The 53,367-nt window shown below is 35.6% G+C and carries 41 protein-coding genes, 15 pseudogenes and 2 other annotated features (1 of these 58 cut by a window edge); of the genes and pseudogenes, 6 read left to right on the top strand and 50 right to left on the bottom strand.

The window, feature by feature from the left end:
* Positions 1–51: 51 nt before the first annotated feature.
* The 22 genes and pseudogenes from rplT to JCM21714_RS07480 form a co-directional block, all read right to left on the bottom strand.
* Positions 52–408: a 50S ribosomal protein L20 gene (gene rplT, locus JCM21714_RS07580; RefSeq protein ID WP_035723049.1), complete on the bottom strand. Its 357-nt coding sequence runs from the start codon at positions 406–408 to the stop codon at positions 52–54.
* A gap of 121 nt (positions 409–529) precedes the next feature.
* On the bottom strand, positions 530–724 hold the full coding sequence (gene rpmI / locus JCM21714_RS07575; protein ID WP_035723046.1) for a 50S ribosomal protein L35: 195 nt from the start codon (positions 722–724) through the stop codon (positions 530–532).
* A gap of 54 nt (positions 725–778) precedes the next feature.
* Complete coding sequence (gene infC / locus JCM21714_RS07570; RefSeq protein ID WP_035723043.1) at positions 779–1,285, bottom strand: translation initiation factor IF-3; 507 nt, start codon at positions 1,283–1,285, stop codon at positions 779–781.
* 84 nt (positions 1,286–1,369) lie between these two features.
* Positions 1,370–1,501: a sequence feature (ribosomal protein L20 leader region), on the bottom strand.
* Between the two features lie 140 nt (positions 1,502–1,641).
* Complete coding sequence (locus tag JCM21714_RS07565) at positions 1,642–2,253, bottom strand: spore coat protein (RefSeq protein WP_035723062.1); 612 nt, start codon at positions 2,251–2,253, stop codon at positions 1,642–1,644.
* A 245-nt stretch (positions 2,254–2,498) separates the two neighbouring features.
* A pseudogene (gene thrS, locus JCM21714_RS07560) lies at positions 2,499–4,450 on the bottom strand (threonine--tRNA ligase).
* A gap of 81 nt (positions 4,451–4,531) precedes the next feature.
* Positions 4,532–4,760: a binding site (T-box leader), on the bottom strand.
* A 41-nt stretch (positions 4,761–4,801) separates the two neighbouring features.
* Positions 4,802–5,656: a sporulation protein YtxC gene (gene ytxC, locus JCM21714_RS07555; RefSeq protein WP_035723041.1), complete on the bottom strand. Its 855-nt coding sequence runs from the start codon at positions 5,654–5,656 to the stop codon at positions 4,802–4,804.
* A gap of 93 nt (positions 5,657–5,749) precedes the next feature.
* Positions 5,750–6,691 (bottom strand): primosomal protein DnaI, encoded by a 942-nt coding sequence (gene dnaI, locus JCM21714_RS07550; RefSeq protein ID WP_035723038.1) that lies wholly within the window; start codon positions 6,689–6,691, stop codon positions 5,750–5,752.
* 11 nt (positions 6,692–6,702) lie between these two features.
* On the bottom strand, positions 6,703–8,073 hold the full coding sequence (locus JCM21714_RS07545) for a replication initiation and membrane attachment family protein (RefSeq protein ID WP_035723037.1): 1,371 nt from the start codon (positions 8,071–8,073) through the stop codon (positions 6,703–6,705).
* Between the two features lie 30 nt (positions 8,074–8,103).
* Entirely contained in the window at positions 8,104–8,565 is a 462-nt protein-coding gene (nrdR, locus tag JCM21714_RS07540) for a transcriptional regulator NrdR (RefSeq protein WP_035723034.1), read from the bottom strand.
* 21 nt (positions 8,566–8,586) lie between these two features.
* Complete coding sequence (locus JCM21714_RS07535) at positions 8,587–8,976, bottom strand: hypothetical protein (protein WP_035723032.1); 390 nt, start codon at positions 8,974–8,976, stop codon at positions 8,587–8,589.
* Positions 8,977–9,419: 443 nt separating this feature from the next.
* Positions 9,420–9,798: pseudogene (speD, locus tag JCM21714_RS07530) on the bottom strand (adenosylmethionine decarboxylase).
* A 250-nt stretch (positions 9,799–10,048) separates the two neighbouring features.
* Positions 10,049–10,689, bottom strand: a pseudogene (coaE, locus tag JCM21714_RS07525) (dephospho-CoA kinase).
* A 110-nt stretch (positions 10,690–10,799) separates the two neighbouring features.
* Positions 10,800–11,633: a DNA-formamidopyrimidine glycosylase gene (gene mutM, locus JCM21714_RS07520; RefSeq protein ID WP_035723030.1), complete on the bottom strand. Its 834-nt coding sequence runs from the start codon at positions 11,631–11,633 to the stop codon at positions 10,800–10,802.
* Positions 11,634–11,651: 18 nt separating this feature from the next.
* Positions 11,652–14,291: pseudogene (gene polA / locus JCM21714_RS07515) on the bottom strand (DNA polymerase I).
* Positions 14,292–14,391: 100 nt separating this feature from the next.
* Positions 14,392–15,330, bottom strand: a pseudogene (gene hflC, locus JCM21714_RS07510) (protease modulator HflC).
* Positions 15,327–16,318, bottom strand: a pseudogene (gene hflK, locus JCM21714_RS07505) (FtsH protease activity modulator HflK). Before hflK ends, hflC begins: the two co-directional pseudogenes overlap by 4 nt.
* 155 nt (positions 16,319–16,473) lie before the next feature.
* Positions 16,474–16,563 carry a hypothetical protein gene (locus JCM21714_RS22900; protein ID WP_268748312.1) on the bottom strand — a complete coding sequence of 30 codons (90 nt, stop codon included), beginning with the start codon at positions 16,561–16,563 and terminating at the stop codon, positions 16,474–16,476.
* The gene (gene pnpS / locus JCM21714_RS07500; protein WP_268748311.1) at positions 16,541–17,854 is read right to left on the bottom strand and encodes a two-component system histidine kinase PnpS; all 1,314 of its coding nucleotides are present in this window, start codon (positions 17,852–17,854) and stop codon (positions 16,541–16,543) included. Before pnpS ends, JCM21714_RS22900 begins: the two co-directional genes overlap by 23 nt.
* A complete protein-coding gene (locus JCM21714_RS07495) occupies positions 17,854–18,552 on the bottom strand; it encodes a response regulator transcription factor (RefSeq protein ID WP_035723028.1) in 699 nt (232 codons plus the stop codon). Before JCM21714_RS07495 ends, pnpS begins: the two co-directional genes overlap by 1 nt.
* A 324-nt stretch (positions 18,553–18,876) precedes the next feature.
* Complete coding sequence (gene icd, locus JCM21714_RS07490) at positions 18,877–20,151, bottom strand: NADP-dependent isocitrate dehydrogenase (protein ID WP_035723025.1); 1,275 nt, start codon at positions 20,149–20,151, stop codon at positions 18,877–18,879.
* A 57-nt stretch (positions 20,152–20,208) separates the two neighbouring features.
* Positions 20,209–21,328: pseudogene (gene citZ, locus JCM21714_RS07485) on the bottom strand (citrate synthase).
* A 178-nt stretch (positions 21,329–21,506) separates the two neighbouring features.
* Positions 21,507–21,976, bottom strand: a pseudogene (locus JCM21714_RS07480) (DUF441 domain-containing protein).
* 91 nt (positions 21,977–22,067) lie between these two features.
* Between JCM21714_RS07480 and ytvI the strand changes: the two are divergent.
* The gene (gene ytvI, locus JCM21714_RS07475) at positions 22,068–23,195 is read left to right on the top strand and encodes a sporulation integral membrane protein YtvI (RefSeq protein WP_035723024.1); all 1,128 of its coding nucleotides are present in this window, start codon (positions 22,068–22,070) and stop codon (positions 23,193–23,195) included.
* Here ytvI and JCM21714_RS07470 read toward each other — a convergent pair.
* The 7 genes and pseudogenes from JCM21714_RS07470 to dnaE (JCM21714_RS22890) all read right to left on the bottom strand — a co-directional run bounded on the left by JCM21714_RS07470 (position 23,176) and on the right by dnaE (JCM21714_RS22890) (position 32,600).
* A complete protein-coding gene (locus tag JCM21714_RS07470; protein WP_035723023.1) occupies positions 23,176–23,568 on the bottom strand; it encodes an FxsA family protein in 393 nt (130 codons plus the stop codon). The genes ytvI and JCM21714_RS07470 overlap by 20 nt on opposite strands.
* Before the next feature lie 470 nt (positions 23,569–24,038).
* A pseudogene (pyk, locus tag JCM21714_RS07465) lies at positions 24,039–25,812 on the bottom strand (pyruvate kinase).
* Positions 25,813–25,878: 66 nt separating this feature from the next.
* Positions 25,879–26,838, bottom strand: a complete 960-nt coding sequence (pfkA, locus tag JCM21714_RS07460; protein WP_035723022.1) for a 6-phosphofructokinase — start codon at positions 26,836–26,838, stop codon at positions 25,879–25,881.
* A 354-nt stretch (positions 26,839–27,192) separates the two neighbouring features.
* Positions 27,193–28,158 carry an acetyl-CoA carboxylase carboxyl transferase subunit alpha gene (gene accA, locus JCM21714_RS07455; protein WP_035723021.1) on the bottom strand — a complete coding sequence of 322 codons (966 nt, stop codon included), beginning with the start codon at positions 28,156–28,158 and terminating at the stop codon, positions 27,193–27,195.
* A complete protein-coding gene (gene accD / locus JCM21714_RS07450) occupies positions 28,136–29,020 on the bottom strand; it encodes an acetyl-CoA carboxylase, carboxyltransferase subunit beta (protein WP_235182678.1) in 885 nt (294 codons plus the stop codon). Before accD ends, accA begins: the two co-directional genes overlap by 23 nt.
* A 287-nt stretch (positions 29,021–29,307) precedes the next feature.
* Complete coding sequence (gene dnaE / locus JCM21714_RS22895) at positions 29,308–30,882, bottom strand: DNA polymerase III subunit alpha (RefSeq protein WP_268748310.1); 1,575 nt, start codon at positions 30,880–30,882, stop codon at positions 29,308–29,310.
* Positions 30,883–30,893: 11 nt separating this feature from the next.
* Positions 30,894–32,600: a DNA polymerase III subunit alpha gene (dnaE, locus tag JCM21714_RS22890; RefSeq protein ID WP_268748309.1), complete on the bottom strand. Its 1,707-nt coding sequence runs from the start codon at positions 32,598–32,600 to the stop codon at positions 30,894–30,896.
* A gap of 145 nt (positions 32,601–32,745) precedes the next feature.
* Between dnaE (JCM21714_RS22890) and ytrH the strand changes: the two genes are divergently transcribed.
* Together ytrH and ytrI are read left to right on the top strand one after the other, a co-directional pair.
* Positions 32,746–33,078, top strand: a complete 333-nt coding sequence (gene ytrH, locus JCM21714_RS07440; RefSeq protein ID WP_035723019.1) for a sporulation membrane protein YtrH — start codon at positions 32,746–32,748, stop codon at positions 33,076–33,078.
* Entirely contained in the window at positions 33,078–33,587 is a 510-nt protein-coding gene (gene ytrI / locus JCM21714_RS07435) for a sporulation membrane protein YtrI (protein WP_035723018.1), read from the top strand. Before ytrH ends, ytrI begins: the two co-directional genes overlap by 1 nt.
* A 50-nt stretch (positions 33,588–33,637) precedes the next feature.
* Here ytrI and JCM21714_RS07430 read toward each other — a convergent pair.
* Positions 33,638–34,578: pseudogene (locus tag JCM21714_RS07430) on the bottom strand (DHH family phosphoesterase).
* Positions 34,579–34,703: 125 nt separating this feature from the next.
* Between JCM21714_RS07430 and JCM21714_RS07425 the strand changes: the two are divergent.
* On the top strand, positions 34,704–35,006 hold the full coding sequence (locus JCM21714_RS07425) for a YtpI family protein (RefSeq protein ID WP_035723016.1): 303 nt from the start codon (positions 34,704–34,706) through the stop codon (positions 35,004–35,006).
* A gap of 271 nt (positions 35,007–35,277) precedes the next feature.
* Here JCM21714_RS07425 and JCM21714_RS07420 read toward each other — a convergent pair.
* From JCM21714_RS07420 to JCM21714_RS07385, 8 genes and pseudogenes are all read right to left on the bottom strand, one after another.
* Positions 35,278–36,593: pseudogene (locus JCM21714_RS07420) on the bottom strand (DRTGG domain-containing protein).
* Positions 36,594–36,803: 210 nt separating this feature from the next.
* The gene (locus tag JCM21714_RS07415; protein ID WP_035723014.1) at positions 36,804–37,484 is read right to left on the bottom strand and encodes a metal-dependent hydrolase; all 681 of its coding nucleotides are present in this window, start codon (positions 37,482–37,484) and stop codon (positions 36,804–36,806) included.
* 73 nt (positions 37,485–37,557) lie between these two features.
* Positions 37,558–39,115: pseudogene (locus JCM21714_RS07410) on the bottom strand (polyamine aminopropyltransferase).
* A 74-nt stretch (positions 39,116–39,189) separates the two neighbouring features.
* Complete coding sequence (locus JCM21714_RS07405; protein WP_035723012.1) at positions 39,190–39,588, bottom strand: DUF350 domain-containing protein; 399 nt, start codon at positions 39,586–39,588, stop codon at positions 39,190–39,192.
* An 18-nt stretch (positions 39,589–39,606) separates the two neighbouring features.
* Positions 39,607–40,263 carry a DUF4247 domain-containing protein gene (locus JCM21714_RS07400; protein WP_035723060.1) on the bottom strand — a complete coding sequence of 219 codons (657 nt, stop codon included), beginning with the start codon at positions 40,261–40,263 and terminating at the stop codon, positions 39,607–39,609.
* A 102-nt stretch (positions 40,264–40,365) separates the two neighbouring features.
* A pseudogene (locus JCM21714_RS07395) lies at positions 40,366–41,031 on the bottom strand (PspA/IM30 family protein); the annotation flags it as partial.
* A gap of 26 nt (positions 41,032–41,057) precedes the next feature.
* The gene (locus JCM21714_RS07390) at positions 41,058–41,567 is read right to left on the bottom strand and encodes a DUF4178 domain-containing protein (protein ID WP_035723010.1); all 510 of its coding nucleotides are present in this window, start codon (positions 41,565–41,567) and stop codon (positions 41,058–41,060) included.
* 86 nt (positions 41,568–41,653) lie between these two features.
* Positions 41,654–42,441: pseudogene (locus JCM21714_RS07385) on the bottom strand (SDR family oxidoreductase).
* A gap of 168 nt (positions 42,442–42,609) precedes the next feature.
* Between JCM21714_RS07385 and JCM21714_RS07380 the strand changes: the two are divergent.
* Positions 42,610–43,054: pseudogene (locus JCM21714_RS07380) on the top strand (universal stress protein).
* Positions 43,055–43,117: 63 nt separating this feature from the next.
* On the opposite strand, the gene JCM21714_RS07375 reads toward JCM21714_RS07380, so the two are convergent.
* The 4 genes from JCM21714_RS07375 to JCM21714_RS07360 form a co-directional block, all read right to left on the bottom strand.
* Positions 43,118–44,311 (bottom strand): acetate kinase, encoded by a 1,194-nt coding sequence (locus tag JCM21714_RS07375; RefSeq protein WP_035723008.1) that lies wholly within the window; start codon positions 44,309–44,311, stop codon positions 43,118–43,120.
* Positions 44,312–44,478: 167 nt separating this feature from the next.
* Positions 44,479–45,459 carry a class I SAM-dependent methyltransferase gene (locus JCM21714_RS07370; protein ID WP_035723006.1) on the bottom strand — a complete coding sequence of 327 codons (981 nt, stop codon included), beginning with the start codon at positions 45,457–45,459 and terminating at the stop codon, positions 44,479–44,481.
* Between the two features lie 143 nt (positions 45,460–45,602).
* Positions 45,603–46,028 (bottom strand): GerW family sporulation protein, encoded by a 426-nt coding sequence (ytfJ, locus tag JCM21714_RS07365; RefSeq protein WP_035723004.1) that lies wholly within the window; start codon positions 46,026–46,028, stop codon positions 45,603–45,605.
* Positions 46,029–46,055: 27 nt separating this feature from the next.
* Positions 46,056–46,574 carry a hypothetical protein gene (locus JCM21714_RS07360; protein WP_035723002.1) on the bottom strand — a complete coding sequence of 173 codons (519 nt, stop codon included), beginning with the start codon at positions 46,572–46,574 and terminating at the stop codon, positions 46,056–46,058.
* Between the two features lie 153 nt (positions 46,575–46,727).
* Between JCM21714_RS07360 and JCM21714_RS07355 the strand changes: the two genes are divergently transcribed.
* Positions 46,728–47,531, top strand: coding sequence for an NAD kinase (locus JCM21714_RS07355; protein WP_035723000.1), 804 nt, complete (start codon positions 46,728–46,730; stop codon positions 47,529–47,531).
* Between the two features lie 258 nt (positions 47,532–47,789).
* Here JCM21714_RS07355 and JCM21714_RS23900 read toward each other — a convergent pair whose 3' ends face one another.
* From JCM21714_RS23900 to JCM21714_RS07325, 8 genes are all read right to left on the bottom strand, one after another.
* On the bottom strand, positions 47,790–48,719 hold the full coding sequence (locus JCM21714_RS23900; protein ID WP_369403501.1) for an amidohydrolase: 930 nt from the start codon (positions 48,717–48,719) through the stop codon (positions 47,790–47,792).
* Complete coding sequence (locus JCM21714_RS23895) at positions 48,703–49,014, bottom strand: amidohydrolase family protein (RefSeq protein ID WP_369403503.1); 312 nt, start codon at positions 49,012–49,014, stop codon at positions 48,703–48,705. The genes JCM21714_RS23900 and JCM21714_RS23895 overlap by 17 nt, the downstream gene beginning before the upstream one ends.
* Before the next feature lie 44 nt (positions 49,015–49,058).
* On the bottom strand, positions 49,059–49,382 hold the full coding sequence (locus JCM21714_RS23890) for an amidohydrolase family protein (RefSeq protein ID WP_369403500.1): 324 nt from the start codon (positions 49,380–49,382) through the stop codon (positions 49,059–49,061).
* Positions 49,383–49,526: 144 nt separating this feature from the next.
* Positions 49,527–49,733, bottom strand: coding sequence for an alpha/beta-type small acid-soluble spore protein (locus JCM21714_RS07345; RefSeq protein WP_035722998.1), 207 nt, complete (start codon positions 49,731–49,733; stop codon positions 49,527–49,529).
* 98 nt (positions 49,734–49,831) lie between these two features.
* Positions 49,832–51,034 carry a tRNA uracil 4-sulfurtransferase ThiI gene (gene thiI / locus JCM21714_RS07340; protein WP_035722996.1) on the bottom strand — a complete coding sequence of 401 codons (1,203 nt, stop codon included), beginning with the start codon at positions 51,032–51,034 and terminating at the stop codon, positions 49,832–49,834.
* Positions 51,035–51,039: 5 nt separating this feature from the next.
* Positions 51,040–52,182 carry a cysteine desulfurase family protein gene (locus JCM21714_RS07335; RefSeq protein WP_035722994.1) on the bottom strand — a complete coding sequence of 381 codons (1,143 nt, stop codon included), beginning with the start codon at positions 52,180–52,182 and terminating at the stop codon, positions 51,040–51,042.
* Between the two features lie 260 nt (positions 52,183–52,442).
* Positions 52,443–52,640 (bottom strand): hypothetical protein, encoded by a 198-nt coding sequence (locus JCM21714_RS07330; RefSeq protein ID WP_035722993.1) that lies wholly within the window; start codon positions 52,638–52,640, stop codon positions 52,443–52,445.
* A gap of 23 nt (positions 52,641–52,663) precedes the next feature.
* Positions 52,664–53,367, bottom strand: the end of a protein-coding gene (locus tag JCM21714_RS07325; RefSeq protein ID WP_035722992.1) for a septation ring formation regulator EzrA. 1,003 nt of this gene lie beyond the right edge of the window; the window shows 704 of its 1,707 coding nt (coding positions 1,004–1,707); its start codon lies off the right edge, out of view; it ends in the stop codon at positions 52,664–52,666.

Below are 53,367 nucleotides of genomic sequence, written 5' to 3'. Positions count from 1 at the left end.
AAAAAAACAGATAGCTCTTAAGGTAAGAACTATCCGTTGTTATTAACTATCTTATTTTAGAGCTGATTTGGCTTTTTCAGCAAGTGAAGCAAATGCTTTTTCATCATTAATTGCTAAGTCTGCTAACATTTTACGGTTTACTTCGACACCTGCAAGTTTAAGACCATGCATGAAACGGCTGTATGAAAGTTCGTTCAAACGCGCCGCTGCATTGATACGTGCTATCCATAATTTACGGAAATCACGTTTTTTCTGACGACGGTCACGATATGCATACTGACCTGATTTCATTACTTGTTGTTTTGCAGTTTTAAATAGTGCATGTTTTCCACCATAATAACCTTTTGCTAGCTTTAAAATACGTTTGCGACGCTGACGCGTAACTGTTCCACCTTTAACACGTGGCATAATAATACCCTCCTATTTAAATCAACGAATCTGTTGTGAAATGTTATTCTTTATAATGTCAAGCACGGAATCATCACAAAATTTGGATCGATTTCCGAACTGTCCCATTAGCTGTACCACCTTATTTAGGTAGCATTTGTTTAATACGTTTGTAATCTCCAGCTGATAAAATAGCTGATTTACGTAGTTTACGCTTTTGTTTTTGAGTCTTGTTAGCAAACATGTGACTTGTAAATGCGTGCGAACGTTTCACCTTTCCAGTACCTGTTTTCTTGAATCTTTTTGCTGTACCTCTGTGTGTCTTCATTTTTGGCATTGTTACTTCCTCCTTGAAACTAAATCTATTTAACTTGTCGCTAACAAGTGCGAGTTATTTTTTTTCGTTTACAGGTGCAAGCATCATAAACATACTGCGGCCATCCATTTTGGCTTTTTGCTCCACAGTGGAAAGATCTTTACATTCTTCCGCCATACGTTCTAATACTTTCTGACCTAATTCTTTATGGGTAATCGCACGTCCACGGAAGCGTATAGAGACTTTTACTTTGTCTCCCTTTTCTAAGAATTTACGTGCGTTACGAAGCTTTGTATGAAAGTCATGTTCTTCAATACCTGGGCTTAAACGAACTTCCTTCAAGTTAATAATTTTTTGATTTTTACGTGCTTCCTTTTCTTTCTTTTGCTGCTCAAAACGATATTTACCAAAATCCATGATACGACATACAGGTGGTTTTGCTTTTGGCGCCACCATAACTAAATCAAGATTTCTTGTTTGAGCAATATCTAACGCTTCTTGGCGAGTTTTAACACCTAATTGGTCCCCATTTGAATCAATGAGACGAACTTCACGTGCGCGAATATTCTCATTGACGTTCATATCTTTGCTAATAATCAGCCACCTCCGAAATTTAATAAAGCGTAATGAAACATGATCATTTTAGCGAGACAAGTTATAAAATTTCACATTAAAAAAGTGTCGGTACACGTTGCACCCACACATCCAATATTCATTACAAATAAGTCGGACTTATTGTACCTGTTAACTACATTTGTGTGTCAATCAGGTGAGAAGCGGGTGCTTCTACTTGTCTTAAGATCATATTTAATTCACTCTTAATATCATAGCACGTACCACACCCCCCCCGTGTCAACCAATGTATTAAAAACAGAAAGTAAGCTTCTTCCAATAAAGAAAGATGGAAACGAAGATCACTCCGTTTCCATCTTTCTTTATTAATGCATATTTTGTTGTGGTGCTTTCGTGTATGCATTTAGCATAACATTCATATCTTGATCATTTAATTTCGGAACTTGATAATAACCTTTTTTATTTTGATATAGAAACAGTTCATAGCTCATTTCAATCATATTCGGTACACTATCTGCTATAATCCTGCGTAATATTGGATTATTCATTTCAGCCCCCCCTGCCATTGCAAGTGCAGAACCTGCCGATTTTGTATGTCCTAACATAAAAGAAGAAAAACACTCATCTGAAAATTCGTTAATATTTTGTTTTGGTTTTTTGGGCTGCCCTGCACTCATTCCATAAATAACTTCATTACTTTGCTCCATTTTATACTGTTTTGTAGGAACTTGAGGATCTTGGCCAGTCTGAAAACTTTCTACTATGGTATTGTACATCTCCATCATAAATGAAGATTGGCGCTGCAGGATATCCTTTAATTCCTGATCTTGTATATGCTGATTGTAGAGCTGATACTGCTCTAAAATACCAATTATATTACCAATTAATTCATGTGAATCAAGCATCTCATGTGCTCCATGATTTTGGCTTGTTCCTTGATTGTTCATTGTTTGGGACATCTGTGTATTTCCTTGCATTTGATTTTGCACAATAGTGAACCTCCTATATTTAAAATTCACTTTTATACTCTCCATAATAAATCATAATATGTATAGTACAGATTTATTTTGTCTTAAAGCTATTAAAGAATTAAATGTTCACTAACTGAATATGGTAATTATTTAATAAAAATCCCAACGATGGCGAATTCTAATCCGGGTAGAATTCGTATCATCGTTCGGATTTGATTTTTTTAAATTTTCTTTGTTCCAGACTTTATTTGTTACTTATTGCGTAATGTTCTATCTTGAATTTCCTTTTTAATTAAGGCTTTAAAATCTTCTAATAGAATCGTGTCAGAATTCTTTTCACCATATCGCCTAACATTGACTGCATTTGCTTCAATTTCGTTATCACCTACAATTAATGCAAATGGAATTTTAGCGGTTTGGGCTTCGCGAATTTTATATCCAATTTTTTCATCGCGTTCATCTACTTCTGCTCGAACACCTGCGAAACGTAATTCCTCTTCCACCTTTTTCGCATATTCAAAATGAACCTCTGCAGATACAGGAATAATTCTTGCTTGAATCGGAGCTAACCATGTCGGAAAGGCACCTTTGTATTCTTCTATCAGAAAAGCTACAAAGCGTTCCATTGTCGATACCACACCACGATGAATCACAACAGGCCGATGTTCTTTTCCATCTTCTCCGATATATGTTAAATCAAAGCGTTCTGGTAAGTGGAAATCTAACTGCACGGTCGATAAGGTTTCATCTTTGCCAAGAGCTGTTTTGACCTGAACATCGAGTTTAGGACCATAAAACGCTGCTTCACCATCTGCTTCCACATATTCTAACTTCATCTCTTTCATTGTTTCCTTTAATAAGCTTTGAGCCTTTTCCCACATTTCATCATTGTCTACATATTTTTCTGTATCTGCAGGGTCACGATAAGATAAACGGAAATAGTAATCATCAATGCCAAAGTCTTTATAGACATTTTGCACTAATTCTACTACACGAATAAATTCATCTTTCAATTGATCAGGACGAGCAAAAATATGGGCGTCATTTAACGTCATGGCACGCACACGCTGAAGACCTGCTAACGCTCCAGACATTTCGTAACGATGCATGGTTCCAAGCTCGGCAATTCGTATTGGCAAGTTGCGATAACTGTGTAAGTCATTTTTATATACCATCATATGATGAGGACAGTTCATTGGTCTCAAAATCAGTTCTTCATTGTCCATTTGCATTGGAGGAAATATATCATCCTGATAATGATCCCAGTGACCACTAGTTTTATATAACTCTTTACTACCTAAATAGGTGTATAGACGTGATTATAACCAAGGCGTTCCTCCAAATCTACGATGTAGCGTTCGATTGTACGACGGATTGTGGCGCCATTTGGTAACCATAATGGTAATCCTTGTCCCACTTTTTGAGAAATGGTGAAGATACCTAGCTCTTTGCCTAATTTTCGATGATCGCGTTCTTTCGCTTCTTCACGCATACGCAGATATTCATCTAACTGTCCTTGTTTCTCAAAAGCTGTACCATAAATACGCTGCAACATTTTATTATTACTATCCCCCCCTCGCCAATATGCTCCGGAAATACTTAACAATTTAAAGATCTTTATTTTGCTTGTTTGTGGAACATGAACACCACGGCAAAGGTCAAAGAATTCACCCTGCTCATAAATTGTAACAGTTTCGTCTTCAGGAATCGCCTCTAATAATTCCAGTTTTAAATCATCACCGATTTCTTGATAGATCGCTTTTGCTTCCTTACGACTTACTTCTTTGCGAACCACTTCTAAGTTTTCATCGACAATGCGTTTCATTTCTTTTTCTATACGGGGGGGCAGATCTTCTGGGGTAATGGTTTCTTCCATATCGATGTCATAATAGAAGCCACTTTCTATTGTAGGACCCACACCTAACTTCACGTTATCATATAGACGCTTAATAGCCTGAGCCATTAAATGTGCAGTTGAGTGTCGTAATATTTCAATCCCATCTTCATTCTTGACCGTAATAATCTCGATGGTGCCATCTGTCTCCAATGGTGTACGTAAATCATAAAATGTATTGTCTAATTTTATTGCTAATGCCTGCTTTTTCAATCCAGGAGAAATCGAAGCTGCGATTTCTTCACCAGTAGTCCCTTGATCAAAAGGTTTTACTGTTCCATCTGGAAATGTAATATGAATGTTACTCATAAGTCAAACTCTCCTTTTTTTATTAATAGTTCATTCAGAATGTAGGATAAATAAAAACGCCCATCCCCCCCATACTAATTGTAAAGGGACGAGCGTTATACCCGTGGTTCCACCCAATTTTCTACACGTAACGTGCAGCTCATTGAAAAGTCGATAACGTTGACGAATCGCTGCTAATTACTTACATAAGTGTTCCATAGCAGTGCTCAAAGGTGGTAATAGAATGTGGTCATACAGGAAACTTTCAGCTATGGTTTCCCTCTCTAATGATACGCCTTACAGACTATCTTGTCCTTATCAATGCAAAATTTTAATGTTATGCAATTATTATAACGATTGTCACGTGAAAAATCAAGATTCTTTTTCATCATAATAAAAAGGGAAAAATTCCTTTGAATAAAAACTGAATCGCTCTTGGAAAATAGTCATTATTGTATGAGTTCTAGCTTCTGACAGATCCTCACCGTACATATGAATATGATTTGGTGCTAGCATAATTAGTGGGGGGGAAATATCCCATTCTTCATTTTCCAGGCCAAAAATAAATAACGGAAACTTTGCTTTTAAATCTTGTAAGTCTTTTATTGTATAACGTTCACCATCCTCTCTGAATATTTGAAATTGCGGACCCTGTAATACATGCAATACATCTTCCTCAGGATGTTTTCTTTTCACGAATTCCCTAATTGAATCAATAAATGCTTGATACTCTTCTTCGCGCTTAAATTCATCAATAGCCAGTCCAACCATTTCTGTTAATTGATCGATGTAATGATGTAAACGAAAATGTACAATTGAATCAAATCGAACAAATTCAGTATCCATTTGCAACGTGAAAATAGTGGTTAAAATATCCCGTAATTCATGTTGGTGAATTCTATCCTCATATATTGCTTCATCTTTCTCCAGTAAAGAAATGGCTATGGAGGTAATTCTGTCAATCTCATCTTCGTTCGAAAAATAGTATTTCTTCTTAAGTATTTGTCGGATCATCGCAAGTTCTCTGCACTGAATAAATACCATACTTAATAACAGAGCTAAATGTCTTCTTTTCTCTTCCCATTCCATTTCAACTACAGGGATTAATTGAATATGTGTTCGTTTCATTCGTTTCCGTAAAACCTTCCATTTATCCCCCCCTTCGTTCTTAAGCATCTGATAAAACACATCTGCTTCAGTATCTTGCTCAAAATATACTTCCAACAAGTATCATCACCCTCATCACCATCAAACTGATATAATTATATGGGTGATACTTGAAAAAATAACCTCTGTCCCAAGATTAGACAGAAGTTATTGTTATTCATTCATTCGATAACGATTTGTAAGTTCCAGAGGTTTACTTAATTGCATTATTCGCTCCACAATTCGACCAGCTTTAATTGTCTCTACATCTCCTCTATTTGAAGTTGCCAAATGTTCTTCCAACTGTTCTAAATTATAATTAGATGTGAAGAAAACAGGAAGATCCTCCATCATTCGATACTGGAGGATGGCACCTAGCACCTCATCTCTAAACCAGGAAGATATCGATTCAGCACCAATGTCATCTAACATCAGAACTTCTACTTTCTTAAATCGTTCAATCTTTGACTGTAAGCTGTCATTCTTAATTGATGCTTTCATTTCCCTTACTAATTCTGGCATATAAATAATATCTGATTTTACAGAGCGATTTTTTAATTCATTCGCTATCACACCTAGAATAAAGGATTTCCCTGTTCCAAATGGACCATGTATATACAATCCTTTATGAAAAGTCCCATTTGTATGATTTTGAACAAATTCGATTATTTCTCTAACCACTGCTTTACGTTCGTAGGAAGAAGAATCCATATCCCCCCCTAATTTCGCTTGCTTAATCTTTTTTGGAATATACAGGCTCCCAACTAACGCTTCTTTCTCCAACTGTGCTTCTTCATGAATTTTATTTTTGCACTTCTCATATCTCAAGGATATATCTTTACCATCTATATCTAATTGTGGGGGGGTATAACCTTTAATAATATTTTTACAACCCTTGACATGTGGACACTGTTCACAATTTTTAGATGCCTGTTGATACTCATACAATTTCATAAGATGCCGATTGATATCCTGTTCATCTAACTCCAGATGATTACTTAGCACCTTTTTAATATCAGGATCATTTAGCACATTGCTGCGCTGTTGACTAACATTATCTTTTATTCTTTTATTTGAATTTATCCATTTCTTCATCGCTGATTGAATTGGTTCCATGGCTATCACCCTTACTCATCATTAGCTTGTTGTGCTAGGTATTGCGCTAGCATCTTATCTGCCTCTTTAGCTGTTTTTTCTTTTTCAGCTGTGGATGCAGGTGGTTTCGTGTCTTTTTTCGCTTGTTGTTTCTGCTTTTTATACCAATCTGGAACGATATCTTTTTTAGCATTTTTATACTGATAGCGCTGGTTCGATTTTGAACTAGTTGTCCATTGCTGGTATTTCTTATTTTCAGATTTTGCCAAAGTCATCGCTTGCCTTACTGTCTTAACATTTTTACGCGCCCAATGGCTCGCAATTGTCTCCAAATAACCTTTTGAAAGCTTCATATCGGTTTTTAATAGTACATAATGAATCAGAACATTCATAACACCTGGATTCAGTCCCTGATTTGTCATCACTTCACTTATGACTTTTAAATCGTGCTGAGACGGTTGATTCCCATCTGACAGATCTTGTAATAACTGTCTTGGTGATATATGCTCTAACATCTCGATGAACTGCTCTTCTTTAGATTTAGCGGTGTTCATTGATGGATTAGATGCTACCTTTTGTTTATCTGAAGCTACATGCAATGAAACTTTTTGCTTTGTACCACTTATCAAATCCATACATGCATTTTTAAATTCATTCGTTAACAATTGATTTTCATCATTTATTGACCAGATTAATGCTTTTTCGATATCCTGATTGGATAAATCATACGCTACCATCATTTGGTTAATTAGTTTGCGTGTGTCAGGTGTTAAAATTCGATCGACAGGTAACATTCGCTGCTTCAGCATTTGCTCCAGCCATTCAAAGTCGACTTTTTCTTCCATTGGTATTTCACTTGTCTGTTCCTGAGCCTGAAGCTGGCTTTTACTTGGCTGTCTATCAATTAATTGAAATACTTCTTCAAAGCGAGCAGTTGTTTCATTTTCCTCTTTTGTATAACCCGTTTGTTTTACAAAGGCTTGTTTGATTTTCTTATATTTTTCACTGCCTAGTTGATGGTATAGTAAATGGCTTAAAAAGTCATTTTCGAAAAAACGCTGAGCAGACTGCGGAGGATGTAACAGATAGTTATAGACTTTGTGTTCTTCCTGCTCATCTTCATAAGTTTGCAAAAGTCCTATTGCTTCTAGTTTTCGTCTAGCTCGATAGATTCGATCGAGGGGGGGTAAACCTATATAATTCATCAGCATATGGTGCGTCTGATAGTCTATAGTTAGCGCAGACTCCGTATACAGTGTTTGATAGAGTGACAATGCATCAATGCCTATGAGAGGCTGATAAAGATGTGTCAGAGCGTTTGTATAAGATAGCGACAATTCCTGAGAAGTATGGACTATATATAATTCTGAAGGTAGTAATTTCCCGATGTCTCCTAGTTCCATATATATATAGCCCCCCCTTTCTAACCGTTATTACTTCTTATCGTTACGGATTAAATCTTTTAATTCATCTAAAAACACACTGATATCCTTGAATTGACGATACACAGAAGCAAACCTTACATATGCTACTTCATCTACATCTGCTAATCGATCCATCACCATTTCTCCAATATCATCACTTTTTACTTCAGATGTTCCACGATTACGCAATTCTTTTTCAATTTCTACTGCAATGTTTTCTAACTGTTCTAATGCAACAGGTCTTTTTTCACATGCTCGAATCAAGCCGCGCAATAATTTATCGCGACTGTATTCTTCTCTTGTACCTTCCTTTTTTACTACTATTAATGGTACCTCTTCGATTCTCTCAAATGTAGTAAAACGAAAAGTACATGACTCACACTCTCTTCGTCTACGTATAGAACGGCCGTCTTCAATTGGTCTCGAGTCTAATACTTTTGTGTTTTTATAATGACAATGTGGACACCGCAACCTTAATCATCCTTTGTTTCTTTATTCTTTCGTTCCAACATAATCTAATTCTTTTTTTATTTTATCATAAAGTTTAGGAATTAGTTTATGACTATAGCCAAAGTCAAATGGGACAGCTGATTCTGTTGTTGCAGAAATATCAATTGCTGTACGATAAGGTTTTACCATAATAATGGTCATAATAATAAATGCTTTTCTTCCAGCTTTGTAATTAAAACTAATTTCACCGTGATCCTTTGAGATACCAATAATTTCACATTCTTTCATATTGCTGAATAAAGGCTCTAGTTTATCAAAAGCTTTATCTCTAGTTGTTTTAAAATAATGGGTTTGAAGAGCTGGATCCCAATGCTTATCTCGCGTCTCTGAGTGATTATTAAAATTCTTATTTAACGTGTTACGGAATGACATATATTATTACACCTCGTTATGTAGTTTATTTAATATTTATTTTAACACGTTTTAGAAAAGAAAACGATTAATCTCTATTTGTTACGCTAAATTCTTTATGAGATGTTACCTTTGAATCCATTATTTTGTTTGAACGAAAAAAGGGTGGGACATATCAATTACTTTCCAGCATAAAGCCGAATGATGTGTGTGAATCAAAATGAACACAAGGAAGATAATGCGCACTAACTTATAAGATAATATTGATATGGTATATCTGCGTAACAAGCCGAAGTGGTTGTTACACCTAATATAAATTTCAAAATTACTACTCAGTAAATTGAAGTTATGTCGCATTATCTTCCTTATATGCAATTAAAAAATCCGAATGATAGCAAATTCAATCGGAGAATTTGCATATCGTTCGGATTTTATTTATAATAAATTACTTTTGTCTCAGCCACTTATTGTGCCTTTATATTTTTTATTTGAATAGCGCCCATGCCTCTTGGGACTTCTAATTTTTCCGTTGTCTTTGCTTCCAATTCTTCTTCAATAAAATCTACTGCTACATTCGGATCAATAATGTCACCACAAGTATATACATCAATACTTGCGTAACCATGTTCCGGAAAGCTGTGGATTGTTAAATGTGATTCAGAAATGATTACAACACCACTTACGCCCATAGGTGCAAATTTATGAAAAGCAACCTCACGAATTTCCGCACCAGCTTTAAGTGCCGCATTTACAAACGTTTTTTCCAAACGTTCCATGTCATTTAATAAATCAATATTACAACCCCCATAATTCAGCAATAACGTGTCTACCCATTGTATCCATGTGTAATTCCCCCTTTTTTTACAGGTTCTTTCGAATAATAATGGATGAGCTGCCACGGGGGGGGAAAGTTAGTCCAGAGAGATCCTAACCCTTTAAGCATTCATACGATCGCCTATATTCAAAAGTTCTTAGTACCTAGCATATCATATTTCGAGATAGTCTAGCTAATAAAGACGTGCAAAAGAATTATATCTACTTTTGTCGATTTTGACAAGTTAATTTTTACAAATTGCGCTTTTTTATTTTTCCCTTATTGATTATTTAATCCCCCCCATTCGTTCAAAATTTCCTCAAGTTGTTCCGCTGTATATTCGATTGTACCACTGTTATCAATTACCGCATCCGCTAGTTCGCATTTTTTCTTCAAAGCCATTTGAGCATTCATTCGATTTTTTGCATCTGTTTCCGTCAATTGATTACGCTCCATCAATCGCTGTAATTGAATATCTTCTTGCGTATAAACTACCATTGTTTTATCAGCCAAATACGTCAGATCATTTTCAAACAAAAGAGGTATATCCAACACTATGGTTGTAAATCCTTTTTGAAGCAGCTGTTTTTTTTCATATCCATTTTTTCTCTAACTGCTGGATGGACGATATTATTTAACGTCTCTCTTTTCGATGCATCCTGAAAAATTATCTCGCCCAGTTTTTTACGATTAAGTGTTCCATCAATTAAAAGCACCTGTCTTCCAAACGTCTCTGCAATAATTGATAAAGTCTCTTCACCGGGTTCTACTACTTCTCTTGCAATTTTATCAGCATCAATAACTGGAATGTTGTATTTAGTCTCTAACATATTACTTATGGTTGATTTTCCAGTTGCTATGTTACCTGTTAATCCGATAATCAAATGACACACTCCCTTATACTTAAGAAGCTTATCCATATTTATTATTTTAAAATACGAAAGAAACATTCATCGATTTAATGTCGCTATGATATTCCAATTATAACTTTGGAGCTCTCTCTCATAATCATAAGTAAAAATATGAACTGCTAAATTGGCTGACAGCTCGGACAATAATGGGTACCTCGTCCATTTACTTTTATTTTCATGATAGTATCCTCGCACTTACGACATGCTTTATCATTTTGGCCATATACATTAAGTTTTTGCTGAAACATACCAATTTGCCCTTGCGAATTCACATAAGACCTTATGGTTGTGCCTCCTTGTTTAACAGCATCTTTTAGTGTAGCAACAGATGCTTCTACTATTTGAATCACTTGTTCATCCGTTACACTTAACCCTTTTGTCAATGGATGAATGCCTGCCATAAACAGCGTTTCATCAACATATATATTACCCAGCCCAGCTATGACAGATTGATCTAATAAAATGTTTTTAATATTTCGTTCACTTTTTTGTACTTTCTTTTGAAAAGTCTGAAGTGAGAAATCAGCTTCCAATGGATCTTGAGCTACCAATAGAAGCGGTTTTTTCGTTAATTCTGTCCCTCTTTCCTGTAAATGCATCGTACCTAATTTACGAACGTCCCGATAACGCAGATCTGTTCCATCAGTAAAATGGAAGACAACATGCGTATGGGCCATTAACTCTTCACGTTGAGGATATACCCCCCCGTATTTTCCTTCCATACGCAAGTGGGAAACTAGTACATGTTGATTTAGATCAAATAGTAGAAACTTCCCCCCCTTTCTTCTAATGTCATGGATCGTTTGATTCTTAATTAAGTCAATAAAATGATGATAATCATCTGGTTCCTGTATAATTTTTGGCCAATATATATCAACTGTCTGAATCGTTTTTCCTATGGTTAACTGTTTTAATGTTTGTCTAATCGTTTCTACTTCAGGTAATTCCGGCATTGTCAAAACTCCTACTCTTTATTTGGCGTCATACCATGTTTCACCATAGTCGACATCCACTTTCAATGGCACGCTTAATTCAATCGCTTGCTCCATCACATCTACAACTAATTTAGTAATAACAGCGACTTCTTCTTCTGGCACTTCTAATATCAACTCATCGTGTACTTGCAGTATCAAAGTTGCCTGGTAATTTTCTTTCTTTACTGGTAATCCAATTCAATCATTGCTAATTTAATAATATCTGCTGCACTCCCTTGAATCGGAGTGTTCATAGCCGTTCTTTCAGCAAAACTTCTTAAATTAAAATTACGACTTGTTATCTCTGGCAGATAACGTCGACGATTCATTATCGTGGATACATACCCATTTTGTTTAGCTTCTTGAACAATTTCTTTCATATAAGCCTGAACGCCTGGATAGCTGTCCAAATATCGACTAATAAAGGTTTTAGCATCCTTCCTCGTGATTCCTAAGCTCTGGGAAAGTCCATAATCACTAATACCATATACAATACCAAAATTAACCGCTTTTGCTTGACGTCGCATATTAGAGGTAACTTCCTCTTCCATGACATGAAAAACATCCATTGCTGTCTGTGTATGAATATCTTTATCGTCATTAAATGCTGCCTGCAACTTATCATCTTTCGCAATATGGGCTAACACGCGTAGTTCAATTTGCGAATAGTCAGCTGCAATCATTTTCCAGCCTTTATTAGATGGTACAAATGCTTGTCTTATCTTACGGCCTTCTTCAATTCGGATCGGTATGTTCTGCAAATTAGGATCTATCGAGCTTAATCTTCCAGTTTGTGTTAACGCCTGGTTAAAACGAGTATGAATTTTACTGCTGTCTTTATGAATCACTTTTAATAAACCAGAAATATAAGTAGAGTCTAATTTTTTTAATTGGCGATACAATAATAACTTATCAATAATAGCATGCTTGCCTTGCAACTGTTCTAACACATCGGCCGCAGTCGAATAACCTGTCTTTGTTTTTTTGATTACCGGCAGCTCTAATTTTTCAAATAAAATCGGACCCAATTGTTTTGGCGAATTTATATTAAACGGCTCTCCTGCTAATTCATAAATTTCTTCTTCGAGCTTGTCTAGTCGCTCCTTTAATTCTTTCCCCCATATCTTTCAAACGCTGTTCATCGACTTTAACACCTGTAGCTTCCATTTTGCCTAATACTAAGGCAAGAGGTAGTTCTAGATCAATTAATAATGCCAATTGCTTTTTTTGCTTTAATGCTTGTTCCATTTGCACTTTTAATTTGCTAATCATTTTTGTTTTTCGAACAATATGTTCCTGCCAGTCTTTATCATCACTTGGTAATCCCTTCTTAGCTCCTTTACCATACACTTCTTCATCGAAACGTATGTTTTTCTCATTAAATCGATGACTAATTGCTGGTACATCATGATTATTTTCTGATGGATTAATTAAATAAGATGCTAATAAAATATCAAACGAAATCCCTTTAATCGAAATCGATAGCCGGTTTAACAAAACGGTAATTTTTTTCGCATCAAATACATATTTTTTTTGAGTTTCGTCTTCTGCCCATTTTTTGAATACCTCTGACTTCTCAATCATATCAACAGGAATAAAAAAGTGGCCTTTCTCATTGACAATTGCAGCCCCGATCATTTCTTCCGTATGATAATTTTCGTCTAAGATTTCAATTTCAAATGCATCCTGACCAGTAAAAAGATCTTCTTTCACTTCTGTTACTATTTCATATTCTAAAGCTTCTAAGGTTGTTGTTACACTGTCTTCTTCCGCTCCATCAATTCTGTTTAAAAGAGAGTTGAAACCTAATTCTTTAAAAAAATCATTCAACTTTTGATCTTGATATCCCGAAAACTTAGTATCATCCGCTGAAATTTTAATCGGGGGGGAATCCTGGTCAATCGTTACCAGCTCTTTACTCATAAATGCTTCCTTTTTATTGGCTTCTAATTTTTCTTTTAGTTTTTCACTTGTAACTTCGTCTAAATGGTCATAGAGATTTTCCAGTGTGTTAAATTGCTTTAACAACTTTATTGCTGTTTTTTGTCCTACGCCTGGAACACCTGGTATATTATCAGATTTATCTCCCATTAACGCTTTTAAATCAAGAATTTGCTCAGGAGTGACTTCCATATCTTCTAATAATATCTTAGGTGTATATGTCATCACATCACTAATACCTTTTTTCGTTAGCTGTACATCCACATTGTCTGCTACAAGTTGCAGTAAATCCTTATCACCCGAAATAACCTTGACTTGCCAATTCTTAGCTTTTGCTTGTTTCGCAATCGTGCCAATGATGTCATCCGCTTCATAGTTTTCTAATTGGTAATGTTTAATTTGAAAGGCATCCAGCAATTCACGCAAAATTGGGAATTGTTCGCTTAATTCAGATGGTGTCTTTTCACGTCCACCCTTATATTCCTTATATGTCTGATGGCGGAAAGTCGTTTTACCTGCATCAAAAGCAACAAGCATATGGCTCGGCTGTTCTTCCTCTAAAATTCTTAACAGTATTGTGGTAAATCCGTAAACCGCATTGGTATATACGCCTTTATCATTATTTAATAATGGCAAAGCAAAAAAAGCTCGATACGCAATGCTATTACCGTCAATTAAAATCAATTTATTTGTCATATTAGTGATCTCCTTTTCAATTCCATACATTGCTTATATTTTACCATGCTTGGAAGCAATAAAGAAAGCCAGGCAACATTATCGTCACCTGACTGTTTGATTATTCGTAAAATCCTAATAAGATATCAGCATATGGTGATCCTTGTGGGATTATAATTGTTGTTTCCCCCCCATCGACTGTTTTTTTATAGGATTCCAATGTGCGGTATAATTGGTAAAACTCAGTATCCTGCTCAAACGCTTTATTATACATTTCAGCAGCTTCCAATTCACCCTCTGCCCCGTACTTGTTCAGCTTCTGCGTTTGCTTTAGATAACATTTCTGTTACGTCCCGATCTGCGGTGGCAGTGATTCTGCTTTTCTCTGCTTCCCCCCTTGGGAAAGATATTGCTGTGCTTTTGTTTCACGTTCAGAAATCATTCGATTGAAAACAGATTGTTCGTTTTCTTCTGGAAGATCTGTTCGTTTAATGCGCACGTCATCCACTTGAATACCATAATTATCCCGTTCTAATAGTGTATTTACTCGTTCTGTGACTCTTTGATTAAGATCACCTCGTGTACTTCCTTCTTCATTAATAATTTCATCATAATCCATGGATCCTAACTCTGAGCGAATAACAGAAAAAATAAACTCTCCCATTCTAGCTTCTGCTCCTAAGTCTGTACGAGCATTTGCAATCATTGAAGCTGGGTCTGTGATCTCCCAAATCGCATAATTATCAATAATCATACGTTTTTTGTCTAGTGTATTAATTTCACGCTCCATTACATCATATATTAGCTTTTTATTTGGTAAAGTTGTTATCGATTGTAACAGCGGAATCCTAAAATTTAATCCAGGATTATCTTCGATTCGCACCACTTCCCCAAATTGACGAACAACCTTATATTCGCCCTCTTTTACAACGAACATACTACTAATAAATACGATCAAAAGTACAATGCTAAGCAAAATTATTATACCCATTTTTACTACACGTCGAATTTCCCTGGGTGACATTTTTTTCATTTCATACACATTATTGTTCTCTGTCATTCGTTTCCGCCTCCCCCTTCCTTCGAAGTATTTTCATCTTCTTCAGCAGAATTTGTTACTGGAGGGATCATAGATGTAGTACCATTTTGACCAAGTGGTAAATATTTAATAGTATTCCCTTCATCATTCATAATGTAGATGTTTGCATCAGGCAAAACCTCATCTAATGTTTCTAAGACTAAACGCTGTCTTGTGATTTCCGGGCTATCCTGATATGCATCATACAAAGCATTAAAACCTGCTACATTACCACGTGCTGTTTCAATTCGTTCTATTTTATCTCCTTCTGCGCGAGAGATGATAGCGTCTTTTTCCCCCCTAGCGCTTCTTCATAGATTTCATTTCGATATTTATCCGCTTCGTTTTTCTTTGTATTCATTGTTTCTCGTGCATCTGTAACCTTCATAAAAGCTTGCCGCACTTCTTCATTAGGTAAATCTACTTCCTGTAATTTTACATCCTGAATTGCAATGCCAACTTCATAATCTTCCATAAGACTTACTAATAAATCCAATACCTCATTTTCTATTTCTGCTTTTCCATCTGTAAGTGCTTCATCAATAGTGGAAGAACCAATAATACTTCTTAAAGAAGCGGATGTGGCATTATAAAGAACCTGCTGTGGATTATCGGAGTTAAATAAATATTTACTAGGGTCGATAATCTTCCATTGAACAACTAAATCAGCTTGCAGAATATTTTCATCACCTGTTATCATACGAACAATATTAGCTTGTTCTTCCTTTTCCGGATCATATCCAAAGTTTAAACTAAACGTTTCTTTTGATAAAGTTTCAACGGTCTGGATTGGCCAAGGCAGTTTAAAATGTAAACCAGGCTCAGTGGTTCCATCTTCAGCTTCTCCAAAGGTAATGAGAACAGCTTGTTCTGATTCATCGACGGTATACCAACTCGTTGCCACAAATAAACCTAATACCACTACAGCGACGATTATACCCAGCCAGCTGTATATTTGCTTTAACGTCATTTTATTTCCCCCTTTTACTACTTTATTCCTATTAAAATGTACCATATATAATCTTATTACGTAATAACTATACAAAAAGTTTCACGAAATTATAGCGATTTCAATTTACACAAAACTTTACCATAAAAAAGTGAGAGAAGGCATAAAATCTTCTCTCACCATTTTCTAGGTAATTTTACTATAAAACTAGACCCTTTACCGACTTCGCTTGTAACAGTTATACTACCTTGATGTGCTTCTACGATATGTTTGACGATGGCTAAGCCAAGCCCGGTACCCCCCGGTATTTCTACTTCTTGCTCGATCTACACGATAGAATCTTTCAAATATTCGCTGCCTAGATTCTATAGGGATTCCTATACCTGAGTCTTCTACTTTTATTTCGATTCGATTGCTTGTTTCTTTAATCGTTAATACTATATTACCACCTTCACCTGTATAATTTACTGCATTATAAAGTAAATTCAGCAAAACTTGCTCCAATCGATCAGGATCACCATAAAAACGAATATTCGGTTGAATATCCCTAGAAAATTGAAGAGACTTTTTACTTGCCTGCTGCTCAATTAACGTCATACTATTTTGTAGCCACTCGTCTACTTCGATCAATTTAGTAGAAAGTTTCATTTCTTCCTTTTCAATTTTGGATAATTCAAGGAGATCATGTACTAATGATTGAAGCCGAGTACTTTCTTTTAAAATAATATCGAGAAACTGTTTTCTAATTTCTTCATTTGTTTCGTCATCCTCTAACAATGTTTCAGCAAATCCTCTAATCGAAGTAATTGGTGTTTTTAATTCATGAGATACATTAGCAACAAAATCTTTGCGCATTTCTTCCACACGTTTGAGATCCGAGATATCATGAAAGACAAGAACTGCACCCTTTAGTTCTTTCATATCATTAATAACAGGTGCTCCTACTACTTCAATATAATGTCTTTCACCATGTATCATTATCGTGATATTACCAATCATTTTCTCTTCATACAAAAATGTTTCCTGTACAACCTTATGGATATTTTTATCTTCTAACCCGGCATAATATAAGTATCCAATATAATCAATTGATTTTTTCCCAAACATTTTCAAAAATTTGCGGTTAATTAAATGAACATAACCACGCTCATCAATTAACATCAAACCGCTTTCCATATTGTTTAAAACGGTTTTCCATTGACTTCCTTGCATTTTTTCCTGAATAGACATTTCTTGGAGATTTCGTGCCAACACATTAATTGCATTACTTAATTGTTGCGCTTCTCCATATGGCTTAACATATGTACGAGCATTATAATTACCTTTAACAAGTTCATTTGTTACATTAATAGATGATCTTATAGGTCGAACATAGTTTTCGAACATATGATAAATTAAAACTAATAAAATAATAAATCCAATAATTAAAGAAATTAACACAAAGAATTTTTCCTCTTGTGATACTAAGGGAAGAATCACCACGCCTATTAATAGAAATACTGCAGCCATCATCCAGATATAGCGATAAAACAAATTGATCCTTCTATTAGAATCCATTAATATGGTTCCTCCATTTTGTAACCCAGTCCTCTAATTGTCTTGATATATACCGGATGTTTCGTATCTGGTTCAATTTTTTCACGCAAATGACTAACATGCACGTCAACGATTCTGGTATCTCCAACAAAATCATAATTCCACACTGCACTCAATAGTTGGTCACGTGACAAAACTTTCCCTTTATGTTTAGCGAGATAATGTAATAATTCAAATTCTTTACGAGTAAAGCTTAGCGCCTCTCCTTTAATGGTTGCTTCATATTGTTGGGGGGGATATATCAGGAGGTCTGAAATTTTAATAAAAGGCTGTTCAACGGTTGTCTCACGGCTTTTCGTTCTTCTTAGTATTGCTTTTATTCGTGCAACTACCTCTTTCGGGCTAAACGGTTTTGTTAAATAATCATCTGCACCAAGTTCTAATCCCAGCACTTTATCAAATTCGTCATCTTTTGCTGTTAACATTAATATTGGTGTATCAATTTGTTTTTGGCGCAGTGCTTTACACACATCAGTACCTTCCATTCCAGGGAGCATTAAATCTAAAATGATAAGATCAAACTCTCCCGTACTTGCTTTATTTAATCCTTCCATCCCATCTAAAGCTGTATCTGTTTTAAAACCGGATTTTTCAATATTATACTGTAATAAAGTTACAATAGATTGTTCATCATCAACGATTAATACTTTCTCTTCCATAACAGCACCCCCCATCTAATATCTATATTAACATTATCATACATGCGCAAACAGATAATGTGAATAGCAAGTGACAATAAAAACAAGAAATATATGTAAAATTTTATTTACATTTCTTAACTTTATTTTTACATTAGGAGAAGCAGGAAGTGGACAAGCTGTAGCGGTTGTTAAACATTCATACCATTTCATAATTATCAGATCAGTTAGTGAACATGATTTTTCTGTAGTGCAATGAAAAAAATCCGAACGAGAATAAATTCTTACAGAATTCGTATCATCGTTCGGATTTTAATTTAATATTTTGTTTTATTAATAGGCTGCTTATTTATCATTAGCCATATTTTTAATAATTTCATCAGCAAATTCTGATGTTTTTACTTCTGTTGCACCATCCATTAATCGAGCAAAGTCATATGTTACAACTTTAGAACCGATTGTTTTATCCATAGAATTAAGGATAAGCTCACTAGCTTCTTTCCATCCAAGATGATCTAACATCAATACTCCTGAAAGAATAACAGAAGAAGGATTAACTTTATCAAGCCCCGCATATTTAGGTGCAGTACCATGAGTCGCTTCAAAGATGGCATGTCCTGATTCATAGTTAATGTTTGCTCCTGGTGCAATACCGATACCACCAACTTGAGCAGCGAGTGCATCTGAAATATAATCACCATTTAAATTCATTGTAGCAACTACATCAAATTCTTTTGGACGTGTTAAGATTTGTTGTAGGAAGATGTCTGCAATCGCATCTTTGATAACAATACGTCCTGCAGCTTCTGCATCAGCCTGTGCTTTATCTGCTGCATCGCGACCTTTATCTTCTACGATTTTATCATATTCAGCCCATGTAAATACTTTATCGCCAAATTCTTTCTCAGCTAGTTCATAGCCCCAGTTTTTAAATGAACCTTCAGTAAATTTCATAATATTACCTTTGTGTACTAATGTAACACTCTTACGACCTTCACTAATCGCATATTCAATCGCTGAACGTACAAGACGAGTTGTACCTTCTTTTGATATTGGCTTCACACCTAGACCAGATGTCTCAGGGAAACGGATATTCGTTACACCCATTTCAGTTTGAAGGAAGTTGATCACTTTTTTCACTTCATCAGAACCTTCTTGCCATTCAATACCAGCATAAATATCCTCAGTGTTCTCACGGAAGATAACCATATCAATATCTTCTGGATGTTTTACAGGTGATGGTACACCATCAAACCAGCGAACAGGACGAAGACAAGCAAACAGGTCTAATTTTTGACGTAATGCTACGTTTAAAGAACGGATACCTCCACCAATTGGTGTTGTAAGAGGACCTTTAATTGCAATCTTATTTTCACGAATTACATCTAATGTTTCTTGTGGTAACCATTCACCTGTTTGGTTAAATGCTTTTTCACCAGCAAGAACTTCTTTCCATTCAATTCCTTTTTCACCGTTATATGCTTTTTCAACTGCTGCTTCAAATACACGTTTAGCTGCAGCCCAAATATCTGGACCGGTCCCATCTCCTTCAATGAAAGGGATGATAGGTTTATTAGGTGTTTGTACAACACCATTTTCTACTGTAATTTTTTCTCCCATAACTCAAATTCCTCCTAAAGTTTAAATAATATTTATAACATTTTCATAAGAAAATGGTTAACGTTTATTAATATCCACATACACTTGATTTTGTGGACCAACATACTCAGCTCGAGGTCTAATTAAACGGTTATTTTCATATTGCTCTAAAATATGTGCAATCCACCCTGAGAAACGGCTCATTGCAAAAATCGGTGTGTACAAATCATGTTTAATCCCTAAACTATGGTACACCGAAGCGGAATAGAAATCAACATTTGCAGGTAAACCTTTTTCTTCTTTAATATAATCTTCGATTTTTATCGACATTTCATACCATTTCTCCATGCCATGACGTGCGGTTAATTCTTTTGACATTTTCTTTAAATGTTTCGCACGAGGATCACCTGTCTTATAAACTCGGTGCCCCCCCATACCCATAATTTTTTCTTTTGTTTGCCATTTTATCTTTAATATATGGAATAGCATTATCGACTTCACCAATTTCAAGCAGCATGTTCATAACCGCTTCATTAGCTCCACCATGTAATGGTCCTTTTAAAGCACTAATTGCAGAAGTAATCCCTGAATAAATATCTGATAATGTAGCGACACATACTCTTGCGGTAAACGTAGAGGCATTTAGCTCATGATCGGCGTGTAGCACTAATGCTTTATTAATTGCTTCTACTTCTAAATCTATCGGTTCTTTTCCATTTAACATGTATAGAAAATTAGCTGCATAACTTAATCCCTTTTTTGGTTGGACGACTTCTTTCCCATCGCGAATACGGGAAAATGCAGATACAATAGCAGCTACTTTTGCTTGCAAACGTATCGCTTTACGATTATTTGCTTCATCACTCATATCATCTGCTTCTGAATCATACAAACCTAATAAAGAAATAGCCGTTCTAAGAGCAGCCATTGGATGAACATTATGTATATCATATGATTTAAAATGTTCCACAATTGCATTTGATATCGTCATATTTTCAAATAGTTCTTCATCAAATTTTGCTAATTCATTTTTGTTTGGAAGTCTTTTGAACCATAGTAAGAAGACAACCTCTTCGAAACTAGCATGCTCCGCTAAATCATCAATGGTGTAACCAACATATGTCAATTGATCATTAATAATTGAACTTATCTTCGACTCAGCTGCAACTATTCCTTCGAGCCCTTTCGTTGTTGACATATAAATCCCTCTCCTTTTCTTATCCTTATTGCTTTTCTATTATCATCAAAAACAATAATTACTAGTTACTTTGGAACATCCCCATGCCTATTATAAACAAACAAAAAAAGATAGTAAATGGAAACGATTAAAAATCATCATATTAACTTACTTTGATTCATAGCTTGTACTATATTAATTATTTGATAAAAGGGATACTTTCCAATATTTTAATAATAATATAGGCAATTCCTGCACCGATTAATGGTCCGACAGCTACACCTTGGAAGACAACAACAGCAATAATGGTACCAAGTACCAGTGCCACAGTGACTTGTGGATCATCAGCCAGCAATGTTAACCCATGCTTTGCAACAACAGCAACAAATATACCTGCGATTAATGCTACCCATGCATGGTAGGACTTGATACTTTGCAGTAACTCTTTAAAGCCTATTTCACCTGTTGCAATTGGAATCAGTACAGCAACAGTTATGATAATGACACCCCAGCCAATACCTTTATCTTGAATATATGGAAAAAGTTTATCATCCATTTTAATAATTTCATTCCAAACAATATATATACGGCAACCATTATTGCTTGGTTTTTTGCTATATAACCTAGCAGAAATAAAATTACTAAAAAAATAGTTGAACTTGTTAACATAAATTATCCTCCAAATCGAATAACCAATTTATATCATACCATAATATCCATTGATTTTGAAAAACAAATAGGTTTAAAAGGAGATAGTTTCATGCTCTCTAAGCAAATATTATTTAGAATAGGTTACCTTCTGTTAGTGTTGAGTTTATTCGTGTTCTTGGTCTATTTAATTATTCAATATTTATTTCCCTTCGTTCTAGCTTGTATATTTACGCTGATATTATTACCTATTATTCGATTTCTTCATAAAATTTTTAAAATTCCTTATACTCTTAGTTGTGGTATTACGATATTCATTGCTATTTTAATTAATCTCCTCTTATTTTTCATTGCTGGATTTGAACTGTTACAAGGTATTATTTATTTAACCAAGTGGATACCTGAACATATTCAGTTTTTAATAAGAGAAGTAACAGACAGCTTCAATCAGTGGATACAGCCACTAATACAAAAATTGAATCAATATCTGCATGCTCTTCCTTCTGACCAGCACACATTAATAGAAGAGAAACTATCAGCGATAAGTAATAGCTTAGCAGACCAAGTAGCCAATCTTTTAGAAATCACTCTAAACTGGACCGGTCTTCAAATAGCCAGTTTACCAGGTTCGATGACTGTACTTATGTTTTCCTTTTTATGTACTTTTTTTCTGTGTAAGGATTGGAACAAATTTCATCAATACCTTACAAAAGTCCTTTCAAATACTTATTTAGATTTAGCTTCAACGATTTATCTTCACATAAAAGAAAAGGTAATAAAATATCTAAAAGCACAATTTGCGCTAATATTTATTACCTTTATCATCACCTTATTTGGCTTACTAGTATTTCAAATAGAACACGCCTTTACGATATCGATATGTTTAGCTGTCGTAGATCTTTTACCAATTCTGGGAACAGGTATTATTTTTGTACCATGGGCTTTGTTTTTATTTATTACAGGTGAAACAGCTCTTGCTATTTGTCTTTTTAGTTTATATTTATTGGTTATGTTTTTAAGACAACTATTAGAGCCAAAATTAATATCATCTGCTATTGGCATCCATCCGATTTTAACCATACTTGCGATATATCTAGGTTTTCAATTATTTGGGGGGGTAAAAGGAATTTGGCTTGGTCCTGTTATCTTATTTATTAGTAAAGCATGTGTAGAAGCAAAGCTGTTTCATTTTTTTTGGAATTATATCAGATATAATCAAATCAACGTCGATAAACAGTGAATTTTCCATTATCAATCCACTTTCGCGCAACCTTTTTAAATAAATTCTTAAACGGTCTTCTGGTGATAGGTATTAGAAGAAAGAAGCCTACCGCATCTGTTATAAATCCGGGTGTTAGTAAGACGACACCACCTATTAATATACAGATACCATCAAATATGTGTTCTTGTGGTGGAACACCTCTTGACATCGATTCTCTTGCGTTATTTAACGTTTCTAATCCTTGCTGTTTAGCGAGCCATGCTCCGATTATTCCTGTAAGGATGATCAGTATAATCAACCACCATGGCCCGATATAGCCGCCTGCCCATACGAATAAACCAATCTCCAATGCAGGAACGACTAAAATAAATAAAAGTAACCAGCGAAACATGCAATTCCCCCCCTTCCTCAAGAAACTAACTGAAATCCACACTACCATTATTAAAGAGTAGACACAAACTGCGAACAAGTGACAATTTTGAAAGTATGATGAATGCTATGCAAAAGCTCCGTCCATTTACTTCGCTTCAGTAGTGTTCTACAACTTTAGTGACTGTTAGCATATTGATATCACTACTTATTTTATTTTATTCGAACAGAGATCTACTCAAAGCGGAGGAAAAATGCGACACTCCTGAGGGATCAGTGCGAGCTAAAGATCCACTTTGGAAAGTGCCTTTCTTTTCAAAGTTAGCAGACCGCCGCACCCCTAGGAAAGGGAGTGTTTTTCCGCAGCGACGGATTAAGTCTCATCTACAACTTTTGTAAAGTTTTAGCAACATGTTACCTCACAGTTTCGTTTTACTCTTCTATTATATTTTAAAAAAGAGAAGAAGGCTGGCTTCTTCTCTTTTTGTTATATTATAGTACGCTTGCGTGTCCTGCGTAAATATCACCTTTTTGTGCATCAATCGTAATATCTTGTCCATCATTAATTAATTCAATTGCTTTGTCTACACCTACAATGACTGGAATACCAAGACTTAAACCTACAACCGCAGCATGTGAAGTTAAGCCACCTTCTTCGGTAATAATCCCGGCAGCTTTTTCAATCGAAGGCATCATGTCTTTGTCTGTTCCATAGGTAATAATAATGTCATCTTGCTGAATTTTCAATTTAGCTTCTTCAGCATTTTTTAACAATAATTGCTCGTCCATATGCACTACCTTTGCCAACACCTTGACCTTTTGCTAAGACATCGCCAATTACATGAATCTTCATTAGGTTAGTTGTACCACTTTCTCCAACAGGAACCCCCGCAGTAATAATTACACGATCCCCCCCACGTTTAAAATGATTTGTTTGTAGTCCACGTTCAATCGCTTCTTCTAAAACGTCATCTGTCGTATGAAGTAATCTTCCACTAATTGTTTCAACACCCCCCCATACAAGGGCTAGCCTTCTACTAACCTGTTCATTGAATGCCAGTGCAATAATGGGAGCTTTAGGACGATATTTGGAAATCATCCGAGCTGTAAATCCACTTACCGTTGGAGTTAAAATAGCATCGACATTTAGGTTCATTGCCGTATGGTTCACAGATTGACTAATTCCATCTGTAATTGTCCGATCCGATACTTTTGAGCGAAGATCTAACATACCTTTATGGTCAATTGCTGTTTCTGCCTTTTTAGCAATATTGCTCATTGTTTCAACTGCTTCTACAGGATAATCCCCCCCCGCAGCTGTTTCACCTGATAGCATGATCGCATCTGTGCCATCAAGAATCGCATTAGCAACATCTGATGCTTCTGCTCTTGTTGGACGTGGATTGCGCTGCATAGAGTCTAACATTTGTGTAGCTGTAATAACTGGTTTTCCAGCATTATTACATTTAAAGATCATATCTTTTTGTACTAATGGAACATCTTCTGGCGGGATTTCCACTCCAAGGTCACCACGTGCAACCATTAGCCCATCACTTACTTGCAAGATTGCATCAAGATTTTCAACACCTTCGCGGTTCTCAATCTTAGGAATAATTTGAATATGTGTTGCATTGTTTTCTTCTAATAGTCCTCGTATTTCCAAGACGTCTAAAGCACGACGGACAAATGAGGCAGCAATGAAGTCAACCCCCCCTTGTTCAATACCGAATTTTATATCTGCAACATCTTTTTCTGTCATACCAGGCAAATTAACACTTACGTTTGGCACGTTTACACCTTTCTTATCTTTTAATACTCCAGAATTCAACGCAACCGTTTTTAATTCATTTTTGTCTTTAAGAATTTCTGTAACTTCTAACGCAATAAGACCATCGTCTAAAAGTAAATTAGTTCCGATTTCTACATCATGAATTAATTGTGGATATGTGACAGAAATACGTTCTTCATTACCTTCAATTTCATCCATTGAAACATAAATGGTATTTCCTTTTTTAATATCTGCCATACCCTCTTTTAATGTACCAGTTCGAATTTCGGGTCCTTTAGTATCTAATAAAATTGCCACGGTTTTCCCTAGTTTTTTAGCAGCTTTCCGGATATTTTCAATTCTTGCGCCATGCTCTTCAAAGTCACCATGGGAAAAATTCAAGCGAGCAACATTCATTCCGGCCTTTATTAACTGCTCTAATTTTTCTTGTGATTCTGATGCCGGGCCAATCGTACATACAATTTTAGTTCTTCTCATTTTTTTACGTTCCTCCTTTAGTCTTATCTTGCTCACATCGACTAATATACTGCAATGTCTGATAGATTAAATAGAAAGTTGATTTGATAATTTATACATATTCATATTAATAGTGTGCTTCTCTTTTAGAACTTCTGATATATCATGATCAACTACTAGATTATTTTGAATGCCAACCATACGTCCACCAGCACCAGTTAATAATATATCAACCGCTTTTGCGCCTAAACGGCTTGCTAATACACGGTCATATGCTGATGGAGATCCACCACGTTGTATATGTCCAAGTACAGTTACACGAGTCTCCATACTTGTTTCTTGCTCAACACGTTTACCGTAATCGACTGCACTGCCAACACCTTCTGCAAGGATAATGATACTATGTTTCTTTCCACGATCCTGACCACGTTTCAATTTAGCAACGACACTCTCAAATGTCTCCGTCTCTTCTGGTATCATAATACTTTCTGCACCATTAGCTAAACCAGCCCACAACGCAAGATCTCCAGCATTTCTTCCCATCACTTCAATTACATATGTACGCTCATGTGAGGTAGCGGTATCTCTGATTTTATCGACTGCATCTACTATGGTATTTAATGCTGTATCAAAGCCAATTGTATAATCTGTACCTGGAATATCATTATCAATAGTTCCTGGAACACCAATACATGGAAAACCTTTTTGCGTTAATTTTTCTGCACCACGAAATGATCCATCCCCACCAATGACAATAAGACCTTCTAATCCTATTTTTCTCATTTGTTCAACGGCTCTTTGCTGGCCTTCATCTGTCTTGAATTCTTCCGAACGAGCGGAGTATAATATAGTACCGCCTCTTTGAATAATATCACCAACAGAACCTAGCTCCATTCGTTTAATATTTCCTTCCATTAGACCTTCATACCCATTATAGACACCATAAACTTCTAACTCATGATAAATTGCTTTACGTACAACCGCACGAACAGCTGCGTTCATGCCCGGAGCATCTCCACCACTTGTTAATACACCTATTTTCTTCAAATAAATCACCTCTTTAACAAAAATAAATTGCCCTTATAGCTTTTCTCCTATTTTTTCTCTTTTTAAAATTAAAGAAATTCCATTTAAGATTATACATCAAATAATCTTTAAACTCACCCCCCATAACACTATAATTTTAGCTTATTTCTATCTCCAATGAAAGTTTTTCAACGATTTGATTCTTAATTTGCAAATAAAACGTTTTTATATACATATAATTTATATACTAAACAATTATATGTATATTGATAAATATAGTACAAAAGTACTTTTTAAAGCTCATATAAAAAAGACCAAATTACGATTGAATTTGGCCTTTACGTTAGTATATCTTTTATAAAAATACTATCCAACTCATACTTCAATTAAATGGGAAACTTCTCCGATATTTTTATATTTTTCCCAACGTTTATCTAATAGCGAAGAGCTCGTTACACCTTCAAGTTCTTGCAAGGATTCATCCAACACTCTGCTAATATTCAATGCTTGTGTGACTTTATCACGATGAGCTCCACCTAAAGGCTCAGGGATTACTTCATCTATAATTCCCAGTTCTTTCAGGTCAGGAGCTGTTATTTTTAACGATTTTGCCGCTCGCTCTGCCTGGGTAGAATCTTTCCAAAGCAATGCTGCAGCGCCTTCTGGAGAAATAACCGAATAGGTAGAGTTTTCTAACATATGAATGCGATCGCCTACACCTAACGCAAGTGCTCCACCACTTCCACCTTCTCCAATCACAATACAGATAATTGGAACCGTTAATCCCGCCATTTCCATTAAGTTACGAGCAATTGCTTCACTTTGACCACGTTCTTCCGCAGCTTTACCAGGAAATGCACCTTTCGTATCAATAAAAGTTATAATTGGACGATTAAATTTCTCTGCCTGCTTCATATGACGTAATGCCTTTCGATACCCTTCTGGATGGGCCATACCGAAATTACGCTTCAAGTTCTCTTTGGTATTTTCACCACGTTGATGACCGATAACAGTTACAGGTCTTTCTTTATATTTTGCAATCCCAGCAACAATGGCAGGATCATCACCATAGAGACGATCACCATGAAACTCGATAAAATTCGTAAATAATTGTTCAATATAATCTAATGTAGTAGGGCGATCAACATGTCTCGCAATTTGCACACGATCCCATGGTTTTAGCTTTCCATAAATGTCATTTTCCAATCGTGTTAATCTTTCTTCCATTTTACTTATTTCATCAGACAGATCAATCTCAGAATCCTTCGTCATTGTTTTCAATTCTTCAATTTTCTCTCTTAGTTCTATCACAGGTTTTTCAAACTCGAGAACTTGCTGCATGTGATTCCCCCCCTCCAAACTGATGGATATCAAATATTGTAGCTATCGTGTCTCTCATTTCTTGTCTTGGTATTACTTTATCGACTTGTCCATGTTTCAACTGAAATTCAGCTGTTTGAAAGTCTTTTGGTAACTTTTCACGGATGGTTTGTTCAATAATTCGTTGACCCGCAAAGCCTATCAATGCCCCTGGTTCGGCAAAATTATAATCTCCAATTGATGCAAAACTAGCTGATACTCCACCAGTCGTTGGATTTGTCATCACAGATATAAACAATCCATTATCTGCATGTAAGCGTTGAATAGCGATCGATGTTTTGGCCATTTGCATTAAACTTAACACACCTTCTTGCATACGGGCACCACCAGACGCAGTAAAAATAATAATTGGCATCTTTTCGATACGAGCTTTTTCAATCGCTCTGGCAATCTTTTCTCCAACTACAGATCCCATACTTCCCATTCGAAAACGAGAGTCCATTACTGCAATGGCCATCCTTACCTTGTGGATTCTTCCTTCACCAGTCACAACTGCTTCATTTAATCCAGTTTTGATTATATCACTTTCAATTTTCTCTTCATATTGAGAAAAATTCAAAGGATTCTTAGACAATAAATCTTTATCCCACTCTTTGAAGCTTCCTTCGTCAACTAAATAATTAATGCGCTCATAAGCGGAAATTTGATGATGGTGTCCGCATCCTGGACAAACATTTAAATTTTTCTGCAGTTCTTTTTGATAAAATATTTTTTGACAACCGCCACATTTTTGCATCAAACCTTCTGGCACATCTTTTCTTGCTTTATCACCAGGTATTGATGCATATTTTTTCTTTTTTCCAAATAAATCTTTTAACGCCAAGGAAGATTCCCCCTTCTCCATTACACTTTCAATGTATTCTAATTAAAAATCTCTTATTCTAAGTTTCACTCATATTCTGAAACACATGCACATAAAAATTATCATTATAAACCTTATTATTCTGATTTTCTTAAAGATCATGATGGTTTTATTTATTATTTAAGAAATAATCGCTATCTAATTTTTCCAATTATGAAGTTAATTCTTGAAAAGTTTTCCTAACGGGACGAGCCAATTAACTATTTCATTATAGCAGATCATTAATTGATGTAAAGGGAACATTTCTGCTAAGTGGAATGACGCATTACTACGTTAGGCTCTCCAAAAAGGGACTTAAGCTCTTTTATCACATTCCATGCACTATCAACATTGTAATGAGGTGATAATTTATATAGCTGTTGTTTTTGCTCATTGTAAAGAAGGATCGTTGATGAACCCGGATACTTAGTTGCAACCTCTTTTAACTTATGCATTGCTTCTTCATTATTATTGATAACCTTAATATAAATACTGTCATTTGTTAATTCTCTTTCTTCCAATTGATATGGCTGAATTTCATTTATAATTAGTTGTTTTTTATCGTTTCTTTCTTCTACTTTCCCTTGAATAAAGACAAACTCATCTTCTTCTAACCAATGATTTACTTGTCTAAACACATTCGGAAAAATAACGCCTTCCAACTCATCTGTTTCATCTGCTATCGTCACAAAAGCCATCGTTTCTCCTTTTTTCGTACGAATTACTTTCATGGCCTGGATGACGGCTGCCATCTTAACATTTTTCTTTTTTATATTTTTAGCCTGTTGCATGGAAATATATCCGTATTGGCGAATTTTGTCACGTACCTGTGATAAAGGATGGGTAGATACAAAAAAGCCAATCACTTCTCGCTCCATCATCAACTGTTTCATTATTGGCAAAGGATCTGTTTCCGTATATGAAACATCTAAAGCGAGATCACCTTCAAAAAATCCTAATTGATCGTCAAATTCTCTGAATAGCTCACCTTGTTCAATCGCTTCATCTAAACTCGCTAATAACGTTGCTCGATTATCATGTAAGTCATCAAATGCTCCTGCTAGAATTAATGATTCAAGGATCGATCGATTTATTTTTTGCAATGGTACACGCAGGCAGAAATCAAATAAATTCTTAAACAGCTGGTCTTTTCTTGCTCGAACAATTGCCTGGACAGGTTGGTATCCCACACCTTTAATCATATTTAAACCGATTCGTATAGTATTATTTTCTACTCGAAATCTACCGATACTATGATTTATCGATGGTTGCAAAACTTTAATGTTATGGTTTTTAGCTTCCCTAATATACCCCTGAATTTTATCTGTGTTTCCAATATTAGAACTTAGCATTTCAGCAAAAAAAGAAACAGGATAATTCGCTTTTAAATAAGCCAACTGGTAGGCTATGATACTATATGCGACTGCATGACTTCTATTAAAGCCATAATTCGAAAAGCGGACAATCCACTCAAACACTTCTTCTGCTACTTGCTTTGAATAGCCGTTTTTGTTACAACCATTTAAAAATTTCTGTTTATTTTCTAATAATCCTGTTTTATCCTTTTTACTTACTGCACGTCTTAAAATATCTGCTTCCCCCCCATAACTGAAAGCTGCCATTTTGTTTACGATCTGCATAATTTGCTCCTGGTAAACTAATACACCGAATGTTCGAGATAGTATCGGTTCTAAGTTTGGATGCAGGTAATCTATCTTTTTTCGGTGATGCTTTCGCTCAATATATGTTGGAATGAACTCCATTGGGCCTGGACGATAGAGGGCATTCACTGCTACTATATCCTCAAAATTCGTAGGGCGTAATTCACGTAATACTTTCTGCATCCCTTGCGATTCTAATTGAAATACCCCCCGTTTGTTTCTCCTTTTTGTAATAACTGATATGTTTTTTCATCATCAAAAGGTATGCTTTTTAATTCTATTTGAACATTTTGTTGATAATAAATCTGCTTCACTATCTTTTCTATTAACGTTAAGTTACGCAGGCCAAGAAAGTCCATTTTTAACAAGCCAACATTTGCGAGGTCATTCATCGAGTATTGCGTTAATTCGATATCGTTTTGGGAAGGGATTGTAGCGACATAATTGGTCATTACTTGATCACTGATAATTACGCCTGCAGCGTGTGTTGATACATGCCTCGGTAATCCTTCGAGACGATTTGCAACCTTAAATAGCTGCTTTAATTGCTCCGATTGTTTCACATATTCCGTTAACTCTGGTGTCTGCTTCAGCATCGAAGCAATCGAGGTGTTACTGTCACGGGGGGGCAGGGATTTCAAAATATAGGCTGCATCATTATCACTTATTTCCAATATTTTAAAAAGCTCTCTTAATAACGATCGAGCTGCGAATGTACCAAATGTGATGATTTGGGCCACATGATCCGATCCGTATTTATCCACGACATAGCGAATTACTTCGTCTCTTCTTTCATCTGAAAAGTCGATATCAATATCCGGCATTGTCACACGTTCTGGATTTAAGAAACGCTCGAATAATAAATCATACTTCATTGGATCTACATCTGTTATGCCTAATAAATACGCCACCAATGAGCCTGCCGCCGATCCACGACCTGGTCCAACCATAATATGATTGTCTTTAGCATACTGAACAAAATCCCAAACGATTAAAAAGTAATCACTAAATCCCATTGATTGAATCACATCTATCTCATAATGGAGACGATCTGTAATTGCTTCAGTAACAGTCTGATACTTCTTTGTCAGAAATTCATTACATAATTCTTCTAAAAATTGGTCTGCATGTACATGAGTTGAAAGTGGATATTTTGGTAATAATTTCTGATGCAATGGTAAATCAATCTGACACGTTTGTGCTATATCATCTGCAGTTCTTAATAATTCAGGCCACTCCTGATATACCTGTTCTAATTCTGGTAGCGAAGGTAAATAACTTCCTTCTAATTCATTTCCCATTTCTTTTCTCCACAATAACCCTTGATCGATTGCACGTAGACAACTAAAAGCAGTATCATCTTGTTTATGTAAATATCGGATATCTGGTAACGCTACTTTATTCATTTTATACTTTTCTAAAGCAGTACGATAGGAAATCATTGATGGAGATACACCTAGAAATAGATGATCTAAGTTTAGATTAGATGTAATTTTTTCTAATCGAATATCTAACTCTTCACCCGACCATTGTTTTGTCGGAATAATGGAAATGATTTGACCATCCGCTTCCTGCAGTTCAGATAATGTGAGGGAATAACCATGCTGAATACGTGTACTCCATTCCAACAAATAGTGATACCCGGTTTGATTTTTTGCTAACCAAATCATACTCACCGATTCTTCCTCTAATTCCAATGTACCCTGCAGTCCAATAATCGGATTGATCCCTGCTTCTTTACAGGACTCATAAAAAGATATCGCTCCATGCATCACACCTTCATCTGTCAAGGCGAGATGCTGATAACCCAGTTGCTTCGCCTGTTCTATTAAAGCTGGAATTTGAATCGTACTTCGCATCAGTGTATAACCACTTCTTATTTGCAAAACTGTATTTGGCATGGTTTCACCTCCCTTTTATATCTCATGCGCAAAGATTTCGTTACTAATATTATAGCAGACTCGTAACAACTTGTAAGTTGATAAACATATTGAGGACAAGGTTACATATATTTTAATAAGGTCGATGATGATTGGAGTGATACAGATGGAGGAACGATTTGTAGCTACAATGATTCAATGTTACTTTATCGCTTTTGGTGTTATGATCGGTGGTTCTTTTATCGGAAGTATTGGAGCATTTATGGCAGGCGACGCACCGTTTACACATATAAACAGAATTGCCAAAAGTTTGCGTATATGGGCGATCGTAGCTGCTATCGGTGGAACATTTGATGTGATTTATAATTTTGAAAGAGGAATATTGGAAGGTTCAACGATGGATATGATCAAACAAATTTTTCTAATTATTGCTGCCGTTGCTGGTGCCCATACTGCCTTATTAGTCATCGAATGGTTAATTCAGGAGGAGATCCAATAATGCATATTCCTCCATATTATAAGCGACCCGCTATGCAACGATTTCTGGCAGGTGTATGTCTCGGAACGATTGTGGGATACATCCTATTTATTTATATGTTTGGAGAATTGCAGGAAAAATGGATTGAAGAAAATCTTACCTTACGAGCTGAATTACAGGAATTAAATCAGACATATGAAACGTTAGTAAAAAGTCATAAAGAATTAGATGAGCAGACAAAGGATGGTTTAGTGGTAAATGAAATAGAGATTGAATTTCTTAATTTAAGAGAACTGAAACTGGAGACGGATCGTTTAATGGTTCATAAACTAGAAGAAGCGATTAGAACCGAAGCAAATCATGCCATAGGTAAAAAAGTTATAGATATTGCTAATTCAATCGATCTTTTAATAAACACGATAGAGAATAAAACCATTAATATTGATGATTTTCGATACCATGCTGAGGTTTCGCGTATTATCGTTAATGAAAAGGTGAAATTTTCTATAAAACTTAAAATTGGTACTTAGATACTCAAGGTAAGATAGGGCTGTTCATTTATCGAACAGCCCCCCCAATATTATTTACAGAGAGCTTCTAATTCTGCTAATAATGGATCTATGGTTTCCCATTTATAAATCTTTGCCCCCCCTGATGCCAATGGATGTCCGCCACCTTCATAATTTGCAGCTACTTCATTAATAAAAGGTCCTTTTGAGCGCATGCGAACACGTATAACATCATCTTCTTCTACAAATATAACCCATATTTGAATGCCTTCGATATTTCCCAGTACCCCAACAACAGCACTGGTTTCCGTAGACGTCACATTAAATTTTCCCAAAGTTTCCTTTGTTAACTTGACATGGCTCACACCAGTAGGGGGGGAAACCTCAATATTTGCAAAATATATCCTTTTAATCTGGCAATGTTTAGATTTGTTTTATACATTTCTTCATATATCGCAGAACGGTCAAAATCATAAGCAACCAAATCTGATGCATACTGGAAAGTCCTTTCACTTGTACTCGGATATAAAAAGCGTCCTGTATCAGCTACAATTCCGCTATACAATAGTAATGCTGCACGATCTGTCATTTGTAGACCATTATTTTTTTGTTCCAAATAAAATTGATAGATCATTTCACTGACAGAACTAGCGTTTTCTTCTACCCATTGAATATCCCCATATGCATCCACGACCGGATGGTGGTCAATTTTTATTAATTCTTTCCCTTGTAGATATCGTTGGTCTGAAATACGCTCTTGATTTGCTGTATCACAAACAATTACCAGTGCATTCTTATATGTATGGTCATCAATATCATCCATTGTTGCTAAAAAATCTAAAGAAGCTTCTTCTTCACCAACAACATAGATTGTTTTATCAGGGAAGCTTGCTTTTAATATTTCAGCTAAGCCATTTTGTGATCCGTATGCATCCGGATCTGGTCGAACGTGACGATGAATAATAATGGTGTTGTATTGTTTGATCTTTTCTAATATGTTAGATGTTGTCATAACTTTTAGCTCCTTTTTTTATAAAATTCATCAAATAGGTTTTTCACTAGCAATTGTATACTAGTCACGATACAATAGAAAGGTATTTCTATTAAGACCTATTAGTGGACAGGAGGTCAGTAACCTTGGTTATTTTTCCAATTGTTATTGTGGTATCTTTTATTGTGTACCTTTATTATAAAGTGATGTTAACAAGGGACCATGATCCATTGTCTCAAGAAATTAAAAATGCTAAAGCCAGAATTGCGTTAGGTACGTTCATCAGCTTTTTTGGTATAAATCAATATTTATTTTACCAAACACAGCTGGCATTATTTATTGCAATAATTTTTCTGTTCTTTGGAATTGTTCAAGCATACGGAGGATTCAAACGACTTAATCATTATAAAGCAGAAAATGCTAAACGGGCACAAACTAATCAAACATAAGATTCTTTAAAAGCAAATTGCAAATCCAATTTGCTTATTTTTTACTTTTTCGTTGATCATTATTATAGTTCTGGTAGATTGTTATGTTGTTGACGGGAATTGTGGTCGGCTTTACTGGAAATAACCCTTTTTCTAGTAAAGCGAGCTACTTTTCCCATGAAGCGAGAAGGAATTCCCGTCTAGCGAGAGTATATTCCAGTGAAGAAAATTATCTTATACTTTAAATGTAATTTTCCATCCATAAACTTTAATTGGAAAGTATACCCGTTTATTACCGATCAATAAGTTGTGCCATAAGCAGTGCTTTTCCAACGATTTTCCGTTCATGATATACTTCCACATCAACCTTGGCTGTTTTACGTCCTACATCTATAATTTTCGGTTGAACGCTGATCGTGGTTTCTAACTGGACAGGTTTTATAAAATAAACCGTCATATTTTCTACGACTAGATCACCCTTTTTCTGATTTCTTAACAATCTGCGAGCTGCTTCGATAACAAAGGATACAAAAACCCCCCCATATGATAATGTGCCTAATTGATTCGTCATTTGCGGAGTAATTTCAGCTTGATATTTAGAGTGGTTAGGATCAGTTGGCGAACGATCAAAGTAATTAGAAACAATATCATCAATTGTTTCTCCTACTTGAGGTTGTTTTTGAATATTTTGTAGTGCTTTTAATACATCCTGGCGGGAAATTAATCCTTCTAGTTGATGGTGGTGGTCAACAACTGGCATAATTTCAATACCTTCCCATACCATCATATGGGCTGCATATGCTAATGATGTTTCCTTCATCACTGTCATGGGTTTCTTCGTCATTACCTTTTCTATTAATAAATCCCTGTTTCTGCCTATAACATCCTTTGATGTCACAATACCCACTACTTTATTTTTATCTCCAACTACTGGATAACGCGTATGTGTTGTTTGCTCTTCCCACTCATACCATTTAGAAACCTTATTTTTCGTAGTTAAATAATATGTATCCTCAATTTGGTATAGATATCCTCTACCAAAATAATTTCTTTTTTAATGAGCTGATCATAAATAGCCCGATTAATCATTGCGGCCACAGTAAACGTATCATAGCTTGTAGATATGATCGGCAACTGTTTTTCATCTGCCAGCTTCTTAGTAATATCATCGGTATCAAAGCCGCCTGTTATAAGCACCGCTGCTCCTTCTTTTAAGGCTAATTGGTGGGCTTCCGTTCGATTACCTACAATTAATAGCGAATCTTTTTCCGTATAGCGCATCATCGCATCTAATTTCATCGCACCTATAACAAATTTATTCAATGTTTTATATAATCCATCTCTGCCACCGAGCACTTGGCCATCAACAATACTCACGATTTCTGCAAAGGTTAAATTTTCGAAATTCTCCTTTTGCTTGCGTTCAATGCGAATTGTTCCGACACGCTCTATTGTACTAACCAAACCTTGATTTTCTGCTTCTTTAATGGCACGATAAGCTGTTCCTTCACTTACATTAAGCTCTTTCGCAATTTGCCTAACAGATATTTTGACCCCAACTTGCAAAGCTTCAATATAAGATAAGATTTTTTCATGTTTTGTAGCCAATAGTAGCTCACCATTCTTTCATCTGTACTAGTAATTTATCATCTACTTTTATTATACAGATCATCCATTCAATATTCAATTTATTCTTGTAATAATATATATTAATTGCTTGTTAAATATTAACACTCGATACTGTTTTATTATTTTACAAATAACTGTATCAATAAAATAGACCAAAACATGTGACTGTTTTGGTCTATTAGTTAATAATTATATTTCAATACCTTCACCTGGTTGCAAGGCAATGCCTTCACCCGTTTTTACGTTTCTGCAAAAGGCCTCTCCATCCTGATTAATAAGTGGAAATGTATTATAATGCACGGGCACTACTTTTTTTGCCTGCACCCAATCTGCGGCAATCAGTGCATCCTCTGGTCCCATCGTAAAGTTATCACCAATTGGTAAGAAAGCAAGATCGATGTCATTCATCTCACCAATTAATTTTAAATCAGAAAATAACGCTGTATCTCCTGCGTGATAGACAGTTTTACCTTCCGCATAAAATAGAATACCACCTGGCATCCCGGAATAAATCATGTTACCATCTTCATCTTCAAACAAGGAGCCGTGAAAGGCTGGCGTATATTTCACCTTGCCGAAGTCAAATTCATGTGCACCGCCTATATGCATCGGATGGACGTTCAAATCACGAGACCCTAAGTAGGTTGCCAATTCAAATGGTGCAACGACCAGACAATTCGTGCGTTTTGCAATACTAATGGTATCGCCAACATGATCATTGTGACCATGCGTCAACAAAATCACGTCCGGTTCCTGAGCATCTGCGTCTAAATCACTTGTATCATTTCCGGAAATAAAAGGGTCAATTAAAATAGTATGTTCTTTCGTTTTGATTTTTAAACAAGATTGTCCATGAAAAGATACGTTCATATCTTTAACACTCCTTTATTTAAGAGACTCTAGTAATTAAGTACCCAACTCAGGCGTTCTTTGAAACATGTAACTAATAATAATCCCATGATTTTTCATATAAAGGGATTAATAACGGATCAATTAAAGTATTCACACCTATGTTTTTCTGCTCTCCATTGTTATCCAATATATTTCTATCTTCATCTTTTCCAAATGCTGTTAAACTATTCACGGTATCCTCATCTAAATAATTGGTCTCTACCTCCATATTCAGATTATCAAAGTCAATCGGTTCTCTGCTCGCCATTACGAATCCCCCCCAGTTTCCAAAACTCGGAACATCTACATGGAGATTTTCAACAAATAAACCTGTTGCTTCCACAGTATTGGAAATAGTCCAGTAAACCTCTCTCGCAAATACAGGACTTGTAGCTTGTATCATCGCAGTACCAGATGGTTTTAAGTGGTTACGAATTAATGAATAGAATTCTTTCGTATAAAGCTTATTTAAACTTTCATTATTGGGATCAGGTAAATCTACAATTATCGCATCGAACCAGGCTTCACTTTCTTCTAAAAATTCAAAAGCGTCTCGATTCAGAACTTGTACTTTTGAATTCATTAAAGATCGTTCGTTTAATTCTGTTAGATATGGATTAGTATTTGCTAATTCGACAACAGCAGGGTCTAAATCTACTAAGATTATTTCTTCTACTTCTGAGTATTTCAACAATTCTCTAGCAGCAAGGCCATCCCCACCACCTAACACTAGTATTTTCTCTGGTGAGTCGGTATTTGCAATTGTCGGATGTACTAGTACTTCATGATAACGATGCTCATCGATGGAGCTTAATTGTAAGGAACCATCTAAATAAAGACGCACATCCTGATCACGTTTAGTTAGAATAATCTTTTGATAGCTGCTTTCTTCCAAGTGGATGATGGGATCCTTATATATTTTTTGCTCAAAAGTGAGCGCTATTGATTCACCAAAAAACAGACCACCAATAAGTAATAACGCTATGATACCTCCGAATAATCCATGAAATAGCTTCTTTCTTAATTCTTTTCGAAATAAGTAAAGAACAACTAATGCTACCATTAAGTTAACTATGCCGACTAAAAAAGCTGTCTTGACCATCCCTAATTGTGGTCTTAGTAAGAAAACAAAAAGCAGTCCTCCGATTAATCCGCCAGCGTAATCTGAGAACAATACCCTTGCCGTACTTTTTTCTACGGTCACCCCCTATTTCATTTGCTTTGCGGATCAATATTGGTAACTCCACTCCCGTCAATGCTCCAATCGTTAATGTGATCAAATAAAGAAAAAGAGCATCCGTACCAGATGAGAAAAAGGCAGTAGCACCAAACATAAGAAAACTAGAAAAACCACCTATTAAAGCCACAAAAAATTCAATGTAAATGAAGGATAAAACAAGATTCTTTGTAACTCTTTCACTTAAGCTCGCACCAATCCCCCCCATACCTGTTAAAAATAGCGATATCGTTAAAGTATATTGTTTGACGCCATCACCTAATATATAGGAGCCAAGTGCTCCAAACAGCACTTCAAAAATAATCCCGCAAATCGAGACAATGCCGGAAGCCCAATATATAAAATGACTTTGTCTTCTTTTTATTTCGTCCATATATGCAACTCCACCATCTATCTATTAATTTGAAAAACCTGACCTAATTCGAAAATAAGGCCAGGCTTGCTTGTTTATGTTATCGATGAACCTATAACAAATGCTAAACCGACTGAAACACCAAACGAAATGATACCGACAGCAACATTGTTATCCTTTAATTGTTCTTCCACAGAGAACTTACGAGTAATGCCTTCAAAAATAAGGTATGCGATTAATTGTAACAGCACACCATAAGCACCCCCCCAGATTAAAGTTTGCACTACATCGATACTGTGATAGATAGCAAATGACAGAATAATACAGATCCCAATTATCTTACCTGCTATCGATAAGGCTATTGCTTGATTTCCTTTCTTCACTTCATCCCAATCTTTATATTTTGTTGTTACCCACTCAAAAATGGTTAAGCCTATTAATACAACAATAATTGCCGCTATAAAATAGATAAACGTCGAAATAAATGGTTCCATTTTAAACTCTCCTTTTAATTATTTTCCAGTTCCAGGTCCACCACCACGGAAGGTTCCTAGTCCTCGATTTTTTGTCACGCCACCTTTATTATAGGTTCGAGAGGTGGAATATCCTCCATAACAGTCACTTGATCGACAATAATTTCTGCGATTAGACACCCAATTATTACCGAACATGCTATCCAGCACCCGAATGGCAAAGTATGTAGTTAAAAAGTTAGGTGCGTAATTTTTTTGAACAAATTCTTCACTTGCTACTTCAATAAAGGTTGCATTTGCTATGTCTTCACTATCTTTTATGATAATAAATTGATCAGGATATACCAGAATCTGCTGCCCATCAATATAATCACTAATTTCATCTGGCTGCTTAATCTCCGCTAAAATATCTGCTAATTCCTCCACTTCAAATTGCAATGTCCCATATACGTTTGCCGTCGTGTCTTCCCCTACAACTGAATCAACAAACGGAAAATGATTGGAAATGAGCGCTTCCAAGTTGGAATCATCACTATTTTTCAGCATATCAATTATTTCATTCTTTGATTCTGGAACCTGTAAGTCTTCCTCAGCAATAGTTTTTGATTCATTAAATGCCGACATATCCGTTAAAGAATCTGAACCACATCCAGTAAGAATAACTACTGCCATTAAAATAACACCGATTGTCATCATTTTATGCACTTCTCGATCACCTCCTGTTCCTGCTAATCTGTAATTATATATTACCGCAGAAAAAACCTAAAGTCTCACCTTAGGTTCTTCTACGGTAGTTGTTTATTCTTTTCCCATTTTCTTTTTTAATGCTGCTAATTCATCATCGACATCATTTTTTCCTAAAGCGTCAAATTCGTCATCAAGAGATTTACTGGCTGCTGATAAATCTTCACTGGTATCTGCTTCTGCTTCGAATTGCATTACTTTTTCTTCCATACGTTCAAAACCGCGTTTGGAGTCATCATTGCCAATGGAAGACAATGTTCGATTCATTTTTGTACGGGTTTTGGCTGTCTCTGCTCTTGCTTTTAGGGAATCCTTTTTCAACTGCATTTGCTGGTATTCTTTTTTCATTTCATCGAGCTTTTCTCTTAATTGATCTGCATCTGCTTTTGCGCGATCCCAAGATTCACGTAACAAATTCGCTTGTGATTCTTGATCTTTTTTATCTTCCAATGCACGACGAGCTAAATCCTCATTTCCTGCTTCAATTGCTTGTTCAGCTTGAGATTGACGTTTCTCAACTAATGCTTGTGCATCATCCGCTTTTCTTTTTAACATCTTCTCATTTGCGATTTGTTTGGCAACTGCAGATTCCACTTCGCGAATATCTGATTCCATTTCACGCATGAATTGATCTAGCATTTTAACTGGATCTTCCGCCTTATCTAACATAGAATTTAACTCTGAACCTACTACTGTTTTTACTCGTTTAAAAAAATTGAAACATTATTTTTCTCCTCCTTAAATATTTATGATCCTGCGATAATTTTTATTTCAAATGACTCTATCGGATATCCGATACTTACTTCTACATCACTATTCCACTCCTCTATGCTAATAAATGATTGTTCTTCTTTATCACAGTACTCAGCATAGTGAATTTGTTGACCGGTTAAGGAACTGCTTCTTCCTTCCCCCCCTTTTATTTGTGCATGACCACTTTCATCTAGAAAATAGGTGGTGTTATTAAATACAATTTCTTTCGGGAAATCATCTGCCAGCGGTATCGAAATGGTTTCATAGATACCAAGTTCTAATTTATCGTCCATTTCGGCTGCTAACCAGATATTCTTACTTTCACCAAGCAATTGGTAGCTATACCATTTATAGTTGCCTTCCTGATAAGCAATTTTCCCCACTACTTCATAGTCTGCTAAATCATATTCAATAATATCCCCCACTTCTATGGAAAGCAAGTCTCTTTTTTTTACCGTTGCCTTCTGTTCTTTTTTGTTAAATAAGTTTGAAAAGAAACCCACTTAACACACCTCATTTCTTTCTTTAATGGGTCATTACTAATATGTACGGATTTGTATCGTAAAAGGTTTCAAAATTTTATAATGTTTCATTTTCTTTGCTGATGGATAACATCTAAGCCGCCATTGACGTCCACCACTGTGCCTGTGATCATATCAGATTTATTCTCACAGAAAAACAAAACCATTCGAGCTATATCTTCTCCCGTTCCAGATCTGCCAATCGGTGTATATGGATCATGCTTCTTTCTACTCTCCAGAATAGTTGCTTCCTTCATCTCGCCGATGATATCACCAGGGCATACCATATTAGCTGTTATACCATGTTCTGCTTCTTCGTATGCGATGGATTTCGTCAAGGAAACTAATCCTACCTTTGCTGCAGAAAATGCTGCTCGATTAATCCATCCTGCTGCAGTATTAGCACTTTGAAAACCGTAGTTAACAATTCGCCCAAACTGTTGGGACCGCATCGCAGGAACTGTTAATTTCAATAGGTGAAAAACAGCATCGAGATTACCTTTAATCATTTGCTCCCATTCTTCTTCTGTATGGTCTACCAATTTTTTCTTTCAAAAATAAACGGACCAGCATTATTTATCAAATAATCTATGGTACCAAACCTCTTCACGGCTTTTTGTACGGCATTTGTTAAGTCATGTTTGTTGCAAACATCAGCTTGAATAATTTCGATCGATGCCTTTGGGAATTTTTGCTGTAACTGCTCTGCCCGTGCCAGATCCTTAAAATATGTGATCGAGACAGAATGTCCTTCATTTATAAATCCTTCTGTTACTTTCAAACCTAAACCTTTTGTTCCAGCCGTAATCAAGGCGTGACCCATGAGTTTACCTCCTTCAAACTGACTTTGGCCCATCTTCTATGTTACATCATTATCTTTGTTTTTTCTAATATTGTGTTGGTCTTTAACTGATTCATTCAATTATATTCGTGGTTTAGGAATTATAAGAAATTTTTACTTAACAGCCACAAGTAAGCGAATACATGATATAATCAAGATATAGACAGGAAGGGAGAGATCGAGATGGCTTTTGAATATGATCGCATTTTAGTAGCAGTAGATGGTTCCGATGCTTCCGAGCTTGCTTTTAAAAAAGCTGTAGATATTGTATTACGTAATAACGCAAAATTATTTTTGGTACATGTGATAGATACAAGAACAATTACTACTGTTGCTCCTGAAGTATATGATCAAACTTTAGCAGCTCGTTCCGAGAGTTATGCCCAAACTTTACTTGATGAATATAAAGATAAAGCCGCCAACAAGGGGGGTAAAAGATATTACTACACTTGTAGAAATAGGCTCACCAAAAATCAAAATACCGAAAGACTTAGCTAAAAAGTTTGAAGCTGATCTGATTATCTGTGGTGCTACTGGTATGAATGCGGTTGAAAGATTTTTAATCGGCAGTGTATCAGAAAGTATTACCAGATATGCTAAATGTGACGTCCTGGTAGTCAGAAGTTAACTCTTATTATTATATATCAAACCCTGTTTCCATAAAAAGTGGAAACAGGGTTTTTGGTTTTGATTATGTTAACCGAATCGTATCTCTTGCAATCATTACTTCTTCATTAGTTGGGATGACAATTACTTTTACGGGAGAGTGCGGATAGTTTACAAAGGTTTCTTTTCCGCGAATATTATTTAAACTCGGATCCCAATAAACTCCCATAAACTCTAATCCCTTTAATACTCGTTCACGGATTGTAACACTATTTTCCCCCCCTACACCTGCAGTAAAGATAATGGCATCAACCCCCCCGTGCATTCTAGCGGCATAGGACCCAATGTATTTATGAATTCTTTCAGCAAATACCTGTAATGCAAGTTCAGCTCGTCCATCGCCACTATTTGCCTTCTCTTCAATATCACGAAGATCACTGGAAAATCCAGAAAGAGCCAACATACCACTTTTCTTGTTTAAAACATTCATCACTTCAGATGCTGTTTGACCTGTTTTCTCCATAATATATGGGATGAGTGCTGGGTCAATATTTCCTGATCTTGTTCCCATTGTCACACCTGCTAATGGAGTAAAGCCCATGGATGTATCAATAGATTTCCCATTCTCAATTGCTGCAATGCTTGCACCATTTCCAAGGTGACAAGATAATAAGCGCAATTGATTTAATGGTAAGCCCATTAAGTCAGATGCCCGTTCTGAAACGTATTTATGTGATGTACCGTGAAAACCATATTTACGAATTCCATATTCCTGATAATATTCATATGGAAGGCTATATAAATAAGATTGTTCAGGCATTGTTTGATGGAAAGCAGTATCAAATACAGCAACCTCTGGTACATTTGGAAGTACTTCACGAAACGCACGAATTCCTGTTAAATTCGCTGGATTGTGCAACGGTGCTAATTCAGATACGTCTTCGATATCTTTTATCACTTGATCATTAATAACTACAGAGTCATTAAATTTCTCTCCACCATGTACAACGCGGTGGCCAACCCCCCCATCGATTTCATCTAAACTTTTAATAACACCAAACGATGTTAGCTTCTCTAATAACAATTTTACAGCTACTGCATGATCTGCAATATCCCTTGTTTCGACATCTTCTTTATCTCCCAATTTAATGGTGAAAACAGAATTGTCAATTCCTATACGTTCAATAAGTCCTTTTGATAACACTTTTTCGTTCGGCATTTCTATAAGTTGGAACTTAAGTGAAGAACTTCCAGCGTTCACAGCTAAAATTTTACGCAACATTTTCATTCCTTTCGTTCTGTTGTTTACTTATCCTGTCTTGTATAACAATGAAATTTTTGATGTTTCAAAACATTCCCCCCCACTCCATTTAAACACCGCCAGAATAAGTTTGCAACAGGAACCTTTCATGGTAACGTTTCCTTCACAAATTTTATATTTTCTGATTATTTTTTGTTTTCTGAAACAAACCAATCATCTATTTTTGCAAGTATATTGTGGGTAGCGCGAACATCCTTAAAAGAAGGTAGTTGAGCCATTAAAGTTTGTTTAGGTGGCGCGGAATCTTTTCCTTGCTTTTGCAAGACCAAAATACTTTTTGCCTGCTGTTCTGAAGAGAACATCGATAACGGTAATTGTAAAAGTGCTAAAATATGAACATGTTTTTGAAGATACTTTTGCAATCGATCACTTTGATCACTTGCAAATAAAAAGTTTGGAATTAAAAATAATAAATAGCCTTTTTCCTTTGTATACATCAAACTCTGCTCGATAAATAAATGATGGGAATAGGCATGTCCTTCTTCTGCACGCAACTCAAACTTTGCTGCCTGCTCATCATCTGGATAATACCCAACTGGAAGATCGGAAACAACTACATCCACCGGCTCTAGCAGCAAAGATGTTAAGCTATCTTGATGAAAATATTCGACAGAAATTTTCTGTAAATTAGCACTTTCGACGGCTAACTGTATTAAAGTAGAATCAATTTCACTTCCATATCCCTCTATCTGTGCCTCGACCTGATTAATGACTGCCGTAAGCAGATTGGCCGTGCCGCTTGCTGGGTCAAACAAACGAAATTGGCTGATATCAGGTAATAACTTTTGAAGAAAATAACCAATAAACATTGCTACTGAATCTGGTGTCACCACATGCTGCTGTTGAGTGGAACCTTTCATGCCTTTAATTAAAGCTAATTGAATAACTTTCCGAATGTCTTCACTGCTCACACTATCTTGTACTAACATTTCCTTTAACTGACGGATGGAAGCATCCTGTTGATGGGTTAAATCTAAAGCTTCATCTGTCTGGATAGCTCGTAATGCTATAATTAAACTATCTAAATATGGTTGTTTTTCTGTCTTCTCTATCGAAGCTGATAATTCATCCAACGTTACAAAAGCTTTTTCTATATTAAATGACATCGTTCTTTCCCTCCATCACTATTCAAAATGATTCCCTGCCCCCCCATACTGCTATCCATGTTCATTCACTGATAGAAGTCTCACTATATTATGAAGGCAGTGAAATCAAATTGTCTACTGAGAAGCATTTGATCGATTATGAATTACTTATTTGTCTCTTCCTTCCTTTGCTTAAGCATTTCGATTATTTGATCAATAACCTGTGGCCCTTTATCTAACATTTTTTCATAAACCTTTGTCGATTCGTTTAACGTAATCAGCTCGACTCCATTTTTGTTTGCTACTAGAAATGCGGTGGGAGTGATAGAGACTCCACCACCACTCCCTCCACCAAATGGAATAATAGAATCTGATTGGCTGTCTTTCTGACTGCTTGGAATAAATTCACTTCCGCCGGAGGCAAAACCATATTTGACTTTAGATAAGGGAATAATTACACTTCCATCTGGAACATCTATTGGCTTGCCAATTGCGGTATCCACCTCAATTAGTTCTTTTAAATTTTCCATTGTTAAAGACATAAAACCTTCTAATGGATGGGCATTTTCTTTATTTTTATTATCTTCCATTATGACTTATCTCCTTTCATTCTTGCTTCATTTTATTTTCCTGATTTCTTTCATAGTCTTACTCAATTTAGTCGATATCATGCACTCCCCCCCAACCGATTGAAATGACGATTCTTCAAAATCTGCTGCAACCATGAGTTTTGCTTGTTTATCGTTATATGTTGAACTTATCCATTCTGCAATATCTTTCAGAAAAGTATATAAAAAAGCGGTTATGATTGGATCGTCTGTGGCTACAAATGTTTTTGAAGTTATTCGTTCCATTTTTGCGGCTTGCAATATGGATTTCATTGCATCGTATTTTTCTTGCCACTTTTCTTTTTCAGTTTCATTTTCAGTTTCTTTTTCTAACATAGGCATCTCCCAGCTCGCAAAGTCTATTTTTTTTTGAAATAATGAGAGGTGTAAGACGGTAGCTGATAATTGTACAAATTTTTGGTCATCGTCAAATTGCCAATTCAGTAAAATATAAATGCGCAACCGAAAAAAAATCATAAGAAGCAGGAAAATAAGAAGAGCTGCAATTACCAGTAATAAGAAAATCAATTTTATTTCACCTCCAATCCTATTATTTACAAAATGATTTAGAATTATCATAAAAGCATAAAAACGACACATGCTAATCATAGTTATTAATAGGATACGTTTTTAAACCATGATAAGATAAAATTAGATACATATTGATAGGAGGCAGGAATCATGGATACAAGAAAAAATTTATATTTTTATTACAAAAAAGATGAAGATCTTATAAAAAAGTTAGAACCCTTATTTGAATTTATAAAACAAAAAGGATTTGAAATTGTAGAAAACTCTGAAGATGCTAATATTATCATTAGCGTTGGCGGCGATGGTGAATTCTTACAAGCGGTTCGTCATTCTTATTTTCGTCAGGATTGTTTATATTTAGGAATAAAACAACAAGATGAAGCGGGCTTATATTGCGATTTTGACATCGATCACTATGATTCGATGGTGGAATCAATGGAAGATAATTCGTTAGAAGTTCGCCGCTTTCCAATCATTGACGTCACTATTAATGGCGAATCTACTTTTCACTGTTTAAATGAAGCTGCGGTTCGATCAGCTATTATTAAGACCATCGTAATAGACGTGTTTATTGATGATAATCATTTTGAACGATTTCGTGGAGATGGTTTAATTGTAGCGACGCCTACCGGAAGTACTGGCTACAATAAGTCTATAGCAGGGGGGGCAGTTATTGATCCGAAATTACCTTGTTTTCAAGTATCAGAAATTGCTTCATTAAATAATAATCGGTACCGGACATTAGGATCTTCTTTTGTTCTAAATGAAGACCGAAAATTGCGACTTGAAATTATCCAGGATGGTAATGACTATCCAATTATTGGGTTAGATAATGAAGCATATTCGATTCGAAATATTCATTCATTAACTATTCAATTAAGTGATAAACGAATTAAAACGGTTAAATTAAAAAACAATTCCTTCTGGGACCGAGTCCAGCGAACTTTCTTATAAAGTAAGTCTCAATTAATGTAAATAGCAGCTGGGACACAAGTAATTTGATAAAAAAATCCGAACGATATTGCTATCGTTCGGATTTTTATTTGCATATCATGATGATTATTTGCACTAACAGATGAGGTAATTATGACTTGATTATACTGCTTAACAAGCCGGAGCGATTGTTACAGTTACTATTAATTTCAAAATTACTATTCAGTAAATCAAAGATATATCGCATTATCATTGGGCTTTTACTTATATGGGATCATTTTATTTTTGATACATAATCTCTCCGTTTACTATCGTTGCTTTCACTTTTACCTGATGGAAGTGATCTGGATTGATCTTAAATAAGTCTTGATCAAGAATAGTAAAGTCTGCTACATATCCAGGCTGTATTAATCCTCGATCCTCTGCATGATTAATCACGTTCGCACTTCCCTTTGTGTATAGGGAGATAGCCTCATAAACTGAAAGCTTCTCATGTTCTCCATATACGTTACCATCGATAGTAGACCTCCGTGTTATGGCAGCTTGCATCCCTAATAGTGGATTCACTTCTTCAATTGGTGCGTCCGAGCCACCTGCACAGGCAATGCCTGAGTCAAGATATGTTTTCCAAGGATAGGATTCAGATGATCTCTGTTTCCCTAATCTTTCCTCCACCCATGGATAGTCCGAAGCAACGAATGAAGGTTGAATATCTAATACAACAGGAATCTTTGTTAATGTTTCTAATAATTCCTTATTCATAATTTGTGCATGGATAATTCTGTCCTTCAATCCATTACGGAGAGGATATTTCTCGATACAGGCTACCACTTCCTCAATAGCTCTATCTCCAATCGCATGAACGGCTATTGGGTGTTGATACTTTCTTGCCTTTTGAAACAGCAGTTCTAAATCCTCGCGCTTGTGGATTGGAATACCTTCATTTGCAGGATCATCTTGATAGGGTTTGGTCAACCATGCCGTTCTTCCACCTAAAGCGCCATCTGAAAAAATTTTCATTGCTCCGAGAGTAGTATATTCTCCACCATCTCCGTACTGAAGATTATTGGCTAACATATCATCAAAAACAAGATGATGTACTAAGAGGTGTGCTCTGAATTTATATTTACTTGGAAGGACTTCCTGGTATGCCTGTAATGTTCTTCCAAATCCACCATAATAGGATAAATCTTCAGAGTGACCCCCCAACTAAACCTAAGCGAAGTAAATCTTCAATGGCTACTTCAACGGTTTTTTTTAGTCTTTTTTCAGATATACTAGGCATGATAGCCTTTATAATTTCCTGTGCTTGATCTAGTAAATAGCCTGTTGCTTCCCCCCCAGAAGGATACCTTACAATTTTTCCACCTTGGGGTTCTTCTGTTTCCATAGTCACTCCAGCTAAATCCAAAGTTTTAGAATTGACGATGATCGCATGCCGACAGATTCTTGATAAAATCATCGGGTGTTCTGTTGAAATAGCATCCAGTTCTTCCTTTGTTATAATTCTAGGGTTGTCCCATTGATTTTCATTCCATCCATCTGCGATTAACCATTCCCCCCATGTTCTAATTCTTTGACCTTTTCTGCTAAAGCGTTTAATACATGTTCTGCTGATTTCATTTCAGATAAGTCAAGATGTAATAACTTTTCTCCATGTCCAATAATATGTAAATGACTATCCACAAAACCAGGATATAAAACAGACCCTCTTAAATCATATTCGTCATTTATTCGACCAGCATAATTTGCTCGCAAATCTGCTTCCTTACCTATATTAATTATTTCTCCATTATTCATATAAATAGCTTCTACCGTTGATAATTCCTCTTCCATTGTATAAATTGTACCACCGTAGAGAAGTGTTCCCATTATTATCACCTAGCCTATGCCTTTTAATCTTTTGTTAATATGATATAACGATAGCAAAAACTTGGTTATATGAAAAGGATAGTGCATTATGCACTATCCTTTATACTAATTTCATTTTATTTATTTTGTATTGTCATTACTTAATTAACGATTTGCTGACCCATTTAATTGTTGTTCAGCCATTTGTACTAAACGTTTTGTGATTTCTCCACCAACTGAACCATTTGCACGTGATGTAGTATCAGCACCTAAGCTTACTCCAAATTCTTGTGCAATCTCATATTTCATTTGATCTAATGCTTGGCTTACTCCTGGTACTACTAGGTTGTTTGAGCTGTTGTTCTCTGCCATTTGATTTCACCTCCTCTTGACTACACTACTATCATGTACTCAGAGAGATGAATTCATGCATGACATTCACTGGTACTTCTTGTTAAACAAACCAACTGTTAGAGTAAATCATCTAATTCTTGCTCCTGACTCTCTCTAGTCTTTATTTCAACGGTTTCTATGGCTTCCACTATTTCTTCGATATCCGGTTCAAATATCAGGCTCGCTTCGAATTGCTCCACTTTCTCTAATCGTGGTTTGGTTTTTGGTGCATTTGGAACAAATACTGTACAACAATCCTCATAGGGACGAATGGAGATATCATACATATTAATTTCTTCTGAAATACTGATAATTTCAGTCTTATCCATTGTTATTAGCGGACGAATCACAGGATAACTGGTAACAGCATTGATAGCATACATGCTTTCCATAGTCTGACTTGCTACTTGTCCAAGACTTTCACCTGTTATAAGTGATAAGATTCCTTTTTTTCTGGCGAAAGCTTCACTTATTCTCATCATCATTCTTCTCATTACTGTCATCGAATAGCCATGAGGTATCTCACGATGCACCTTTTGTTGCAATGCAGTAAAAGGTACAATATGCACCTTTACCGAGTGACCATAGAACGACAATTTCTCTGCAAGATCTAGGACTTTTTCCATGGCACGGTCACTAGTATATGGTGGAGAATGAAAGTGGATCGCTTCTAACTGCATTCCACGCTTCATCGCTAAATAACCCGCAACAGGACTGTCGATCCCACCAGATAAAAGCAGTAAAGCTTTACCAGAGGAACCAACTGGTAATCCTGCAGCACCTCGTATTTTTTTTGACGTTAGATAGGTAGCCTCCGTTCGAATATCAACGGAAATTTCTAAATCAGGATAATGAACATCCACTGTAATATTTTCCGAATTGTTTAACAAATAACCACCTAGTATATGATTAAATTCTTGTGATCCAATTGGAAAATCTTTATTGGAGCGTTTAGTAGAGACTTTGAAAGTTCGAATATTTTTCGAATCTAACAATAGTTTTAACGCTTGTTCTTTAATCGCTTCCTCTTCATTTGCTACCTTAATGGCTAAACTCATACTTTGAATGCCGAAAATAGTACTACATCTCTCCAGAATAGGTTCTGGATTTTCTCCGTTTAAGACGATATACATTCGGTCATGGTTTTTCTGTACTTTAACTGCAGGAAATTTGATTAGCGCCTGGCGAACATTTTCTGCCAATTGTGTCGTAAATAATTTACGGTTTCTTCCTTTTAATGTTAATTCTCCATATCTTATTAATATATGTTCATATTGCATTTCTACTACCCCATTACTTTCCTTAAGTTTTGAATGATATCATCCAATTTTTCACATAAATAATCAATATCTTTTTCAGTTGTTTCATAAGACATACTGATTCTCAGTCCTGAAATGGCTACATTTCGTGGCTTACCACAAGCAATTAATACGGCACTCTCATCAGTGCTTTTCGAGGCACATGCAGATTTAGTCGATATATATATATCATATTGTTCTAATGCATGTATCACTACTTCCGGCTTTATTCCCGGAATAGAAAAGTTCAAAATATGAGGCGCTACTTGCTCTGTTGGTGTATTGATAACAATTCTTTTATTTTTTTCTAAATGATTGATTAATTTTTGCTGTAAAACAGGTAATTTTGTTGTTATATTTTCTTGCTTTTCTTTAGCCAGTCTCATCGCTTTTACTAATGCAACAATACCTGGTACATTTTCTGTACCGGAACGAATAGCCCGTTCCTGTCCTCCACCATGTGCTAAAGAATAAAACTTTACACCATTTCTTACATAAAGCAATCCGGTTCCTTTTAATCCATGAAATTTATGTCCAGATATCGTACATAAATCAACATGACATTCATATAAAGGCATGGATACTTTACCAAAACCCTGGACATGATCCACATGAAAGAATGCCTTAGGGTATTGCTTTACAATTTCACCTATTTGTTTAATCGGTTGAATCGTCCCTATTTCATTATTTACATGCATAATCGATACTAAAATTGTATCTTCTCTTATTTTTTGTTTTAAACTGTCTATATCAATTAATCCTGATTTATTTACATCAACATAGCTTACTTCAAAGCCTAACATTTCCAGTCCTTGGCATGCTTCAAGTACGGAAGGGTGTTCGATAGATGAAGTAATAATGTGTTTGCCACGACTTTGATGCTGTAATGCAATTCCTTTTATTGCAAGGTTATTACCTTCTGTACCACCAGAAGTAAAAACTATCTCCTGATGATTCACTTCTAATAATGATGCTGCCTGTTCCCTGGATTTTCGCAAAAGTCGTTCTGCATCCATACCAATACTGTGAATAGAAGATGGATTCCCAAAAAAATCTGTTGCCGCCTTTGTATAACTGGCTAATATTTGCTGATCAGGTTTCGTTGTTGCACTATTATCTAAATAGATCATAATAATCCCCCCCTCTTTTACTACTAATATTGCCATATCGTAACATATTTTCTTAAACGCGGAAATATAGGATGCTACAATAGAAAAGATATCTCTAGGAAGGCTAGAGATATCTTTATTATAAACGACTGCATGATTAAAATTTAATGTTTAAATCAGTAAGTAAATCATCAATTGAAACTTTATTATTCTTATCTGTATCAATAGAGATGTTTTTTAATGTCTTCTCATTGTTAAGATCTTCCTCATTTTCTATCACTTCAACCTCTTCTGTTACTAAAGATGGGGGAGGAGCGAAATATAAAATTCCCACTTTTATATGCGTTTATATCTATTACTGCCGGATGTTTCTCTGCGGAAATATATTCGTTTTGATCTAGATCTAAGAGAAAAAATAATACAAATCCCCCCCATATACTTAATGTTATAACAGATAAGGCTGTTACTAGCCACTTCATGATGTTTTCCCGCCTTTACTATTTTAATTTGCCATTTGCTTATAGTTCTGATCCATTTCTTCAATTTTACTCATTACATTTGGATCTACTTCTTCTAAGGCTTTGATTGCTGTTTCCAATGCTGTCTCATACTTATAATTTCTAAAAAACTGCTCCGCTTCTGATAGTTGTGCTGCAAGTAATGGATAGGACCTGCGATATCTGTTGCCATATTGAATAGCTAGTTCGACTAATCGGGCTTGATCTAATAATAATTTAGTTTGTTCCACAAAATTATTTACGGATTTATTTGCCTCACTTATACTATTTAGCACTTTTCCCATATCCAAAGGATGCTTCTGTAAATTTTTAAATACGACTTCGCATTTTTCAGTAGCTTCTTCTAAAGCATTAATAACAAAGGATGGAATCCCAGGAATATTACTTTTTTGTAGTTGCTTATTGGTTCGAATTAAATCCTTTTTTAATTCTGCAAGTTTTTCTTTTGCTTCCATTTCATCTTTACGCAAATCACGAACTTGCACTTGAAAATCTTGATGTGCTTGCTTAAGCTTTTCAAGTTCTTCCGTAAATATATCAAGCTTTTCTTTTATTTCTAAATGATTTGCTTTACGGTTTTTATAATCTACTTCAATCTGTTCATATAGCTTTTCTGATTTTTCTAACCATTTTTTCACACTAAGAAATAATTCTAATTCAGCCTCCTCAATAAAATAGGTTTGCTGCA

The organism is Gracilibacillus boraciitolerans JCM 21714, assembly GCF_000521485.1.
GTDB classification, from domain to species: Bacteria; Bacillota; Bacilli; order Bacillales; family Amphibacillaceae; genus Gracilibacillus; species Gracilibacillus boraciitolerans.
Note: the sequence above shows the minus strand (reverse complement) of the source record. Positions and strands in the feature narration are given on the sequence as shown.

What these genes read in the sequence shown, in the direction of transcription:
- rplT (WP_035723049.1), bottom strand. Translation starts at nt 408, where the DNA reads ATGCCACGTGTTAAAGGTGGAACAGTTACGCGTCAGCGTCGCAAACGT.
- rpmI (WP_035723046.1), bottom strand. Translation starts at nt 724, where the DNA reads ATGCCAAAAATGAAGACACACAGAGGTACAGCAAAAAGATTCAAGAAA.
- infC (WP_035723043.1), bottom strand. Translation starts at nt 1,285, where the DNA reads ATGAACGTCAATGAGAATATTCGCGCACGTGAAGTTCGTCTCATTGAT.
- JCM21714_RS07565 (WP_035723062.1), bottom strand. Translation starts at nt 2,253, where the DNA reads ATGCAAGGAAATACACAGATGTCCCAAACAATGAACAATCAAGGAACA.
- dnaI (WP_035723038.1), bottom strand. Translation starts at nt 6,691, where the DNA reads ATGGAACCAATTCAATCAGCGATGAAGAAATGGATAAATTCAAATAAA.
- JCM21714_RS07545 (WP_035723037.1), bottom strand. Translation starts at nt 8,073, where the DNA reads ATGGAACTAGGAGACATCGGGAAATTACTACCTTCAGAATTATATATA.
- JCM21714_RS07535 (WP_035723032.1), bottom strand. Translation starts at nt 8,976, where the DNA reads ATGTCATTCCGTAACACGTTAAATAAGAATTTTAATAATCACTCAGAG.
- mutM (WP_035723030.1), bottom strand. Translation starts at nt 11,633, where the DNA reads ATGCCGGAATTACCTGAAGTAGAAACGATTAGACAAACATTAAAACAG.
- pnpS (WP_268748311.1), bottom strand. Translation starts at nt 17,854, where the DNA reads ATGGATTCTAATAGAAGGATCAATTTGTTTTATCGCTATATCTGGATG.
- JCM21714_RS07495 (WP_035723028.1), bottom strand. Translation starts at nt 18,552, where the DNA reads ATGGAAGAGAAAGTATTAATCGTTGATGATGAACAATCTATTGTAACT.
- icd (WP_035723025.1), bottom strand. Translation starts at nt 20,151, where the DNA reads ATGGGAGAAAAAATTACAGTAGAAAATGGTGTTGTACAAACACCTAAT.
- ytvI (WP_035723024.1), top strand. Translation starts at nt 22,068, where the DNA reads ATGCTCTCTAAGCAAATATTATTTAGAATAGGTTACCTTCTGTTAGTG.
- JCM21714_RS07470 (WP_035723023.1), bottom strand. Translation starts at nt 23,568, where the DNA reads ATGTTTCGCTGGTTACTTTTATTTATTTTAGTCGTTCCTGCATTGGAG.
- accA (WP_035723021.1), bottom strand. Translation starts at nt 28,158, where the DNA reads ATGCAGCAAGTTCTCGAGTTTGAAAAACCTGTGATAGAACTAAGAGAG.
- dnaE (WP_268748310.1), bottom strand. Translation starts at nt 30,882, where the DNA reads ATGCAGAAAGTATTACGTGAATTACGCCCTACGAATTTTGAGGATATA.
- dnaE (WP_268748309.1), bottom strand. Translation starts at nt 32,600, where the DNA reads ATGCCAAATACAGTTTTGCAAATAAGAAGTGGTTATACACTGATGCGA.
- ytrH (WP_035723019.1), top strand. Translation starts at nt 32,746, where the DNA reads ATGGAGGAACGATTTGTAGCTACAATGATTCAATGTTACTTTATCGCT.
- ytrI (WP_035723018.1), top strand. Translation starts at nt 33,078, where the DNA reads ATGCATATTCCTCCATATTATAAGCGACCCGCTATGCAACGATTTCTG.
- JCM21714_RS07415 (WP_035723014.1), bottom strand. Translation starts at nt 37,484, where the DNA reads ATGAACGTATCTTTTCATGGACAATCTTGTTTAAAAATCAAAACGAAA.
- JCM21714_RS07405 (WP_035723012.1), bottom strand. Translation starts at nt 39,588, where the DNA reads ATGGAACCATTTATTTCGACGTTTATCTATTTTATAGCGGCAATTATT.
- JCM21714_RS07400 (WP_035723060.1), bottom strand. Translation starts at nt 40,263, where the DNA reads ATGATGACAATCGGTGTTATTTTAATGGCAGTAGTTATTCTTACTGGA.
- JCM21714_RS07370 (WP_035723006.1), bottom strand. Translation starts at nt 45,459, where the DNA reads ATGTCATTTAATATAGAAAAAGCTTTTGTAACGTTGGATGAATTATCA.
- ytfJ (WP_035723004.1), bottom strand. Translation starts at nt 46,028, where the DNA reads ATGGAAGATAATAAAAATAAAGAAAATGCCCATCCATTAGAAGGTTTT.
- JCM21714_RS07355 (WP_035723000.1), top strand. Translation starts at nt 46,728, where the DNA reads ATGGATACAAGAAAAAATTTATATTTTTATTACAAAAAAGATGAAGAT.
- JCM21714_RS23890 (WP_369403500.1), bottom strand. Translation starts at nt 49,382, where the DNA reads ATGGGAACACTTCTCTACGGTGGTACAATTTATACAATGGAAGAGGAA.
- JCM21714_RS07345 (WP_035722998.1), bottom strand. Translation starts at nt 49,733, where the DNA reads ATGGCAGAGAACAACAGCTCAAACAACCTAGTAGTACCAGGAGTAAGC.
- thiI (WP_035722996.1), bottom strand. Translation starts at nt 51,034, where the DNA reads ATGCAATATGAACATATATTAATAAGATATGGAGAATTAACATTAAAA.
- JCM21714_RS07335 (WP_035722994.1), bottom strand. Translation starts at nt 52,182, where the DNA reads ATGATCTATTTAGATAATAGTGCAACAACGAAACCTGATCAGCAAATA.
- JCM21714_RS07330 (WP_035722993.1), bottom strand. Translation starts at nt 52,640, where the DNA reads ATGAAGTGGCTAGTAACAGCCTTATCTGTTATAACATTAAGTATATGG.